Source organism: Paenibacillus sp. SSG-1, assembly GCF_002224835.1.
Classification (GTDB): domain Bacteria; phylum Bacillota; class Bacilli; order Paenibacillales; family Paenibacillaceae; genus Paenibacillus_AQ; species Paenibacillus_AQ favisporus.
The window spans coordinates 7,464,475-7,522,145 of record NZ_MBRK01000001.1 but is presented as its reverse complement, the minus strand read 5'-3'; the positions used below and the strand labels follow the sequence as shown (position 1 = coordinate 7,522,145).

The window sequence follows — 57,671 nt, the reverse complement described above, 5'->3', positions numbered from 1 at the left end:
TCATCTTCGACTGGTGCAAAAGCGTTGTCCAGCACACCATGGCTTAATCCGTATCTCCCCGTAGCCAAGCTCACTCGAGCAGGCGCACACATCGGACAATTCGTATATGCATTCGTAAAAACAGCCGCATCCTTCGCAAGGGCATCCAGGTGAGGCGTTCTCACGATCGGATGGCCTCTGAACCCAAACGTATCTGCTCGCAATTCATCTGTCATAATAAAAAATACAGGTGGTTTTCGGGGCATCATGGATTCATTCTCCTTTCATAGATTATGCATAGGCTCTGATCTCATACACACCGATCCGTTTCGCTCCATTCGTTCGGTGGAACACAAGCTTAAGTTCATTTGTCGTAATCACATCAAATGTCAACTTGTTGACTCTTTGGTGATTTCCTGTAACCTGGACAATTTCTTCAAAGCCATTTTTCCCTTTCGCATACACTGTATAGTCTCGAATCAGAGTCGGGAACACTGTAAAATCGTGATAAATCTCAAGATTGTCGTAATGAAAATTCAAATTGGAGTCAAATACGATTTGCAGCTTGCTCAGCTTTTTCTCGCCATCAAAACGTACATGCACGGTTTCCTCGCCAGTCGTAACAGCAGACAGCCACAAATTCGGCAACCCGTGGTTCCGGGCGTATCCATTGTTCAAATTTTCAGCGCCATAAATATCTTGCTCAGGTCCAAGCAGGAAGCACGGCAGTCCACTATCTCTACTCCACATTTCCTTCTTTACTTCCAACGTATTAATATCGCAAAATGTCGTTCGTCTATTCAATAATATTTTTTTCAAGAAAAACAAGCCATTGATATCATCATTACTTAGACCCAGTTGGAGCGCATCATTGACCTCGAACTCAATAAACAGCTTTCCAGACTCTGTTTTGCAAGGTACTGGTAATTGAACCCAGTTAAAATTGTTGCCTGCCGAAATCGCTACAGACCCCTCGAATAACTTTTGCTGTGGTCCATAGTTTTGTTGCTTGGCTGCAGTGTACACAGTGTAACGCAAGCTAGTATCCGTCTCACTATGAAGACGCAGAGCTATATACTCAAGCGAATCCTTGACCGGAACAATCAATGCGAGACTTTCTTGCAATGTCACAGCGCGATCCATGTTCTCTAAACTGCAGCGTTGCACTGAGCTTGCTGAAAAACGTGCTGTTCGGCATACATCCTCTGGGTCTTCATTTTTCTTGCCAATAATATACTGGTCATTTTTCAAAAGCAATTGTTGAAGCTCATGCATGTGGTGCTCATAAATATCTCTTGGTTGAACTTGATATTTTTTGCAAAGATAAGCCGCAGCCGCACACGATTGGCCAAGCACCGCCAAGGTTGCCATGACCCGCGTTGAGCCAAAAGCAACATGGGAAGTGGACATACAACGGCTGGCTACGAACAGATTGTTGACATTTTTCGAATAACAGCTCCGATATGGGATCGGATATACACCCTGCAGCACGAAATGTCTAGTTGTCATGTCCTTGGAGAAAAAGCCTTCGATTGCATGAAGATCAATCGACCATCCGCCATAGCCGATGGCATCCTCAAAATCATGCTGCTCCACGACATCTTGTTCTGTCAGGATGTAATCGCCAATCAATCTTCTTGATTCCCGCTTGCCCGGAATGCTGCTGACATATTCCAGATCGAACGTGTCAGAGTCATAGTTGCCGCTATTTTTGATATGATTCCAAATGCCGTAAACGAGTTCTCTATGGTTTTGCATCACTTCCTCACTTTGCTCGATTTGATCCTTGCCATGTCCAATTTCATAAAACCATTGCATGCGATATCCTTCATATCGCGTACTGTTTGGATTTCTTTCCGGTATTTCCCGATGCTGCAGCGCTTCTTCCACCTTCAGGCTCTTGGCAAACTCGGGCATCACAAACCGCGCTTTGCGACCAGTATCCTTGGTATACCAAGACAATGTACTAAGCAAAACATGATCGTCTGCTTCATCCGGCGCGATGCGCTCTCCGAACTCCGACTTTGCTTCCCGTCCAGTTCGATATTCCGCTCCCGCCAAATAGCCCACAGTCCCGTCCCCCGTATCATCGAGAAAATAAGGACTATAAAAATCAAATCGTTTTTCAGACCCGGATTGCGAGCCTGATACATACACGATTTTGCCTTCTCCATCGGTTTCGACCTTATCGATATTCGTGTTCAGATACAAATCAATATTTTTTTCCTTCATGACAAAATCGAGTAGTATCGTTTCCCATAAATAGGCGTTGCCTTGCGGATTTCGATATAAATTTTCCAAGCGAAGCTCTTCCATAATGCCTGATTCTCTGGCGTAGAAATTAAATTCCTGCGCGCCATCTGCTCCTGCAACGTTAATTCGATTCTCAGGACTTGCGTTGCCTCCGAGATAACCACGGTTATTAATGAGCGCAACTTTCAAACCTAGTCGGGCAGCCTGCACAGCAGCACAAACCCCGGGCATTCCTCCGCCTATAATTGTCAGATCATACTTGACCACCGTTTTCTTGAACTCCATAATATTTCTTCCTTTCAATTTTATCGAAAATACCTTCTTGTCTTATATCAATAAGATATCCTTTACAAAAGACTTATGAAATACATATAAATGCAAAATACATATCTTATTTCAACTATTTTGGTATACTGTTTATAAGATGGGAAAAATGGAGTGTTGTTCATGGAGCATCAAATTTTTATCAATCGAAATGAGCTTCCTACGCTGCTTACAATCGGGATTTTTGAAACAAAACAGCCTTGGTATCATGTGGATCGCATATTGAACATCAACACGATGATTTTTGTGTTACAAGGGAAGGTTGAAATATGTGAGGAGGATATCGACTATACTGTAACGAAAAACCAGATTTTTTTTCTCAAAAATGGATGTCATCAATGGGGGAAAAAAGTAACGCCACCTGGATCAAAATGGTTCTGGGTTTCCTTTGCTCCCTCTGAGTTCAAGCACTCAGAGAACCAGCTTTTTCTCCCTAAGCATGTAACAGTCGCTGCACCTGAACAATTGACACATACCTTAAATAAAATGCACCGGATCTATCAGTCCGCAGAACCTTTATATCAAGAACGAATCAATGGACACTTGTACGGACTTCTTTGTGATCTAATGTACCAGCACCTGAGTGCCAATATCGAACATCGTTCGAATATGATCGTCACCAGCATCGTCCGTTGTCTGCAGTCCCAGCTGGATCGTCCCTTCGACAGCCAAGCCATTGCAGATGAACTCAATATGAACTATACGTACTTGGGACGATTGTTTAAATCCACAACAGGCACAACAATCAACCAATATTACAAAAAATTGAAGGTACAAAAAGCCATCGAACTCATGCAATCAGATTCACTGAATATTTCACAGATCAGCGAAATGCTTCAATACCCGAATCCTTATTATTTCAGTCGGGTGTTCAAGCAAGTAACAGGACTCTCTCCCAAAGAATACAGACAGCAGCTTTATCGATAATGATCTGAGATCCAGCTTCGCCGCAACTTCGGAACAAAATGCCCGGTTGCCAAATAGAGTAGACCTATGCACGTTTCAGCACGACTTTTTCCATTAGGCAGCTGTGATCGATTCGGTCGAAGAACTTCTCCATGTCGATGTCTACCACGATTCGATAGTTTTCTTGCATGAAGATCCTTGCTTTCCACAAAAAACCGTCAGGATGTGAATTCCCGACGGTATTCTATCAGTTAACTTCTCATTCATAGCATACTTACAAAAACATAAGTAGCCTAGCAATTACTTGTGCACTTTCCGCTCTAGTAGTTTCGTCGAGCGGGGCAAACAGATTATTCGTTCGACCTCGCAACAATCCAAGCTCAATGGCAGCAGCGATGGATGGCTTTGTCCATTCGTTAATTTGGTCCATATCTGCAAAGCTGAACTCCAGATTTTCTGTTGAGACTCCTGTCGAATGTGCAACTTCATAAGCACGAATGATCATAACAGCCATCTCCTGTCTCGTGATGGCGGCATTTGGCATAAAAATTCCATCATTTTTACCATGAACAATGCCTGTTGCATAGGCTGCTGCAACTTCATCTGCAAACCAATCTGTTTCACTGACATCTTGGAATGGAGACGATGATGCTGTATACTGTACGGATAAACCTAACATACGGACAAGCATTGCTGCAAATTCCGCTCGTGTCACGCTACGATGTGGCTCATATTTGTCATCTTCAACTCCGATAATGATATGCTTAGCTGTCACACTCTGAATTGCATCTGCAGCCCAGTATGTTTCACTTACGTCTGTGTATACTTTTTTGTACTCCAAACCTACATATTTGCCTAAACGGTTGACTTTAGCCACCAATTTCCCATCGATGATCTCTCCTCCAACGTACTCCAAGGTACCATCTTCACCAACAAAGTACATCCCCAGTAAATTCGAGTCTGCTTTCGGGGAAACCACCAACTCAATGCGTATCGGTTCTTCGATAGTTGCTGATGAGATCAAATCTCCTTTCTGATCGTTTAGAGATAAAGAAAAATGATATATCCCTGTCACGGGGTTCAGGTTAACATGATTCTTTTTTGAAGCATTTGTTAAGAGCGTTCTCTTCTCTGCTTCATCCATCGGTTTGAATTCAAATGTGATGCCCGCATTAATAAGCATGTCTTCTGTTGCCTTCAATTTTAACGATTCAAGCACATTCGCTGGTATGATCACCTTAAAGCTTTCATTTGTCAATTGCAGCATGTTTGTTCCATTTATTTCTTTAGCGTTTGCTGGTAATATCAATTTATTCTTTCCTTTATCGACTGAAACTTCAATCTTTCCCTCATTCACTACAGGCTTATTGACAACCTCCACTTCAGAAGAATTTGAAGTATCTGCGCCAGGTTCATGCCCGTGGTTTGTCCGAGGAAGCGCTTTGATTTCTAGCAGCATTACACCTTCAGGGTCCAATGAAAACGAATTGCCCATCCGCTTTCCAGTCAACAAATCAGTAACTGTTATATTCATGCCATTAACCATCGACACATCAAGAGTTGCCTGATTTTTCCCAAGATTCAAAATAGTCATGACATAACGATTCTCTCCGTTCGGGACAACGCGCCACATCGCTCCCTTCTTCGTGTTCCCATTCGTTTCTGTGACAACAACAGGAGGCATATGCCCATTGGCAGACACGATCCCGAACGCGCTCGTTGCCATGCTTTGCACATCATGGTCTGCTTTCACAATCAATGTACCATTGCTTGCCTTCAGTGACGCTGCACGTGGTTGTTTATACTCATTGAACTTCAAGCTGGCGTTATCGATAATCACTGTCCCACCCTGATCAAGGTAATCCTGCAAAACGTCAAATTCTTCGTCAGTTACCTCCTGCGTCTCGTAAACAACGATGACATCCCAATCAGAATTTGGCTGTTTCTTTATTATATTCTTTGTTGCAAAACCAATCGGAACTCCGTCAAAGTACATTGACTCATACAAGTCGAATAAATCATCCATGTAATGTTCATCATTGATCGCCGACGTTTCAGAGTAGAATATCCGAATCGGCTTTTTCTGAGTTTGAAACTTCACAATTTCCTCAGAGAATGCATTCAAGTCCATCATCGTCTTGCTCAATTCATTAGCTACGCGAGGCTGCTGGGCAACGGAACCCGGATAAGATTCCAACAATCCTTGCACGCTGGTGGTCATCAAGCGATTCTCGATGGAACCATCGGGATTTCTCCCCCAAAACCAGGTAAAACCTGCATCCATCCCTAGAATCGTTGCCAACCAATACGTTGACCGAACATATTCGGGCTTCATATATAAATCTCGATATGCCGTAGTGGAAAGAAAATGTACTTCCGAATTCACATGTGCTTTATCCGGGCTGACCGAATGCATGAAGTCATACGACATGCCAAGCTCTTTCCAATAATAGGCATAGTGATCGGCCCAATCCTCTGAAGATCCTGTTGCTCTGACATTCAGTTTGCGCGTTTTCGCATCATCACCAATGATTTCAACCATCTCGGTAAGTTTCTCAAAATCAATTCCATGCGTCCTGTTCCCTTCGGCAAACAAGTCCGGCATGATCTTGATATGTGTTTTCGCTCCCGGATCATTCAATTTCACCTGATCATGTAGGAAAGTCAGCCACTCTGTTCCTCTCTCCATATTGAACAGGCTTACATCGTATCCAATCGGCGTCCCTTTATACGATTTTTCCAGCGGTATGACCGTGGCGGCTGCCTCATTGAAGCTGGAGAAAGTCGTTCCCCAGATTGCATTCATCTGGCTTACCGTTCCATGACGTTCACTTAGCCATTGAGCAAACGCTTGAAGAGCGAGATCAGAAATCCCCTCCTGACCGTTAACCTTCTTGGGAACAGCCCAATGCCCTTTTTCAAGGAACCAGTGCGGCTCGTTCGCAAGTAAATACCCAAGCTCTGTATATGGCTTACCAGAAGTGATTGGACCTGTATTTCCCAACACTTTCTCCCAAATATTTCGAATTTCAGGATTATTGATATCATACTTCGTAAACGTCGTAATTCCGTCCCTCAATGTCTCACCATATTGTGCCACCGCCCAGTCTGGAGCAGGTTCGTGCCACAAAATCGTATAGCCCATGCTATTCGTCGGACGATTCATCAGACTGTCGTACTTGCCTAAAGTCGGTGTGCCGTTACTGTCAGAGATAAGACTCGGATTAAGCGATTCCGGATGATCAATATTGCCTAGGTAATGGTTGTATAGCATCTGATCGTCTGTTGGCACATCCAATGGCTTAGAGAAATAATCATGCAAAAATACTGGCTTACCATTGCTATAAAAATTGCTGCCCTGCAAAGAAATTCCGTTCCAATCCACAAGACGAACCGGCCTACGAACCATTGTACCGTTGATCACCTCTGTCAACTCGGCAATCGCCGTGTCGAGCATCGCAATGATTTCCATCCGCTCAAATTCAGGGAGCTCTTTGGCGAGTTCTTCAGCAGTTTTTCCACCAGGTCTATACCATGAAATGTTATCAAACATTTTTTGGTTCACACTAATATTCTGTTCATCCCAATCCGCATATTTATCAAATTCTTTTGCAAACCACAGCGCTCCCTTCTCCCGTTCCGCATCCAATTTTTTTGATTCCGCTTGTGAAATTAATGTTTCCAGTTCGCTGATCTTATACTGGATCATCGCTTTCAGTTCACTAGTAGACAATGCTCCATATTTCTTTATTGTCTTTTCCTCAATGGCTCCATGATTAACACTGATTTGTATGCTGGCCGTCTTGTTATCTGCAGTCGAAACAGTAACAACCGCATTGCCTTCATCCTTCGTGTTTACAAGTAAATTAATCCGACCATTTTGAACGGAAGCGGTTACGATAGTTTCATCAGAAGAAGTTACTGTTGTGCCTTCGATGCCAAGCTTCTCTTCCGTATTTAAGATGCTTGCGTCGATATAAGTCCCTTCTGATCGAACAGCTATCTCTTTAGGAATTGATCCGATGACTGTTAATACTGCACTAGCTCCTACCGTAAGCTCATTTGTTAAAGAAGTAATTAAAGACTTTAGCACAATTGCTGAACCTTTTGTAATTTCCATGCGGTTTTTGGCAAACAAAGTAACAGTTGAACCATCCTCAATCTTCAAGATACCTGTATTGCCTATCGTTTCGCCTTTCCCTTTAATATACAATGCGCTCCCTGGTTCAAATACTACAGAGCCAACCCCCGCTGCACCCACAATTCCATTGCCGATAATAAAACCCTCATCGCGAAAATCCTGAAGCTGTCCCTTAACAGTAATCTTAGCATTCACTGTCATTTGTGCGGTGAATCTCAGCCTCACATTTTCTGGAACAGTAATATTTCTCTTTATGGTAACAGGTTTGAATACTTCGATAACATCCAACGTAACACCATTGACTACTTCATCGCTTAATTGTCGAGCTACATCCTCCTCCCCTTCCTTAAAACTGTTGATGACAGAAAGCAATTGTTCAGCTGTCGTAATCTCAGCAACCGGTATCAAGCCTTGCTTCTTTGCAGCTATAAAATGATCCATAGCAGCTCCAAGATCGTCCAATGCCAAACCAAGCTCTTCTTCTGTTGCATCGGGACCGTTTTTGGTAGCCTTCGCCTGTTGAATTGCTAGCGCAAAAGTATCATGATCCAACTGTGTAACCCAATACATATCAGCATCAATGTCGGCTCCATCATTGCTCACTAATGTTGCATTAAGATTGGCTTCAGCCAATTTGATTGTCTCGCCTAGTTTTGTTTGATTGACTCCAACAGGAATATAAATGACTCCTTCACCGATTTTACTGGAATCAGCATGGAAAATTGCTCCAACGGCAACTGTTATCTTCTCAATCACCCCACTATTGATCTGCTTGGCAAGCGTTACCGATCCGGATGTAATCTCAGCATGATTGTTCTTGAACAGCGTCAAACTGGCGTCCGATCCCAGCTTGAAAATACCGTTTGGTCCAATAACTTCTGTACCTTGCTGATAGTAACTTCCCCCGGTATGAAAAACGAATGATCCCGAGCCTGTTTCTATCAAACCATCTGTCCTGTTCTCTGGAGTTCGACTGTCCTGCACCGTACCATATACTGTAATCGTTGCGTCTGTTTTGATATTTGCAAATGTTTGTAATTTCACACCACTCGGGATGATAAAGTCCCTGTTTATTTCGATGTCTTCATAAAGCAGTGCAGCATTCCCACTGATCATTACCTTGGAATCGTCTACAGTAATCGTTTTCAAAAATTCTGCTAAATCCGCTACAGTCTCAATCTCAACCGCTGCTTCATCATTTGTGCCATCTTGCATGGCGGCAAGAAAAACATCCGTCGCAGCTTCAAGCACATCAATGGCGTTATCTACGTCAGATTGTGTCGCTGCAGAATCATTCCTTACTTCTAACGCCAAAGATATCGCATGACTATAACTGTCCATGACATCCTGTGTAACCCATTTTTTGGAATTCGAAACATCTGAACTATCTACACTGACTTTGACAGATGCTTTGAAGTTATTCGCATCAGCAATCGCTTCGATTAAAGCTGTTTTATCAACCCCCGTATCGCCCCAATCTATTGGTACTTCCACTGTCCCGTTGATGTTGAAATTTGCTCCAGGAGCTACAATAATGCCTTTCAATATATCTGATGTAATGCTCTTTCCTGCTGGTACCGTAACTGTACCTGTTGTGATTTCTAATCGGTTGTTCGACAGCAATGTGACACTGGAGTCCGAGTCCAAAACAAACAATCCATTGGATCCTACTACCTCAATGCCTTGCTGAAAGTAGCTTCCATAAGTGTCAATCACAACAGTTCCTGTACCAGTGCCGACCAACCCATCAGCTCGGTATTCTGCTCCCCGACTGTCTTGAATTTTCCCTTGGACAATAATCGTTTCGTTAATATTCATCTTCACAAATTGTTGCAGCTTCACGCCGCTCGGAATAGTAAACGGTACATCTAGCGTCACAGGCGTGCTTACTTGAACGGTATTGCCACCGTCAGCCGTCTTTATCTTCGCAGCATCTCCCCCCGGGGTTATCTTCGTTCTCAAATAATCCGCCAATTGCTGTGCATCGGTAATTGTTGGTTCCTCTATGGCATCTACCGGAAAAGCCATCGAAGCAAGCAATACCACACACAATAGAGTTGATATAATTTTTTTCATTATGGTCCTCCTCTACTTATAGTCATTTGCACTTCCCTAAATTGTTCAACAATAATTTTTGATTCAGTAAATGTGCAATCAACTCCCATGTAAGCGCATTCAATTAAAGCTATAATGCAACAATTAACTGTCAATTCATTTAACAGAAATAGTGAACCAGAGGGATTCCTCTAATTCACTATCCAATGTATTGTTGATTACTTCCCTACATAAGAATCATAATATTTTTGATACAGTGCTTTATATTCATCAACTCTCAGCTTCTTTAACTGCTCAAGATGGTTGTTCCAGTCTTCATCTGTAAAACCATTCATTACAAATTTAGCGTAGGTGCTGGCGTAGTAGCCATTTTTACCGTTCAAGTCAAGATTGATTTCAGCCAGCTTTTCTGCGTCCTCCGTGCTCCAAAGCATATCATATATGAGTTCATCCGTTGTGTAAGGAAGATACATATTGTAATACGCTCTCTTTTCATCCGCTTGTTCATCAATCAAACGTTCAACCATCTCTTTCAACACGATGACAGTCGCACCATTACCCGGAGCTTCCGAATGCTTGAAATCGCCTGAATTCATGCCTTCGGGAATCTCTTGCTTGTCAAATGTGCCATCCTCATTTTCTTTCACTGTCACCCCAATTGGTCCAATCTCAAATTGGAAGCTTAGCAATTCATCATACATGGTGTCCATCCATTGCATAGTGATCTCTGGATATTTATTAACTGACGTAATGGCAAATGCACCCTTATTGAGCGCAACCGGCATGCGCAGCCATCCTTGTTCTCCATTCGCGCCCTTAAGCGGCATAACAGGCACGTAATCTTCATTCACATTCCCAAATACACTACGCTGTGAGTATCCGAAAAAGGCACCAACCGGTACATCTGCATTTCGAACCTTGGTCACGTAAGTATTCTCATCATGTGTGAATACTTCCGGATCAATAAGCCCTTCCTTGAATAATTTGCTCATATATTGCAGATATGCTTTATATTCCGGTTGCTCTGGAGCATATCTTACTTCTCCGTTATCGACATACAGATTGTTACGCGGATCATCCAACTTGATTCCGAATGACCCTGCCAAAGAATTCGCTCCATTGGCAGCATTGTTAAACTGGAAGGATAATGGAATTTCATCTTGTTGTCCGTTTCCATTTGGATCGTCTTCCTTAAACGCTTTTAGCGTCGTGTAAAATTCATCAATGGTGGTTGGAACCGACAATCCAAGATTATCGAGCCATTTCTTGTTGATAAACAGAACTGGTGCGATTTCGTTAAAATCCCGTTCTACAATAGTGGGAAGTGAGTAGATATGACCATCCGGAGCTGTAAGCATCTTTTTGAATTCAGGACGCTGTTCAAAAACTTTTTGCAAATTCGGTGCATATTGCTCAATCAACCCTTCCAACGGGATAATCGCCCCTTGACTACCTAATTTCACGATTTCTGCATCACTTAATACAGCTCTCCCATAAAACACATCCGGTAAATCTCCACTGGCAAGCAGGATATTCTTCTTCTCACCAAGATGCTCCCAGCTAACCTGAGTCCACTCTACATCGACATTGGTAAGCTCCTTCAACTCTTTAAACATTTGCAGCTCGTTATAATCCTTCTTCACCTGCGGTGCGGTATTCGCAAAAATCTCTAATTTTACAGGTTCTTGTAATGGAAACTGAATTCGATCTGCCGTATCCTTCTGCTGATCGTTCATTTCATTATTACTGGAGCTCCCCGGCCCGGTAGATTGATTACCATTGCCTGGTTCGTTGTTCCCCCCTCTTGAACATCCACTAACCAATAACGCTACAATGACCACCACATACACACATGAAAGCAACCATTTTCTTCTCACTTCTGTGACCTCCTTAAGAAATTTTTGATTTATTCATGAAAGTCCGGTTAACCTTTCACCGAACCAATCATGACACCCTTGACAAAATATCGTTGCAGGAATGGATACAAGACAAGAACAGGAAGACTTGAAACAACCACCATTCCGTACTTCACAAGACCTGCAACCTTCTGTTCCTCTACTGCATCGTTTGAATCATTAATCATATTCAGCTGCGCCTCACTAACAATCAAAATCTTGCGCAATATCACTTGCAACGGCTGAAGATTTACATCATTCAAGTAAATAAGTGCCTGAAAGTAGGAATTCCACATTGCAACTACGTTAAACAGCACCATAACAGCTATGATCGGCAAAGAAAGTGGTAGAACCATTTTCGTAAAAAATTTAATATTACCACACCCATCCATCATCGCCGCCTCCAGCATCTCTTTGGGTATCGTACTCTGGAAAAAAGTTTTGACAATGATCAATTGATAGACACTCACTGCACCAGGAACAATCATCGCCCACACAGTATTAACCATCCCAAGGTTTTTGACCAACAAATAGGTCGGAATCAATCCACCGTTAAAAAACATCGTAAACAAAATCAAAATCATAAAAAGACCTGATAGCGGCAAATCCTTCCGTGAAAGAGCATAGCCCCCTGTGATAATAAGACTAACTCGAAATATTGTGCCAAACACTGCATAGAACACCGTATTATAGTACCCTCTCCATATCTCATCATCGCTCAAAATGCGCTCATAGCCTATCCATGTAATGTCCTGGGGCCAAAATCGGATTTGTCCTGCATTCACTAGGTCCGGATCGCTGATAGAAGCAATGATAATAAAGTACAAAGGGTACATAACAATAAACAAAACCCCACAGAAAAATATGACATTCATCACATCAAATAATTTATCCGATTTACTTTTACTCAAAGTATCCATGTGCTGTCCCCCTACCACAGACTTGTTTGCGAGAAACGCTTGGCAATAAAATTCACACTGACTAGCAAGATACAATTGATAACTGAATTAAACATGCCAATTGCTGCAGAATAGCTATACTGTGCATTTAACAGCCCACTCTTGTAGACATAAGTCTGAATAATTTCAGCTGTAGAAATATTCAATGGATTCTGCATCAAATACACCTTCTCAAAACCAACTGACATAAAATTGCCGATACTCAGAATAAGCAATACAATCACTGTCTGCATAATTCCTGGCAAATCTATATGCCAAATTCGCTTTATTTTACTTGCTCCATCTACAACAGCCGATTCATGCAACTCTGGATTAATTGATGTGAGTGCTGCCAAATATATAATCGTTCCCCAACCTGCATTTTGCCAGACACCGGACCAAACAAAGATGGAGGTAAACCATTCCGCTTTGGCCATGAAATATATACTATGAAATCCCAATCCCTCTAATAGTTGGTTTATAATACCATTTCTTGGATTCGTAAATAAGTAAAGCATACCCACAATGACGACTGTGGAAATAAAATGTGGTGCGTAGGTGACAGTTTGTACAATCCTTTTAAACTTCCGGCTTGTAAGCTGATTGATCAGCAATGCCAATATAATTGGTATTGGAAAAAGAACTAGCTCGTAAATACTAATCGTTATAGTATTAAGTAATATTTCCCAGAATTTGTAATTTTCTATAAAACGCTGAAAATTATCAAATCCAACCCAGGGACTATCCAATATTCCTTTGAACGGCAAAAAGTTTTTGAACGCAATTTGTAAACCATAAATCGGACCATATTCGAAAATTGCAAAATAAAGAAGCGTCGGCAGAAGCAATAAGTATAAATCATAATATCGTTTCCATCTTGCTAGCAATTTCTTCCCCTCCAGTCTTATCTTCTAAACTTGTTGTTGAACTGTACTCTCCACAAGCTCTCCAATTCTTAAGCGCTTTCAGAATGTCGCATGCATCGTAATCTTAGCAACTCATTTCCTTGCTTGCAATCGGTGAAATTCGGAATCATATGCGGAAAAAATAAAGCCTAAAATCCCTGCCGTATCAAGGGATTTCAGGCTTTATTGACTTTTATCATAAAGAAGTGAGAGGCTTCAGTCCAAGACATTTTCGTCAGCTTAACGAGTTTTCTATGCCATGTCGACCAGAGTCCCTTGTCCTTTGCAGACGCAGATTGAATCGGGATTTAATTCACTTCGCATAGACAGCTGAATCGAAATATTTCTCAATCTATTTATCTTGAATCGCCTTATCGCCGCGTTCTTTGATGTTTTGAATCGTGGATTCCAGATCTTGCTCTTTGACCAGATATTTTTCAACTTCTTCGGTAATAACCTTCTCATATTGGACATTGTTTGGTCCCATTACTTTTTCACCTACAAACTCAGCTTCTGGACTTGTGAAAATATATTTGAGATGGTCTACCGTAATATCATCATCTGCCAACAACTCACCAAATTGATTAAACAAGTTGTCTTGTGCAACCGTACGGTTGGCTGATTCTGAAGATACCGCATATTTAGCTGAAAGTCTGCTCAAATCAATGGCAATTTCCAAAGCAAGCTCCGGATCTGCAGAAGTAGGGGAAATACCAAAACCGTTCACGATTCCCCACGTTTTCATCTTCTCACCACTGTCCACTGGCATTGGAGCAACGCCGATTTTCCAGTCACGAGGGAAATTATCCTTGTCAGCCGCCCATGGCAACACCCAACCACCTTGAATATTCATACCGTATTGACCATTCATAAACGCTGGAGGATCAATTTTTGAAGTTGCAGTATTCGCATGGGTCGGCATACTTTTATCCACATGCATCATGTTGTAGACGCGTTCCAATCCTCTTGCGAAGGCCGGTTGTTCGATATTGGACAATCCTTCCTCGTTATAGAAGTGTTCGCCGCCACCAAGTTCCATGATCGCATCGCCATACCAGAATGTTCCCCATGGCAGATAAAATGCGCCATACACTTTATCAGAGCCTTCACCGCTTGTCAGCTGTTTAGCCACTTCACGGTACTCATCCCAAGTCATCGGTACTTTATCATCTGGATACGGCACACCAGCCTGATCAAAAATATCTTTGTTGTAATAAAGCGCCCATCTGGTAATGTTATGTGGAACAATGAAAATTTCACCATTATTAGAAGCATTCTCTACGTATGGTCCAAATTCCTTATCGAAATCGACACCGATTTCCTTCGCGAGATCATCCAGCGGGACGATCGTGCCTGCATCAGCCCATTGCTGCTGAATCATCGGATTGGGAACAATCATAATATCGACCTGACTGCCACCAGCTATGGCAATCGGAACAGACGTAAGGTAATCTGCTTCCCTGCCATGAAATTCAAACTCTACATGACTATATTTGTCCAACGTTTGAATTTCTTTCATCGCTTCCTGCATTTTAATATCTTCATCAATGCCACTTAGATGAATAACCATCTTGATCGGTTCCTTCTTCTCGGACTGGTCATCTGTTTTTTGCCCACCTTGATTGCTCGCAGCTTTGTTATCGTTCTGACCTGCGTTGCCATCATTGACTGAATTATTGTTGCCACAAGCCGCCATGATGAACAGGAGCATTGACAACACCAAGAACAACGTCATGCCTCTTTTCATTTTCATTCTCCCCTTTTATCATATTTATCATTAAGCAGCTTTGCCCGCTTAATAACCACATCACATAGCGAAAATTACCCTTTCACGCCAGAGAGGGCGATCCCTTCAACAAAATGTCTCTGGGCAAACAAATACACAATGATAATCGGAACTAACGCCATTGTTGCACCAGCCATCTGTACAGCGAAGTTCGTAGAATACTCTCCCTTGAAACTGGCAATCCCTACACTCAGCACTTGATTGTTCACATCACTGATATAAATCAACGGGCTTAAATATTCGTTCCATCCCCACGTAAATGCCAAAATAAATAATGCGGTAATCTGTGACTTGGCTAGTGGCAACACAATCCGAAAAAAAGTACTATACTCATTACAACCATCGATTCTTGCTGCCTGAAGCAGATCATTAGGAATGGATGTGAAAAATTGACGCATCAAGAAGATAGAAAAAGCATTAAACATCCATGGTAATGCGACACTTATCACATTATTGATCAGACCGAGTGACTTAAAGATCATAAACTGTGGAATGATCCGCACTTCGACTGGTATCATCATCGTAGCGATAAATATCATAAAAATTACATCTTTCCCTTTAAACTCCAGCTTTGCAAATGCATATCCGGCAATGGTGCTTACAGATAAAACGAGACAAACAATATACAAGGTAACCAAGGCCGTATTCATATACCAATTCAGAAATGGAAATTCTGTCATCGCCGTGATATAATTGCTTACATTAATCTTGGAGGGTATCCATTCAATTGGCATTTTGAACACTTCACTTTCGTACTTTAGCGAAGCTGACATCATCCAAGCCAATGGAAAAACCATCAAGACACCAAACACAGCTAACATTAACGTTAAAATGAGCATGGAAAGCCCTTCCCTGCGAATATTCATGACCTTCCCTCCCTACACATATTTCACCCAGTATTTTTGCCCAATCCACTGAAGCATCGTAATGATGACAACCATAATGAAGAACAACCAAGATACCGCTGAAGCATAGCCCATATTGTATTGTTTGAATGCGGTATCATAAATATGAAAGACCATAGTCACCGTTGAAGTACCCGGTCCGCCATTAGTCATCACCATTACTTCAGCGAAAATCTGGAATGAAGAAATCACAGAAGTAATCACCAGGAAAAATGTAGTAGGTGAAATCATGGGCACGGTGATCTTGAAAAACTGTTGCAGTTTATTGGCGCCGTCGATGGATGCCGCCTCATAATAAGTGCGGGAAATCCCTTGTAGCCCAGCCAAAAAGATCACGATACAGTAGCCAACATTTTTCCAGATCCAGAATAATGCAATCGTAGGCAAGGCCCATTTCACGCTAGTTGACCATCCAGGTACTGGATCGACACCAAGGGATTGCAATAATGCATTGACTGGTCCAAATTCGGGATGAAAGATAGCCGAAAAAACTAAAGCTGCTGCAGTAATTGTCGTGATATACGGCACAAAGTACATCGCTCTCAGCACACCTCTACCCATGATTTTCGTATTGAGCAAAGAAGCGATTACCAAAGCCAGAAACAATAAAATTGGGACTGCCATGATCACAATCAAGATGTTGTTGACAAAACCTATTCGAAAATATTCATTATCAAAAGCCTCTTTATAATTTTCAAGACCAATAAATGTAGATCCTTCAGCCCCTTTGAACATGTTCCAATCCATGAAGCTTATATATAAAGAGTTAAACAGTGGATAAGCCATAAATAACATGAATCCGATTAATGCAGGCAAAATAAAGGAATACCCGACCAAATTGTCTCTAAGCGTGATCTTTCTTTTTGTTTTCATATTCTCCTCCCTTTTTTCTTCAACAAGAGCTTAAATCTCCGGTGTACCGATGTTCCAATGAATATTTGATTTAGTAATCACACGATACATATGATTAACAATGTCGCGATAGCCTTCCAGCTTATACTTCTCGTAAGCTTAATGGTCCCAGACATTTTTCCTCCGGATCGTGATTCAAGCCATATTATTCACCATATTCATTATTTATATAATGAACCGTTTTGACTCCGCATCGAATCTCCCCGTTAATATACCTTGCTTTCATATTTTCGCTGGAATTGGATCCTGCGCCGCTTCCAGATAAGTTTCAACACTATCGATATCGTTGACTTCATCGGCACCTGAAACCCTTTACAGCATTTGATCGGCGGTTGCACAAACATCTGCATACACATGCCTTGTATGGAACGAACATTCGACAACATTTGCTGTTGCTGTCATCATCATTCCTAGTCGCGCCTTAAAAACCGTTAATATTATGTTTGCACCTCCTATTTAACTATATATATAACAATGTTTTGTATTTAAACAATAAACGACAGCGCTTACATTGTCAATTGTTTTTATACAATACTATATATATAATAATTGACTATATTTAAAATCGGATGTATGTTTAATGTAATACTATTTAAATAAGGAGTGATTCACTTGCAAACAAACAAACGACCACACGTTTTTTTTCTAATGTGCGATGAGCTCAGAGCAGACAGTCTTGGTTATATGGGAAACTCCATTGTGAAAACCCCTCATCTTGACAACCTGTCTAAAGATGCCGTCATATTTGAGAACGCCTATACCAATTGCCCGATGTGCGTACCTGCCAGAGCAAGCATGATGACAGGCAGAAATCCGATCAGCAATGGTGTTTTGGATAATGCGATGCTTATGATTGACGATGAAAAGCCTCTCCCTGATTTACTTCGCCAAAACGGTTATACAACAACGCTCTTTGGTAAGCTTCATGTTCATCGCTCCGCTGAAGAAATTGGGTTCGAGGAATTTCAAAGTGGATATGGCGATCCTTATACAAGTTTTCTCGGCATTAAAGATCCCGAAATGCGAAAAAAGTCCAGCTACAAAAAAAATGAAGGCGATATTCCTTTAGTCATCCACGGAGAAAGCCCGACCCATCCCGATCAAACACCATGCTCCCGCTTAACAGAAGATTATATTCGTCGCATATCAGAAATTCCGGGAAGTGATAAACCGATATTCCATCATCTATCCTTGCATGACCCACATACACCATACATGCCAACAAAACCATACTCTGAAATGTATGATCCAGCACAAATGCCGCTTCCGCCAAACGCAGGCAGATCACTCGATGATAAACCGATCACCCATCGGTATTTTCACAAAGTGCGTGGCTTTGACAAACTGACCGAAGAAGATTACCGTAAAAGCTTAGCCAGCTATTATGGATTGGTCACCCATGTTGATGATCGCATTGGAAAAGTGATCGCCAGATTGAAGGAACTGGAGCTTTATGATGACTCCTTGATTATCTTCACCTCAGATCATGGCTCGATGATGGGGGAGCATGGTTTCGTGGAGAAATGGGGACACATGTATGAGCCTGTCGTTCGAATTCCGTTATTAGTAAAGCTGCCACAAAATGTAAACGGCGGCATGCGACTCGATACGTTTGCAGAAATTATAGATATTCTGCCTACTATATTGGATGCTGCAGGAATTGCAGTACCGGAAGAAGTCCAGGGAAAAAGCTTGCTGCCCGTATGCCGCGGTGAATCGAAGGAGCATCGAACAGAAGCCCATAGCCAATACTTCTGTGGTTCTCTTCACAGAGAGCCAGCACTCATGATCCGCGATCACCAATGGAAGCTGACAATCTATCCGGAGCAAGAATCGATCCATGAGAAGCTTTATGGAGACCATTACTTGAAATACTCACCGTTCTTCGACCTGCCACTAGTAGAAGGAGAGCTTTACGATTTGCTCAGCGACCCTTACGAGCAGCATAATCTGTTCGATAATCCGAAGTATGCCGCTCAGAAGGAAGAAATGCTGTCCAAGCTTGAAAGTTGGAAGCAGAGTTTGGGAGCGCTTGCTGACTATCGCGGATTAAAGCAAGCGAATATGAATCAAGTCTATAAATTCATCCTCGATCAAGCTGACAATTGGAGTAAGGTTGCCGATACACTTCAAGCTGATGGGGGAATCACGCAATGTACGCGACAACAATAATAATATGGAAATAGGATGAAATGATGTAAAGGAGAAGGTCCAGCAAACGACTTTCTCCTTTTGTGCATCTCCTGACGTTGCTAAGCTTCTTGACATTTTATCCATTAATTTAATGTACCCCAAAAGCATACAAGTAACGCCTTGTTTTTTGATAATCCTCCATAAAAAATTAACTCCGAGTGTCCTACTTTCGTAGAACACTCGGAATTTTTGGTTTAGGTAGGTTTTGTCTCAGCCTCAATTTTAATTTTCCTAGCTTGTTCAATGCTCCTCATTAAACTTGCCAGATGCGCCTTGGCAATACTTCTTCGGTTTCGATCAAGCTATCCAACAGTTGCAGCTGCAGCTGAACACGCAATTCCGGAAACTTATCCCATAAGTTAATCAGCTCATCCGGATCTGTTTGATGATCGTACAACTCACCGTATTGGGCTGACGGAATGTAGCTCAACCTGTAGCGGTCGGTCACAATCGTTTTCATATGCCATTCTTCTGTTCCTTTATTGATGACCAACTCTTCTTTCTCAAGTTGAATGTTGAGATGATACGGTTCGTGCCGATGTTCAATCAGAGCATAATCCCTCACTTTGTCTTGTTCACCTGCCAAAACACTGCGCAACGACGTTCCTTGCACACCATATGGAATTTCTGCCCCTGCTGCATCAAGCAATGTCGGCATAACATCAATTAGACTGGCCACATTGGACACACGTCTGCCACTTACTGCCGTACCCGGCCACTTGATCATCAAAGGAATGCGCGTTAACCCTCTTGCATGGACCGCTCCCTTCAACCATAGTCCATGATCACCAAGCCACTCCCCATGATCAGAAGTAAATATGATAATCGTGTTGTCTGCCAGCCCCTCTTCCTCCAGTGTCTTCATCAAGCGACCAATACAATCATCGATCATACTAACGCAGCCATAATAATGCGCAATAATTTCCCGAACCTTCTCCTCACGAATATCCTTCCATTTTCCTCGATTCAAATAATATTGTACATGCTCTGGCGGTTCACTTCCCCACTCTCCATCACGACCCACAGGCAAGAGAATCTCCTGTGGGTCGTACATATCACAATATGGTCTTGGCGGATTAAACGGCTCATGCGGTTCCTGATATCCAATCCACGCATAGAACGGACGATCCTTGTTTTGTTTGATGAACTCGATCGCTTTGTTTGTCGTCCATGTGGACGAATGAATCTCCAGCGGCACAGCCGACTTCCAGCTACGATATACACCATCAGATGGCTCTCCATGAATGTCCTGATCAAAGAGAGGCACCTTGTCTGGATGCTGCTCATGAACCCATAAACCGTAATGGCCGCCCTTCATCCCGTAATCACCGTGTCCCATACTCATCTGTACATGATCAAATCCGTAATAAGGCCCCTCAAATTGCCGCCAGTACGCCCAGCATTCCTCTGGTGCAACACCATTATTGATTTGCACCGACTCCGGATTGACTTTGGGATCTCCTTTGTATGGCGTAAAGTGAGCTTTACCAATCAAACCTGTTGCGTACCCGGACTTACTTAATAAATGGGCAATGGTCTGCTCTTGCTGGCTTAGCGGGATCCCATTGCGATATAAACGGTGGGCGTGCATGTATCTGCCCGTAAGCAGTGTTGCACGTGAAGGCATACACAGCGGATGTGTACAGTGAGCATTTTCAAACAACGTACCCGATGCAGCCAGCTGATCCAGATTCGGCGTTCGTATCACTGTATTTCCATAACATCCTAACGAATCTGCCCGCTGTTGATCTGTATGAATAAATAAAATATTCGGTCTCTCTGTTTTGTTCATCTTATCATTTCCCCTCCTCCTATCTACCAATCTGCTACTGAGCCGTCATCGTCGTGGAACCATCGAGGGGAGCGCCAATTCCCTTCATACATCATGTCTTTCAACTGAATTTCATCCACTTCAATCCCTAGTCCTGGCTGATCTGACAGTTCAATATATCCTTCGTTGACCTCAAACGGCTTCTTCAAGTACCCCTCCCCTAATGTCACATGCTCCTGAGCCACGAAGTTGGCGGCATGAGCGGAAACCTGAAGACTGGCTGCCAGGTTGATCGGGCCTAACGGATTGTGCGGCGCAAAACCGGCATAATACACTTCCGCCATCGCTGCAATGCGTCTTCCCTCGGAAATGCCTCCGCAATGTGCAAGATCAGGCTGCACGATTGCCGCAGCTTGTTTTTCCAGTAATTCCCGAAATTCCCATTTCGTATATAAACGTTCGCCTGTTGCAATCGGAATGGATGTAGAACGAGCAACAGTTACCATCGCGTCCACATTTTCAGGCAAACAAGGCTCTTCAATAAACAATAGATCAAGCTTCTCAAACCGTTTGGCCAGTTGGATCGCAAATGTCGGACTAACCCTCCCATGGAAATCAATGGCAAAGTCGATATGCGGACCAATCGCCTCACGAATGGCTTCCATCCGTTCTACTTGAGCAGCAATAAATGCCGGACCTTCCACAAAACGCGGCTTGGCTTCTAAACCTGCTTTGACCATCGTGAATCCTTCTGCCACTGCCTGTTTGGCGCTTTGCACCGCTTCTTCCGTTGTATCCCCAATCACATGCTTATACATGCGTATGCGACTTCGCACGGAACCGCCAAGAAGTTGATAGACTGGCACGTTTAACGACTTGCCTAGTATGTCCCACAGTGCCTGATCCACACCGCTTATCGCGCTGCACAGAACAGGACCGCCCCGATAGAACAAACCTCGGTACATCGCTTGCCACAAAAATTCAATCCTTGTTGGATCCTCCCCGATTAAAAACTCCTTCAACTCTTGAAGCGCCGTCTCTACCGTACGAGACATTCCTTCCACAACGGCTTCTCCCCAACCGGTGATCCCTTCATCTGTTGCTATTTTTACAAAGGTGAATCTTGGCTTTACATGTAACACATTTACCGCTGTAATTTTCATCCTGCATTCATTCCTTTCCCATCATTAACCTTTCACTGCGTCGGAATGGTCCTCGTTAAAATATCTCTGGCAAAATAAGAAAACAATAATGATTGGCACTAATGTAATCATAGCACCCGCAGCCAGTGCAGTCCGATCAGAGGAATACTCTCCGAAAAAGGCATACATGCCAAGTTCAAACATTCTTAGTTCGGGAGCAGAAATGAGCAATACCAACAATACAACCGTTAAGATTACAATTGTAGTGTTCAGAAAAAACACATCAAACTTCGCCACGTTCTATGCAAGGATCACATTACCGAATGTAAACTCTTTGGGAATCAAATGTCGCCCATCAACAAATGCATTTCTGATTCAATACAGCATAGTCGGCTCGGTATTAAACTACAGTATTTTCCCTTGTAGTTGATGCGATTCTATCAATTACCGTTCGTTCCCTCTCAATTGCTCTCGACCCATGACAACGCTGAGCAGACGGACATATCGCACGCAAGTTGTCCTAGCGCATTTATGAGTTTTATCCATGGACTTTTTGAAGTTCTCCTCCAACACATTGGTTGTATCCGACATTTTCACATCACCTATTCCATTAAAAGTTATTTAATATTGCTTATAATGCGTGATATTTATGCTTCTGTATTTGAACTTTCAAGTCTAATAGTTGAATTATTCCGACCTGAATATGATACGGTGACTGTGTCAGACAACATCGTCTATTCCTTCTACTTGAACCTTCCAATAAAAAGACATACTATAGAACTATTAATCCACTTTAGTTTGGAGGATATTTCATAGTCATGAAAAACAAAAAGTACAGAGCTCCCGCAGCCGAGAAGGTGCTGGATATTTTAGAACTTATGGCCAGAGAGAATAAGCCGTTCTCGGTCACCGAGATCAGCAATACGTTATCTATTACGACAAATTCCGTCTTTCGGATATTGAAGGAGCTTGAAGAAAAAAGGTATATTCAGAAGAAGGAAACGGACAGCACTTATCAATTAACTGGCAAGCTGTACTATCTTGGCAGCTCTATCGCCAACAGGATTACACTAAAACAGGTTGCAGAGCCTTCAATGCGCGCCCTTCGAGACGAGACAAGGGAAACGACCCTGCTAACGAAACCTGGATCGTTTGGCACAACGCTTGTGCTCGACCAACTTGAAAGTCTGGAACCTATCAAGTTTCTTTCAACTGTCGGGTTGGAATACCCCTCCCATACCTCAGCCTTAGGCAAAGCGATGCTGGCTTTTAGTCCGGACCAACTGGAGCTTTATCTGGCTCATCACGATCTCCAGCCCGCAACGTCCGCTTCTATAACCGACCCATCGAAGCTTAGAGATGAAATTGCACAGATTCGAATACAGGGCTACGCTCTTGATATGGAAGAGTCTTGTGAAGGACTACGTTGCATCGGTGTGCCTATTATAAATGCGACCGGCCAGCTTGAAGGAGCTATCGGTGTGTCCGGTCCAATCTTCCGCATGTCAAAGAAGACGATCGACCGGTATATTCAGCTCGCCTTGCAGTATTCCCAAGTCATCTCCGAGCAGCTTGGCTACAGGAGGCCCTAATGGATAACGGGGAGGATCGTCCATCCTGCTATTACTTGAGCTTATGTTTATACTCCACAAAACCGTACACCACAACCAAACGCAAGGAAGCCCTGAGGAATAATTCGAGCTTCCTTGCGTTACATCCATCTGTGATTATTCGAAAATGACGCCAATCGCTTCTTGCGCACAGCCGGTATAAATACTGGATACTTCATTTCAGCAACCAACATTCCTTCATGCACACTTCTTCTTGCATAATCCAGCTTGCCGTATACATGGATAGAGCTCTGAATAGTTAGCGTGACGAAGCTCTGAAGCTTTATTCCGCTTGGAATTACAAAGGATTTATCAAAGGTAACGGAAGTACTCACTTGAACCATTGTATTAGCATCTGCCAACTTAATTTTTGTTGAATCTCCACTTCCATTTATTATTCGTCTTCTTTCATAATTGGAGCAATCTGCAGCTTGAAGGCAAACTGTTTGTCACTCAGCTGATAGGGTTCCAACAGATCTGTTCCACAGGAGCTAGAGCCAATGCCGTTCATGCGATGATCGAGATGAACAATCGTCTCTTTTCTCCGCTTCAGCTCATGTGTATGCATAGCTGAAGTCAAATCCTCCGGTGTATAATGCAAGGCTTGGAAGGAATATTCGCTCCCTGGGCTCGTAAACCTTAACCCCATGCCAAGCGCATTACTTACCGTAGCCCACTCTGTACCATAACGCGAACCGTTCTCTTGCGGCACAACATAGGAGTGATACATCTCATCCACGGTCAGGGCATACTTCCCTTTCCTTACACTTCGACGCTTATCGATGTAGCTCTCATGTGGACCGTAACCGAAGTACTCTACCTCCTCATTGCCTGACGGCATAATCCACTGCAAACCGATACGCGGCAGATAAGGCAGCTCCTCACGAACCTTCATTTCGGTTGCAACCGTGATGACACCTTCTCCATCAACCTCCCATATCGCAAGTCCTCTCAAGATCGGAAGCTTAATGTAACCGCCAAGAGAGAATTCTACTTCGAATCTAACCTTGTCAATTGAAGCTTGTGTCATCTCGGAGCGGTAAATCTTTGTTTCAATACGATCATAGCCTTCCTGTTTCCATAACATCTTGATCTTGCGATCGTTATCTACAGGAGCTCGCCAGATATGAAATTTCGGCATGCCTTGCAACAGAGGTACTCCATGTTTGGTCACTTGTGTGAACGCGCCCGCCTGCAGATCGAACACATGGAGGAAATCGAAACCTTCTATCCACACTTCCGCTCCATATGTTTTGACCGTCAGAGTTGATTTCCATGCAACAGTTGACTCTTGATTCGCACACAAGTGAGCGGCTGGCAGCTCGAACTGCTCGCTAGTTATCTCATAACCAGCAGCCGCCCAGCGTGTATCGTTTCGCTGCATAACCGTTACATGCAAGAACCAACGTCCGCTGGCAGCTGGAGATGAATAAGGCACCTCAATGATCTCAGACTGCTTGGGAGCGGTATGAAGGAGAGGCAACTGCCCCTGCTCGATCGTTTCGCCGTCACATTCAACTTTCCAAGCAATGACACATTCGGACAGGTCCACGAAATCATACCTATTGGTGACACGAAGCAGCCCCTTCGACACATCCTCCGCCTCCAGCAGCACAGGTGCAATCACCTTTTTCAGCTCCAGCAGATTGGTATGCGGAATACGGTCAGGGCTGACAAGTCCATCGATACAGAAGTTCCCGTCATTCGGCATATCGCCAAAATCCCCGCCATAGGCGAAGAAGATCTCTCCCTCTGAAGACACACTCTTAATCCCATGATCACACCATTCCCATACGCAGCCACCCATAAGCTTCGAATACTTGTAGATGACATCCCAGTAGTCTTGCAAGTCTCCACAGCTATTGCCCATGGCATGGCTGTATTCACACAGGAGCAGAGGTTTATTCAGACTCTTATCGGTAGCATAGTCCAGAAGCTCCTGAACCGTTGCATACATTCGGCTGTTGACATCAAGGCAATCCGTATCGGGATGCCCGTTATACTTTAGTGCTGCCCCTTCATAATGAATCAATCTGGACGAATCCCTTTCTTTGGTCCATCTAGCCATCGTAATGTGGTTGATGCCATAGCCTGATTCATTGCCCAAGGACCACATGATAACGCTCGCATGGTTTTTATCTCGTTCGACCATCCTTATCGCACGCTCCAAGAAAGCTTTCTCCCAAGTCGGATTTTTAGCCAGCATATGATAGTCTCCCGCATGCAGTACACCATGAGACTCCAGATCCGCCTCATCTATGACATAGAAGCCCAGTTCATCGCATAGATCAAGGAAGCGGGGATCATTCGGATAATGTGATGTTCTGATCGTGTTCACATTGTGACGCTTCATCAGATACAGATCCTGAATCATATGATTGAGAGGTATCGTCTGTCCAAGCTCAGGATGCGAATCATGACGGTTTACACCCTTCAGCTTCACCGCTTGCCCGTTTATAAGGAACACGCCGTCCTGAACCTCTATTTTCCGCATACCAACTCTGAAATGCAGTACCTCACCGCCGCCGCAGACAAACAAACTGTAAAGGTAAGGACGTTCAGCATTCCAAAGCTTTGGTTGCTCGACAGCTAGATTGAACGTGGCGGAACCATCAATTGTCCCCGAAGCTTCTCCCCGCTTCACCCCGTCAGCGTCTACCAACTGAATCGATACCTCTACGGAACCGACCGTGTCAATCGTACATTGCAGCACGGACTTATCGAAACTGTCCGACAGTTCTGTCTGATAGAATACATCACGAATTCTACACTCGCTGCGTGCCAGCAAATAAACATCCCGGAATATGCCCGAATACCGCCATGCGTCTTGATCCTCCAGATAGGAACCATCAGACCACTTCAGTACCATAACAGCCATTCTATTGCTTCCACTGCGGAGATAGGGCGATAGATCGAACTCTGCAGGCATACGGCTTCCTTGACTATACCCAACGAAGGAACCATTCACCCACAAATAAAAGCAAGAATTGACACCCTCGAAAACCACGTACTTCTTCTTATCCACCCACTCCTCGCGAACCTGGAAGTCCCGGATATACAAACCTGCCGGATTGCGATCGGGTACGAATGGAGGGTCACAAGGGAAAGGATAATTGACATTGGAATAATGCATCTGATCGTAGCCATTCGTCTGCCAGCAGGAAGGTACAATCAGATCATCCCAGTCGCTGACATCGACACCGTCTTCATAGAAAGCTTCCTTCACCTCATGTACGCTCTTGTAATAGCGAAATTTCCATTGTCCGTTTAACGTTTGATAGAAGGGCGAGTGTGCGCGCTTGGCCAACTTCGCCGAGCGATCATCGGCATATGGAATATAATGAGCACGCGGCTCCTCTCGATTCACATGCAGGACATCAAGATCGTCCCAATATTTCGTTATTTGCAACATGGCTTTTCCACCTCATTTGAATCTTGAAATACACCTGTTATAAATGTAACCTGGATACAAACTCTAGGTTACTATTCATCCACACTAACTTTTACTTTGTCTGGCAAAAATCATAATACTTTTGATAAATAGCTACATACTTACCAATGTTCATCTTCTTCAGTTGAGCGATATAGTTTTTCCAATGCTCATGTGATAAGCCATTTATCACAAAATGCGCAAAATTAATTACGTAGAAACCGTTCTTCTCACCCAAGTCAAGCTCAATAGGAGCCAGCGTCTCAATTCCCCCCCTCTTTTTAAAAATCCCAATACTATAAAACGCTTTCACCTAGGTGCTCATTAATCTTATAAAGCGAAATCCTTGAGTACAATCAGCGAGTTTTGTACCCATATGCTAAATATAAAAAACGTCCGAATTCGCTTTTACTCCAATGGTTTCGGGCATTTTTCGCTTATTGCGGCAGTCTTTCGTGCTGTTTCTGCATACGCTTTCGATACTCTCCTGGCGTTAATTGAAACTCCGACTTGAACTTTCGAATGAAGCTTGATGGATCGCTATAGCCTATACGTTGAACAATCTCCGTTACCGTGAGCTTCGTCTCAATTAATAGCCGCTTCGCTTCATCAATTCGAATACCATTCAAATATTCCAATACCGTTCGACCAGTGTGCTCCTTGAAATACCGAGAAAGATAGGATGACGATTGCGAGAAATGATTGGCCATGCTTTGAATGCTGAATTGTGAATCCGAATACTTGTCATGCAGCAGCTCTATAATTTGGTGAAGCAACACGTTGTCCTCCAGCTTCTTTTCTTTCTCAAGCATCGGGGTGATCTCATCTAGTATTGTCCATACAATCGCATCCATCTGCCGATATGAAGTGCATTGGGTAAGCTCAATAATATCGGGATATGAAATTGATACGCCCTGATGAATGTTTTCATTGGAGACGGCTTTGAGAATGGTATGAATAAGGTCGAAATAGATATATTTGGCGGACAGCAAGGACTTACTTCGCTCTCGGATCTGCTTCAGCATACCTCCCAGATAGCATCTTACCTGCTCGAGGTCTCCTTCGCGTATATGGAAGCTGAGCATCTCCAGCTCTCTCGCAGGGTATGCGGAGAATTTATCCTCTCTGGACGTCAGTTGATCTGGCAAAATGACGCGATCGCTCCCTACTATTAGATGAAATTGAAGCGCTGTCAGAGCGTTAATATAGGATTTTGGTAGATCGATAAGTTCATTGCATACCTCACCGACTCCAATGGTCCAGGCCATGCCTGTCGCATCATCCAGTTGCTTATGCCATACAGACCAAGCCTCATGTTCACTCACTGCTTGAATCCATATCCAGCGATGAAGATGTATGGTCTCAACCTGATACATGTCAATCTCATCAGAAACAATCATTCTCCATGGGCATGACAAGGCTGCCAAGGCATTCGTTGAATCAGTTCTATCACATGGATGCGCTTCCATACAGACGACTCTGTACTCTCCACGGAGACGAATCCCTAACTCCTCACAAGCTTGACGAAAATCCTCCTCATTTCCCGTCTGTCCTTGCAGCAGTTGGGTCAGCAATTGCTGTCTGCGCGCTGCTTTGCTTAGCTCTACCTCCTTCTCTAAGGTAAGACTCCGATTGCTCATATAATCGAATGCCGACCGAAGCTTGTCGAGTCCTTGATATGAATTCCACTCCGTCAAACGTAACTTCTCGTCCACAATGCCAATCAATCTGCGCAACGGATTATAATGAACATGCATGTTGATATAGATGATACTGGAGCCAATAATTAGAATAAGCAGCAATACAATCGTCGCTTTATATTTCAGTTCATTAACAGGTTTCATAAGCTGTGTTTCCGAAACGACGGTTATATACGTCCAACCGCTGGAAGGGGATGTGATCCTCGATACATAATAGGGTTCACCACCAAGTTGTCTGATCCCGTTTAACTCCAACTCTGAATGCAGCAGCTCCTCCGGCAAATCCAGCTTGTTGGACAACGAAGTGATAAGCTGGCCATACTGGTCCACAATATATACATTACTTTTCTCATAAGGGAGGAAAGGCTCCAGCATCCGTCTCATTTCCTTCTCTTTGATGAGATAGATCAGCATGCCCTTCGTTTCATTGAAAGAACCACCCTTCGGAACTGGCACGGTATAGGAAATATACAGGTCCTTGGATACATCAAGTTCCCCTTCCATGGAGCCAATAGCCTGAACATGAATCTCAGATTTCTTCAGCATCTCCTCAAAGTGTCCGTAATCCATTTGGTTCATCAAATATATCTGATGGAACACAGGTAAGAGATATGTGCTCTTCGACGAAATGAGCAATGGTACCCCATGTGCCTTATATGCGACCTCGGAGAAAAAAGTGTTCGCTTCAGCGTAAAGACTGATCTTCTCTTTCGCCTCATAGACAGCATAAGCTTGCCCAAGCTGATCCGGATCGAATTCCCGTTTGGTCGACAGTTGGATGGCAATATTCCTCATTTCCAACAGCTGATTATCCATCGTATCTCTGACCTGCTCCAGCATGCTATGATTGGATTGGAGCACTTGCGACTGAAGCATCCCCACAAAGTATTGATAAACAAAAAAACCGGTAACAAGAATGGGAAGTATAAGTAAGAGTGCGTAGGAAAACAAATATCTGTAGAACAAGGACAACTTACCCAGCTTCATTCTCATACTATTGCTGCTCCTTTACTTGAAAACTTGAATCACAAGTATCGATTCGAGAGCGGTTCTAGTAATTTTACATAATTATTTTGCATTCGCACAATATCCCCTGAATCCGTGATCTTACAGTAGACCACATTCCTGTATTGGTATAATTCAGGGTAGAATGAGCCTAACCTTGAGAAAGTGTGTCGTTCCAACAATCCAATTCGTATCAGTAAGCTATGCATTTTCGTTTTTATGCATGCCCAATAAGCCTGTCTTTCTGCAGGTGTTCAGCTGTGGAGAGGACGTTTCTTTCGTTTGTTCAAGCAAATGCTTGGTATAGGCGTCGTGCAGTGAGAAACCATGGACTATTGCTGCCGAAGTTGAAAGCGATTCTGCCTGCATGACGGACGTATCGTGCCGCCATGTAAACAATGTTCTGAATGACGGTGCGAATCCGTCTGCGCTTTACGTTGCTGCGGATTGACGCATCGTCTTCTCGCAGACTTTCTTGACCCATGATGCGCAAGAGGTTGTAAGCAAACACTCCAGCATGCAGCACCAGATCATTCGTTGCGAATGTTCCGGCCGGAAGGCGTTCCAGGTCCAGATCGGTTTTGATTTCGCTGTGAAATTGTTCGCTTGTGCCATGGTCGCGATAGAGTTCAATAACGCGCCAAGGCGCACATCGCAATGATGTCCAGTACAACATGCACTTCAATCTTCGGAACGAGAAGCAATTGACCATCCGGCTCCATCGTCCGTTCGATGACGTGAAAGACTTGTCGCAGTTTGGATTTGAAGCCTTTTTGCGCAAACTCGATCGCGCCAACATACTCGGTTTTGCCTTCCCGCAGTTCCACGTTGATGCCATGCCCCTCTTGGCCGAGGTAGGCGAAGAGGGGGGCATAGCCGTCCGTACCTCTATAGGTGCGAGATACGCCTTCCTTCTTGGTACCCGAATTGTCGAACGGAGAGACATCCAGATCGAGAGGGATATAGCTCTCTCCGCCTGCAAGCAGACCGGTTAACGGAGCCTGGATATGACGGAGGAGATCGGCAGATTCCTCGAGCAAGATCCGGTTCCAGTCCGCTTTTTCAGACGCAGCGGCAGCATCCATACGCTGGCGGAGTGTAGGGCTTGATGGTACTTTTTTTAGTTGCATACAGATGGAGAAGACATCATCCTTCCGGAAGGGTTCGATGTGGTCGAAGTCACTCTTGCCTTGGCAGAGAAGTCCCAGGTAGCTTTTCATCACATCCGCATGGGAGTGATACGGGTGTTCACAATCTTTAATCACCGTATGATTCAATCGTTTCGTTAATTTTGTATGAGCAAGCAGGGCACCGACGGTAGCCAGCCCTGCATGAGTGGTGAGAATGAGTTCTTGGGATCGTACAAATTGGATTTTCATGCATGTACCTCGATGGTTAAAAGTAGAATTTTACGATAATCCTACTTTTTCTCCATCGATCATTGATTTACTTCAATTATCTCGTTATTTCGATTTTAGGGATCACGGATTCAGGTATCCCTTAGAAACAATCATATCCAATGAGGGAAACCCTCTTACTGGATATGATGTCTTTCTTACCTATTGGTCCTACAAAATAAGCTAAATGTCTGGCGTCCCCACATTCCATGGAATATCAGATTTCGGTATGGCCCGGTACATATGATTAACAATGATGCGATAGCCTTCGAGCTTGTGCTCGGTATACTCCGGATCATTCCACAGGTTGTGGCTCTCTTGAGGATCCTTGTTCAAATCGTACAGCTCGCCGTAGCTGCGATCCAAATAATGAACCGTTTTGATTCCTTGATGGATACACCCTCTAATGGAACCAGCCTCCATGTAGATCGCATCCCGCACCTTCTTCTGTTTACTATCGTCCCAGTAGCAAGTATACGGATAATTGGAGAGGCTTGCGGGCACTTCTGCCCCCGCAACCTCAAGACAAGTTGCCGCTATGTCGATATTCAACACATCATCCTTCACTTCAAAACCAGAAAATCCTTGAATCGGTGGTTTTATGAAGAGTGGTACGCGCATCAAGCTATCAGAGAGACATTGCAATTTCTCCACCATGCCGAAGTCCCCCATGAAATCCCCATGATCAGAAGTATAGATGATTAACGTATTGTCATATAAATGGTTTTCCTTCATAATGCGGATAAGCTCTCCAACTTTTTGATCGATCAAGCTTATATTTGCATAATAGGAGCGTTTTGTCTTCTTGAATGTCTCTTCAGAGAAATGCTTGAGATAAATATCTGCATAAGAACCCATCTGCTTAAAGTGCGGCGGCTTCTCATCCAAATCAGCGTAGCTCGTTTTAGGAACCGAAAGCTTCTCGTAATCATAGAGCTCCGCAAATTCTGTTCCTTCGCAGTCGTAAGGATGATGTGGTCCGGAGAACGATAAGGTGAGGAACCACGGCTTGTCGCACTCATCCTTGGCAGCACCCTTCTTCTTCATCCATGCCTTGCCAAGTTCACCAATATAATCATCCAGATGATACTTGGTATCCACCTCCCACGTGCCTCCGCTAATTAACGTTTTGCTCATCACATGCTTTCTATCAATTCCATTCTCTGTCAAATAATCTAAATATGGCTGAATCGTATCATCCGGGTACAAGGCGCTATGTCCGTCAATAATCATCTCTTCATCATATCCCCGCTTAATGGGCGAGCCAGCAAAATGCTGTTTGCCAATAACTGCCGTATGATAGCCCGCTTCCTGCAAACGTGACATAAAGGTTGTCTCGTGAGCCGGAAGGTGAGTGATAAAGGTCGGACACTCGCACTCCGAAGGAAATTTTCCCGTCATGATAGCCGCTCTGGATGGCACACACGATGGATTTGCACAGCGAGCATTAGAGAAAAACACACTGTCTGCAATTAGTTGATCCATATGTGGCGTCACGACCTCCGGATTGATGCATGAAAAGGTATCATTCCGTTGCTGATCGGTCATTAGAAACAGAATATTCGGTTTGTTACTCTCAGACATTACACTTTCTCCTTCCGAATCGTAATTCGTTTCACCGAATAATATTCTTCCAAGCTGTAAACAGAGCAGTCCTTGCCAATTCCGCTTTCTTTCACGCCGCCATGAGGAAGCTCCACCGAGTAATGCGGTCCATTCACGCACACGGTGCCAACCTCGAGCGATTCGGCTATATAAAGAATATCATTAATATCTGTGCCGAATACATAGGATGCAAGACCAAATTCGGTATTATTCGCCTCTTGAATAACCTGATCACGATTATTAAACGGCATGATAGGCATAACTGGGCCAAAGATTTCCTCTTGACAGATTCGCATAGCCGGCGTCACATTGGTAATTATGGTCGGCTCCAAATAGAATCCTTTACTAAATCCCGCAGGAATCCCCCCACCTGCTACAATCGTTGCTCCTTCAGCAATTGCGCTTGCCAGCAGTTCCTGAACTCTGGATCGATGATCCTCCGTTATCATCGGTCCCATCATCGCCTTAGGATCACGTCCCCATCCAAGTGTAAACTTGTTAGCCTTCTCGACGGCCTTCGCCACGAATGCCTCATATATGGATTCATGTACAAATACTCTGTTTGGCGACACACAGATCTGACCGGCATTGCCGAATTTCAAATTAATCAATTGTTCGCTTGCCGCTTCCACATCCGCATCAGCAAGAACAATGGCAGGCGCATTGCCTCCGAGCTCCAGGGAGAATCGTTTAATTGATGTCGCAGATTGACCCACTACCGCTTTGCCAGCTGACGTCGATCCGATTAAAGTGAGCATGCGGGGGATAGTGCTCGTGTTCATCACTGACGACAGTTCAATAGTATCGCCCGTAATCAGATTAATAACACCTGCAGGAAATCCAATTTCTTCCGCGATTTGTCCGATCAGCAGAGTTGTAAGCGGTGTCAACGGAGATGGCTTAATGACACAGGTACAGCCTGATGCAAGCACAGGTCCAAGCTTATAGCCCAGATTAAGCAGCGGGAAATTCCAGGCCAAATAGCCGACGACAACGCCCACAGGCTGCCTGTTCATCAAGCTCATGAAGCCTCGATCCTCATCTTCGATAATACGGCCATGCAATCGTTTTGCTTCCTCATAGTAATACCTCAAGCATCTAGGTAGCATTTCCATATCCTCGATTGCTTGAGCAAGCGGCTTACCCGTCTCATTCATGAGCACATCCAGAATCTTCTCTCGATTATCCTCTATAGCCCTAGCCAGACGTTCCATCCATTCTCCACGCTGCTTAAGCGAATAACCGGACCATATAGGAAAGGCTTGCTGAGCTGCTTCGAGTGCCGCTTGCGCTTGCTCCCCCGTTGCTTTAAGCAGAGTACCCACTTTTTGCTCAGTTGCCGGATTCTGTACAGTTAATGTCAAACCAAGCCCTTCGACCAAGCTACCACCAATATAATGTTTGTACACGCTTCCTCCAGCTCCGTTTCATTTATAAAATGATAATATATATTTAAATGATATCTGTGTCACTTGAGGATGTCAACGTTTTTTATAGCACACTAGAGTTTGCGGTAAAGCACAATAGCTGGTCCGAGCATGGCAAATACTAATAGTCCCCACGTTTTCTCTTTAATAGAACTAGTGAATTCATGTGATGCGTGATAATTGGCCGAAGGTAACAACTGCCGAAATGAATCAACGCCATCCCCTTTCAAGTAGTAAAAGAAGTACTAGAATTGTATGGTATAATGTATGGCTGTTTGTAGCAAAATATCGATAAAATGAAGACAGAACGACAATTCAAATTTAACAGGAGGTTATATCGTGGAAAAGGATATGAGAAGAGTAAAACCATTAAATATGACCGATGTCAAATGGACCACAGGGTTCTGGGCGGATCGCTTCCATCTATGCCATGAAGAGATGATTGAATCCATGGAGAAGGCCCTTCATGTCAAGGGAAACGGCGCATATTTGCCTAACTTTGAGGTAGCTGCTGGACTCAAATCAGACCGGCATTACGGCGAGGATTGGTCCGATGGGGATTGCTATAAATTCCTTGAAGCTTGCGCACATGTTTATTCCATTACGAAGGATGCTGCGTTGGATCAAAAAATGGATAAATACATTGGCTTTATCGCCAAGGCACAAGATCCCGACGGCTATATCAGCACCAACATTCAATTGAGCCATAAGAAGCGCTGGGGACAGCGCATCTACCATGAAGATTATAACTTTGGTCATTTGCTAACTGCCGCATGCGTTCATCACACAGCAACCGGCAAGTCGAACTTTCTAGATGTTGCGGTGAAGGCCGCCAATTATTTGAATGAAATCTTCAATCCGTGTCCGAAGCATCTCATCCATTATGGCTGGAATCCTTCCAATATTATGGGACTTGTAGATCTTTATCGCATTACGGGCAATGAGACGTATCTTAAGCTCGCTGATATCTTTATGACCATGAGAGGCGCAGGTTACGGCGGCGAGGATCAAAATCAGGATCGCACTCCACTACGGGAAGAGACAGAAGCAACTGGGCATGCTGTAACAGCCGTCTATCTGTACGCTGGCGCTGCAGATGTATATTCTCACACGGGCGAAGAAGCAGTTATGCGCGCTCTGGAAAAGATATGGAACAACATGTACACCAAGAAGATGTATCTTACGGGCGGTATCGGTTCTATCTACAATGGTTTGTCTCCAAATGGGGACAAGATATGGGAAGCATTCGGCACCGACTATCATCTGCCCAACCGCTCTGCTTATACAGAGACGTGTGCGAATATCGGTAATGCTATGTGGGCGATGCGTATGTTCAATCTAACGCAGGAGCCGAAGTATATGGATGCGTTCGAGAAGGTTGTATACAATAGCCTGCTAGGCTCCATGACACTTGACGGCCATCATTTCTGTTATACAAATCCGTTGGAGACAAGAGGCGGCAAGCTATTCAACCATCATTCACCACAAACTCAACATTTCAGAACTGCAAGATGGTTCACACACACCTGTTATTGCTGCCCTCCACAGGTGCTTCGTACGATAGCCAGACTCCATCAATGGGCTTACGGACAATCGAACGATGGTTTATATATTCATCTGTATAGTGGTAATGAGTTGAATACAACACTGTCCTCCGGTGAAACACTAAGCCTGACGATGAAATCTGACTTCCCTGCAGAGGAGACGATTTCGATTACGATTAACAACTCACTGAACACTGAAACGTCCATCCATCTCCGCATTCCACAGTGGGCTGATGGTGCAACGGTGAAGGTCAATGGTGTTCAACAGGGAGATGTAGAAGCTGGCACCTATCACGAATTGAAACGCAAGTGGCAGGCCAATGATCAGATTGAGCTTCTACTGCCTATGCGAGTGAAACGAATTGCAGCCAATCCGATGGTAGAGGAAGATCGCGGACAGGTTGCCTTCATGTATGGACCATTTGTCTACTGCCTGGAAAGTATAGATCTGCCTGAAGATGTTGCCATCGATCAAATTCGCATACCGATCAGCACACAATTCGAGGCTTGCTATGATCGTGAACTGCTTGGAGGCATCACTCGATTGCAGGGTACTGCCTTGAAGATCGCACAAAAGGATTATTCTAATACACTCTACACTCCTTTTGAGTCACTTGATATGACGGAGATCGAAATAACGCTTGTTCCTTATTATGCATGGAATAATCGTGGACAAACCGACATGTCCGTCTGGCTTCCTCTCATTTAATGAGGTTCAATATGCTGTGGATGCTCAATTAATCCTTTAATTGCAACAGAAAACTGAGGATATCCAACAATCTGACATGCTCCCCATACGGTAGACAGGTAAAATAATAAAACCTGTTGCTGTTAGGGAGCATTTCTACGTCCAAAAAAGAGCATATAGCCTCAGAGAAAGTTGCCATTATTCATGAGATCGAAGCTGGTCATATCGGCTCTACGAATGACTACAAGCTAAACTAAACGGCCTCAGTCCGATGGAATTCAGGATCAAGGCCGTTTATCTGACTTTTAATTTTTGTATTGTCGATTTGACGGGTAGCAGTTCAAATCTCCATTGACTTTTTGGACAGACCCAAGTTTATTGAAAGATCCCTTTGTCGTAATACCCCTTCTTAAGATAATCCGTGGGGCTATATCCCGTCACCTGCTTGAATATCCGAGTAAAATAATACGGATTGTTGTAACCTAGCTTTTCGCTGATCTGAGAGATACTGAGGTTGCTTTCACTGAACAAGCGAATCGCTTCCTTCACTTTCGCTTCCATAATGAATTTTCGGATGGACATGCCTGCTTCTTTGGAGAACACTCTGCTCATATACGAATAGTTCATTTGCAAAGACTCTGCTAGTTGCTCGGAGCGAATATCTTCGTGGAGATGCCGATACACGAACGTTTTAACATCGTCAAGCAGTTTATGTCGCTTCTTATTGGAATCGGTTACATCCCGGTATAATTCTAGAAGCAAATCAAGGGTGCCAATATTCAACTTCAGCTTGTCATAGACTGTTCCCATCGTGTAGTGATGAAGAAGCTTGTTCAGCCGGACACAGGTGCCCTGAAAATCGCTTACCTTCAACCATTTCAGTTCTATGGCTTGAGGCAGATGGCCAATCATTAGGCTTTCCCCCCGTATATCTACATTCTCCAAGCCTGTCTCCTCCGTCTCAGGAGTGCCGAACGTGATCCAATACCACTCCGAACCTGGCAACGTTTTTCTTAAGCCATAATGACGGATTCCCCTTTTCATCAAAAAAACCTCTCCAGGAGATATAGAGTACTCAATATCATCTTCAATAATGTGAACAAGCCCTTCTCTGACAAAAATCATGACGTCGTGAGGCAGCACACGGTCCATATGAGCCCATAACGCATTCGTCCTGAACAAACCTACATTGTCTACGAAAGGCACTCGATCCGTTCGGAATATGACGCTATGCTGCATGAGCAGCAACACCTCCTCTTGTCCCATTCATGTCAAAAGAGGAATCGCGTGAACGATTCCTCCATACGTTGCATATATTTATCCTACCATTGTTCAATCCAGAGATTCAATATTGTGAACAAGTTGCTGTGCATTTGATGTGATGGCGGCATAGTTATGTGACATCACATCACCATGTGAAACCAAACCACTTCCGGCTCCGACCGCAACAGCTCCAGCTTTAATATATGAAGCTGCGAGATCGGCAGTTATGCCGCCGACCGGGATAAATTTGACGGTATTCAAGGGCGCCATAAGCTCCTTCATATAGCTTGGACCGAAGGAAGTGCATGGGTACAGCTTCACAAACGGCGCCCCAGCTCCAGTGGCGCGAACAATCTCAGTCGGTGTCATTGCTCCGGGAATAGGAATACTGGAGTAAGATAGTGCTGCTTCTATAACTCGCTCGTCTGTGTGGGGGGAAATCAGAAATTCAGCACCTGCGTCAATGGCTTGCTTAACGTTCTCCATCGATACAACGGTCCCAGCACCAATCGCCATCTTTCCCTCGTATGTTTTCCTCATCATACGAATGCCATCAAGGGCACCTTCCGAATTTAACGTAATTTCGGCTACACGAATACCACCCTCATAGAGTGCTTCCATAACTCTCGGCAATCTGTCTAGCGGTACATTTCGAAGAATGGCAACTACTTTACTCGTTTCGATTTGTTGCTGTACAGTTAACATATGCTCATCTCCTCTTTATACTGCCGATATAAACTCGCCGCACCGCGAACACTTAACCGGCTAGACTCTTCCTCTGGCACAACCCGAATGGCAATGCTCGGGTAAAATTCTTGTAAAATGGGTACAACGATGGAAGGAAACAAACGTCTTCCATATAAGACGATAACCTCGACACCACTCAGCATCTCCTCCGTCAGCATTGTCAGATCCTGGGCAACAATAACCCCGAGCAGAAAGCTAGTCGAAACCTGTTTGTCATGTTTATCCAGCACGTTCAGCGTTCGCACTTGAAAGAGAGCGCGACCAGTACCGTATTGCCTAGCCGTCTCCAGCCCTTTCCGTACCCATTCCGGATCTGGCACCACTTCGTCAAGCGGTAACGTATTGTCCTTCAGAAGCGTATGCTGCATGACAGCCATCATCAGTTCGCCCGATATAGACGTACTGCAGCTCACAATGGATCGTTCCCAAGTTTTGATCCACTTGTGGTGAGAACCATAATGCATGAACAGACGTCCCTTAATCCCCATCTCCTCCGGTGCTATATGCTCCATATAACCATACAGTTCGGTCTCCTCGCCGCGAATCATATCGCGATCCGTCTCTTCTTCCCCCTTAAATCTTACGCCAGGTATGAACAATACAGGCTGAGGGAACAATTCCGGGAATGCGAATCGCCTAATCGAACCTATAAAATCAGACAGCTTAATCGGTCCTGGAAGATGTTCGATCTCCATCAACCCCGCGCTTGAGGTTATCATCCCCGAAGCTACAATGTCGTGGACCTCCCTTATAGCCTCCGGCTCAGCAGCTGCAAGCTCTTCGTAGCTTTCCTTCAATGCCCGCTTCAATCCATTGTTGCTGCCAGATTGTGCTGTATCTCCTGCCCCTACTTGCTTCGTAATACTCGCTAGCAGTGTATCCCCATCCATCAGTCTCATGCGGCAATTGGTTGTGCCGCAATCAATAACAATCAGTTTCATTCTATGCCTCCCTTCAAACTTCTCGAATTCATTGCTCATTTCAAACCTTCACAGCATATTTCTCAACAATCTCACGATTAATTTCCACTCCGATGCCAGGTCCATCGGGTATTGATACCATTCCATCTTGCATGGTAATGGCATGTCCGATTAAATCCGCTCGGAATGGATGGGAGGATTGATCGTATTCCAGCATCGGTTCTTCCGGAAAAAGACCCAAAGGTGCAGGAGCTAAGGAAGCAATAAACTGAAGCGATGCCGCAAGACCAACTCCTGAGCCCCATACATGCGGAATCATCATCGTATTCCAAGCCTGAGCTAGTGTTGCGATCTTCTTGCATTCGGTGAATCCTCCAGAGGAACACAGATCAGGCTGCACGATATCAAGCGCGCCTTGCGCAATCCAGTTTCGGTACCCAATCTTTCCAAACAGATTTTCACCCGAAGCAATTAGTGTTCCTGTCAAATGTCGGATCGCTTTGTAGCCTTCTATGTCTTCAGGGGCAAGCAATTCTTCCATAAAATAAAGGTTTGATGACGCAGACTCCAACAGTAATCTTCTAGCTAATCCGGCGTTATAAGCACCGTTGGCATCTGCCATTAGCAGAATGTCCTCTCCAACTGCTTCCCTAATGGAGCGAATCAAAGTCAGATCCTCTTCAATGCCAAATCCAATCTTAAGCTTCATGGCACGAAGTCCATTCGCCTTATGCTGCAAGGCCTCTTTCACGCCATCAGCTGGATAATTCCCTTTCTCCGTCCGGTAGAAGCCCGTCGCATACGGCATGACCTGCGTACGGAACGTGCCTCCGAGCAGCTTGCTGACAGGAAGACCGCAGCTCTTGCCCTTAATATCCCAGAGAGCAATATCAATGCCGCTTATCGCATTAACGGCTGACCCGCCTTGACCGTAAGGACGAGATAAATTGTACATTTCCTCCCACAACACATCCGTATCATATGGATCTCTTCCGATTAGCAGGGGGACATAGGCATGCCGAATAAATGCTGCAGCGATCTCCGGCGGCTGCAAGCCGTGACATAAGCACTCCCCCCATCCTGTAATACCCTCATCCGTCTCCACTTCTACGAGTACTGATGAACGTTGCTTCACCCATCCTTGAGAGAAATAAAAAGGTTCTTCCAGCAGCGACTTCATGACATGCACCTGAACATTTGTTATACGCATCCTGCATTCCCCCTTGCGTTGAATTACTTCAATTATATTTCATCAGTTTTTTATGTCAAATATAATTTTATATATAAATTATGTTTCGTAAAATAATACACTCCAGCACACAGCACTGAAGTGTCTTGTATCGTAGTTTAGTAATCATTGTGCAACCGAACTGAAACTCCTCCGTCAATGACAATAGAAGAACCCGTCATATACGATGATTTCTCACTTGCAAGAAAGGCAACTAGCTCGCCAATTTCGGCGGGCTCTGCCATTCTTCCTATCGGAATGTTACGAGTCAGCTCAGCTTCCTTGCTCACTCGTTCCTCAGGAGCAATGGAACGCAGGTATCGCTCCATTCCAATATTCCGAGTCAATCCAGGCAGAACACAATTGACTCGAATGCCGAATGGCGCCAGCTCCAGTGCCAGACTCCTTGACATGGCCGCAACTCCGCCCTTGATTGCAGCATAAGAGCTGAAGCCTGGAAGTGTGACCTGGGCATGCACGGATGCAATATTGATAATGGCGCCGGACTGGTTTCGTTTCATGTAAGGAAGCACTTGTTGAATAAGCAGAAACTGCCCCTTCAGATCCGTTCGGAACACCCGATCCAAGTCCTCAAAAGGAATCTGATCCACCTGCCTGTAATAATGCGTGCCTACATTGTTGACCAGAATATCGATGTCTCCAAGCTGTGAGGCGGTCTGCTTGACCGCCTTCTCTATATCCGCCTTACTGGATACATCTGCGCGGACAAAGAAAGCTTCTCCGCCTGCAGCAGTCAGTTCCCGCATGGCAGCATGACCGGCAGCCTCATTCCAATCCAGCATAGCAACTCGACATCCCTCACGCAGTAGCACTTCAACGACGCCCCTGCCTATGCCACCAGCAGCACCTGTCACGATCGCAATCTTCCCTTTCATATCGCAAACCTGCCTCCTGGCTCTGAGATTCACTTTCCGCGGTGCATCGAACGATTAACAATTAACCTTTCACGCCTGAGAACGCAACGCCCTTCTCGATATACTTCTGTGCAAACAGGAAAATAAGCAACAGCGGGAACATGGATATGAACGCGCTGGCCATCAACATGTTCTGCAGCACGCTTGGCTGATTCTGCAGGTCGTTGAGCGCAACTGTAAAGGTCCAATATTTCGGCGAGCTGTTAACAACAAGCGGCCAAAGAAACTCATTCCATACTGGAATAAAGGTCATAACACCAACGGTTGTAAAGATAGGAATAGACAGCGGTGTAACAATCTGCAGAAACGTTCTAAACTCGGAAGCACCATCAACCCTGGCCGCCTGCAGAAGCTCCTTGGATACTTGGTCAAAAAAGCCTTTGAACAGAAAGATGACAATCCCCCAAGCGGTATGAGGCAAGATAACGGCAAGCAGGGAATTGACAAGATTTAAGTCTTTCATAAGCAGATATAACGGAAGTAGCAAAGAAATATCAGGAATCATAATTGTTGCCAAGAAGAACATGATCCAGAAAAACTTCCATCTCTTGCTCTCGATAAGATGAGCAAGCGCATAACCCGCAAGTCCCCCCAGTACCATCTGCACAAGGACACTCGCTACCGTAATAATCGCACTGTTCAAGAAGTATTGAGCGAAGCCCAGTGAGCCAGCCGTATCCTGCGCTATCTTATTCAACGCCGTATAGCTGCTAAAGATGCGAATCCAGTTGGATTCCTCGCTAATTGTAACAACTTGACCTTTGACCAAATCATTGGATTGATAGAATTCGAAAAAGCGTCCTGACAAATCAGAATCTTCAATAGCTGGAGATACCTGAATGCTCTCGCCCTTGTCACCCTCCCATTTGAACTTGGAATACTTGTTCTCCCGGATGATAGGCAACTTGTTATCCATCATCTTATCGTTGAAGATCGTTGTTGGCACTACCTTCTGCTGTCCTACGAAGAACATGGAGGAGATAGTCTCTGCCGTATAAATCCTGTGACCATCCTTCACGCCTGTGACAGTCACATCTCCGATGCTCTCACGGATATTTTTCATCCATGGATACCACATCGCTCTCATGGCGTCTTTCTCATAGAACTCCGGATCGGTCTCCTCTATTCCCGTGTAGTCAATCGTTACTTGAATAGATTGGGGAATCGTCGGAAGCCACTTGGGCGGATAGGAATTAATATCCTTTTCGGTCTTGAGTGAAGAAGCGAACATCCACAGAATAGGGATCAACGCAAAGATTACGAACGATATCGTCACAACATAAGCTGTAATCTTGAGTGATCTTTCCCCTTTTTCCCTTATGCGTGTACGTTCCATATGATCAATCCTTTTCTGCAGAAATTTTATTCTGAATGATGGTCAATACCGCAATCACAATAAACATGAACACAGATATAGCCCCGGATACGCCGAATCGGGATTGCTGGAATGCGGAATTAACAACAAGCATGGACACTACGGTCGTGCTTCCTGCCGGTCCGCCTTGTGTCATAATATAAATATTGTCATAAGCGAGCAGTACGCTTGACATAAAAGCAATAAATTGAATAATAATAATAAATTTGATATTTGGCAGAAGCATCGTCCACATCCTTCTCCAAGAACCTGCTCCATCCATCTTGGCCGCCTCCAATATTTCAGTTGGAATCGACTTCAAAGCAGAATAATACAACAGCAGGGAAATACCGTTACCGGCGAATACAGCAGGCAAGACAATCGCAAGCTTCGTCATTGTTGCATCATTCAACCATAAGTAAGGACCTAATCCTATGAAATCAAGCCAATAGTTCAGCAAACCAAAATCCGGGTTATACATCCATTTCCAGACGAGTACCCCGCCTACAAGCGGCATGATGGTCGGCATTTGATACATGAAGCGGAAGAACGCGTTGCCCTTCTTAATATCATATAGAAACAATGCCTGAACAATAGGAATCCAGAACGTCAAAGTTAAATATAAAACGAAAAAGATAAATGTATTTGAAATTGCTTGCCAGAACGTAGCTGATTTCAAAAATTCGATGTAGTTGTCAAAGCCGATAAATTTGCCAGGCGGATTAACGATGCTGTAGTCAAAAAAACTGATATATGCCATATTCAATAATGGATAATACTTAAAGAGTAAATAACAAATCACGGAAGGCAACAGAAACAGAACAGGCACCCAGCGAATGTTTAATTTACGCAACATATGTCTCCCTCACCCCAAGAATGGCTATCGGGACCCTCCCAATAAGGAGAATCCCAATGGCTATTATTTTTTAACTTCTTCGTTGTATTTGTCTACGACTTCACGTTGTGCCAAGTCTTGAGCTTCCTGCATAACCACCAGCGGATCAGCATTCTCATCCATCAAAACTTCTTGAATGGCCTTTACAACGTAAGGACTCAGACGACTCTTCAGGAAGTATTCCATACGACCTTCGCCTGCTGCCGCTCGCACGCTCTCAATCAAATCCTGAGGCATGCCTTCTACAAATTGCGACGGATCCACATCGGTTCTTACGCTTAGCAAATTCGGGAAGATACCGTTATCCATCTGATACTGCAGTAAGCCGTCCTGTACCTCCTTGGACATCAGGTACGTTGCATAAGTAAACGCCGCTTGCTGCTTCTCAGGAGTTGCCTTCGGATTGAAGATCCACACCGCGCCGCCTACTTGTGCTGGCGATGTGCCGCCAGGTCCCGGCGGTAATACAGAGAACCCGATGTTTTCAATATCCATTCCTGAGGATACCATTGCGCCGAACCAGTTGGATGCCGCAATCATAGATGCCGCGCGACCTTGATAGAAATCATTGGAGTTCTCATCCAGACTCTGTACAACATTCTTTTGCGTCGCATTATATTTGAACTTAAGATCCTGATAATATTGCAGTGCTTGCACAGCAGGCTCAGATGTGAATGTCAGCTCTACCGTACCATCTTCCTGCAGCTCTGTCAGATCTCCACCAGCTTGCCATACATAGTATTCAAAGAACCAGTCGGCCCAGTCCATGCCCAGCAAGGCATAGCCATATTGATTTTTAGATGAATCAGTCAACTTCTGAGCCGCTTCACCAAATGATTCCCAATTCTTCAGCGCTTCCGCTGGATCCAGTCCTGCATCGGCAAACATTTGTTTGTTATAAGCAAGTCCCGTTACATACATAAAATTCGGGATACCATAAATTTTTCCATCTCTTGTTGCTGCCTGTGTTGCTGAAGGCAAGAACATATCTTTCTCGGCATAGTTGTTCCACAACTCAGTAATATCAGCCGTAATACCTTGATCAATATAAGACTCCATATCCGGGAACGCATTCGCATATAGATCAGGCTGCTCACCGCCCACGACTGCTGTCATGAACTGCTCTCTTTCCTTTGTCAGCGTCTGCATTACATGCTCAACTTTAATGTTCGGATACTTCTCGGCGAAATCCTTGTGGACTTGCTCCCAATAAGGCTTTGCCGGGTCGCCATCCTGTGGCAAGTCCCATGCCACGATCTCGACAATATCATCACTCTCAGACGATGTTGAAGCCGAATCCCCTCCACTTATATTGTTACCGCTTCCATTATTGCCGGAACACGCTGACATGAACAGCGATACAACGAGAGTCAGAGCAAGAACAGCCATTAGTTTTGCCTTATTTTTCACTGATGAACCCCCCATTCGAATAATGTGTTTTTCTTTACAACTCTTATTATAAAGAGACAATGATATGGAACTGTAAGAAAATATTAAGCTGTTCATATGAATATCTTAACTTTCGCATACAAGTAGCCAATAAAAAAAACGAGCGGCTCCCTTACCTGGGAGCTCCGCTCGTCTGCATCCTTATCTCACTGTTATAGGGGTCCACAACCTCGCGCTGAGCAAGCTCCTGAGCCTCACTCAGCACCTCGAAGGGATCTGCTTCTTCGTCCAGCAGCACCTGCTGAACGGCTTTGGCAACATATGGGCTTAGCCTTGCCTTAAGGAAATACTCGAGGCGACTTTCACCTACCGCATCCTGAATAGTATGAATCAGATGTTCCGGCATCTCCTCCACATAAGAGAAGGGATCGACATCTGTACGAACTGATAATAAATTCGGCATACTGGAATTATCCTTCTGGAATAGCAATAGTTGTTCCACTGCATACTTGGACATAATAAAAGTTGCATAGATGAATGCAGCCTTCTGCTTCTCCTCGGAGGCATTCGGATTCAGAATCCATATTCCTCCTCCTATCTGGGCAAGGGAATCACCTGATGGACCTGCGGGTAGCATAGTTGCACCAATGTCATCCATATTTAAACCTGCTGCTATCATTTCACCGAACCAATTCGATGTCGTGATCATTGTGGCCGCTCTACCCGCGTAGAAATCCTTTTTGTTATCGTCTAAACTTTGAAGAACATTCGGCTGTGTAGCCATATAGCGAAACCGAAGATCCTTGTAGTATTGAAGAGCCTTCACTGCCGCCTCAGAAGTAAAGGTCAGCTCGACTGTACCGTCATCATTCTTGCTTGTAAGATCTCCGCCTGCCTGCCATACATAATATTCAAAAAACCAATCCGCCCACTCTGTTCCGAGAATGGCATATCCATAACGATCATCCTTTCTGTCTGTGACAGTCTGAGCAGCCAATGCAAAGGCTTCCCAATCGCGGAACGCTTCATCTGGATTCAATCCCTGCTCCTCGAATATTCTCTTGTTATAAAGTAGGCTTGTCACATACATAAAATTAGGAATGCCATAAACTCGATTATCCTTAGTCGCCACACTCATCGCAATAGACGAGAATTGATCCTTATCCTCATACGCTTCCCACATCTCCGTAATATCTGCCGGTATGCCTTGATCGATATAAGATTCCATATCCGGAAAAGCCGCATTGAACAGATCCGGCTGCTCGCCTCCTGCAACCGCTGTCATAAATTGCTCTCTTTCCTTCTCATACGCCGCTTCCAAATGAATAACCCGTATGTTCGGATACAACTTTTCGAATTCCTTGAACATTCGATCGAAATAAGGTTTATCTGCTTGACCTGAAAAAGGCTTATCCCACACTACAATTTCAACAACCTGCTGAGAGGAATCTCCTTTGAGGTGCAAAGTCTCTTGCTTGGAGCATGCTGTGAGTAAAGACAAGAAAAATAAGGAAAGTACGACAGCCGCTCTCCATTGCCTGTAGCTCCTCATCGTCACACCCACTTCCACATATAAAATTTATTTTTTCAACTGTCTCTCCCTGTACTGTTTTGGCGTTTCACCGTACCACTTGCGAAACACACTACTGAAGTAGGCCGCATCCTCGAATCCAACACGCTCGCTTATTTCACGAATTTTCAAATTCGTTTCACCCAACAGGGCTGCAGCCTCCTTCATTCGAATACTGTTCAAGTAATCGACAAAAGACTCCCCATACTTTTCTTTGAAGCGCTTCGAGAAGTAGTTCGGATGTATGAAGAAACGTTCCGCTATCATCTGCAACTGAATCGGCTCGGCATAATGCTGCTCCAGGTATAGTCGCACAGCTTCCATAATTTCCTTTCCCTCCAGACTACTATGCTTGGATAATAAAGCAATCATATTGGTAACAAGCCGCTTCATTCGATCGATAATGTCAGACCATGTGGTCGATTGCTGGAGTTCGCGCTGTAGATCCGCTAATTCTCCGATTGCCCATTTGGAATCGGTAGCATTGGCTAGCAAATATTTGTTGAGGTATAGGTACAAGTCCACACAGAACCATTCTACCATTAGATAAGTAGAGCTTGGATCTTGTACGATCGCTCCAAGTCGGCGTTCTATCCAACGATGTACTTTATCAGTATCCAATTTGTTAATCCATTCTCCCAGCAGCTTCGCATCCTCATTCCCGATAAACGATTTGCGCTGGGTATTATGAGAGGACTCCATCACTTGATTAAACTGATAAATGCGATTGCTGCCATGTAGAATGGCATTCCGAACAAGTTGCTTCGCCTCCCGATAGCTCTCCTGCACCTTGGCAATTTCTATCTGATAAGGGCCAACACCGATTGTAACGCTTAGTTTCAAATATTTGCGAATACCGAAAGATATAGATTCCAGTGTTGAGACTACAACCGCTGCATCTTGTCCATCTTTAAGACCCAACACGTATACAAGCTCATAACGTCTCAAGGAATGGTGGACAAATATTCCTTGTAATCGATTCGTTAAAAATCGTTCTGTTACAATATTTTTGATAGCGAACCACAAGAGTTCCTCCTCCTCAACTCCGAAGGATTCATGCGGCATCTTGAACGGCTCCAGTTGGATAACGATCGCTGTGAACCTATTCGCATAAGCAGCCAATTCGTCTAATTCTTCAACGGCAACAGAAAAGTCCTCTTCTTGAAGAAATTGAGTCAACGCCTGCTGCTTCGCAGCTTCTTGACTGACCTCGGCTACTATCTTCAGCTCCTTGATCATATGATTAGTCTGCATCTCGGATTCCTTCTGTTCAAGCAGAGTAGTGAGTGTCGTGTACAGCTCTTCGTCTTCAACCGGCTTGACAAGATAATTGCATACCCCAAGGCGAATCGCCTGACGAGCATATTCGAACTGGTCATATCCGGTAACGATAACAAACTTCACTTTTGGATCGAGCTCTATCGCCTGTCGAATAAAGCTCAAGCCATCCATTCCCGGCATATGAATATCTGTAATAATAACATCCGGTCGATATTCCTTTATAAGCTCAAGCCCCTTAACACCATCACCACCCTCAGCGATAACTGCAACGGGCAATTGAATTTGTCGAATCTTGTGAACAATACCCTGACGGATAATCGGCTCATCATCAAGAACGATAATGTTCATCCTGCTCTCCTTCCTGCTCTGGCAAGCTCATTTTGATCGTTATAGTAAAGGTTGTGCCGTATTCCTCATCACTGCTAAATGAAAGACCATATGGAGAACCATATAGCATTCGTATACGAGCTTTTACGTTTCTCAAGCCTATTGAAGAGTGACTACTCTTGCCTTCATCATCAATTGAACCGTCGTGCAGCAGATGATGAAGCCAACGCTGACGCTCCTCATTCATAATAGCTCCGTTATTCCATATCCTCACCTGCAAGCTGTCATCATCAATACGCTCCGCCTCGACTCGAACGGTTCCTCCTTCAATACTGGGACTAATGCCATGATTCACGCTATTTTCTACAACCGGCTGGAATAGCAACTTCGGAACAGGCACCTTCTCAAGTCCCGGCTCCAGATATATGGAGTAGTCCAAACGACTATCGAATCGTATCTTCTGTATCGACAGATACAGTCGTATTTGTTGAAATTCTGCTGCTAGATTGGATACATCATTGCCATTAATATTGTATCTGAACATCTTGGCCAACGACCTGCTGATCGTTGACACCCGATCGTCTCCATTCACAGAAGCAATACTGTCGATGATGCCAAGTGTATTATAGAGAAAATGCGGATTAATCTGAGATTGTAACGATTTGATTTCAGCATTTTTTTTCACAATTTCCGATTCATACACTTTGCTGATCAGACGATTTATTTCTCGTGTCATTCGATTGAAGGATGTACTCAAATAGCCGATCTCATCCTCTGTTCGTACCGGAAGAGTAACAGAATAATTCCCCTTCTCAATCGCTTTCATCCCTTTGCTCAGTTCCTTGAGCGGGGTTATGGTACGCGACGAAATCCAGCCAGCCAACAGCATGGAGACCATTAAAGTGAAACCGCCAATCCACATCGTGCGCTTTGTCAAGTCATTCACTGAATTCGTCAACAACCGATCAGGCACTTCAGATACAAGGAGCCAGCCTGTTTGACCAAGACTCTCGAAGACAATAAGCTGATCTTCAGAGAAGCTTGTCCGGTAATAATATCCTTTGTCTACTGTACGTATCATATCCAGCTCCTCTGCAGATAGAACCTGACTGCTTCTCTCATCCATCATGGTAGAGTAAACAATCGTTCCGTTCTGCTTATCGATGATATATGTGCGATTCGTACCATCTCTCTCGATTTCCATCAACCATTGCTTCAAGAATTCAGGGGAGAGCATATAGATCATTACACCAATAATAGGACCAGGAGAGGTCAGAGAAATATTACGAATAGCCTGCACATACGATAGTGTATAATCCAGCTGATTGGAACTGACGCTATACATATGTGTAGAGATCCACTCTCCCCTTCCATTTCCTTCTATAGCAATACTATTCAATCGACGCATCTCATCCTCAGAAATAGAGGTATTGATCATGCCGCCGACTCTCATTGAGACTCCATCCAGCTGCGATATGACTACATTAGACACAATGGGGTGATTATATAAAAAGTTGGAAATTTTGCTTCTATAGGAGCTTTGGCCTTCGGGATCTGTTTCCATTCCCCGTACAAATTGATGAAAGTCGGAATCGCCAAAATAATTCCAGGCAAAACTCTTTACATTCGATAGATACGCGTTAAGTGTCGAGGCCGATTGCTGCGTCATACTCACACGCATATCAACAGCCTGCAATCTTAAATCAGCAGCTGTTCGTGTATAGAAGTCATATACAAGAATGAAGATAATAAGTGCAATAATGAATGTAAAAGAAAAAAGCACCTTGCGATATAAGGACTTTCCGATATAACGGTAAAGCGAAATCTTTCTTAAGAACGACCGCAATCCAGTTTCACCATCCTTGCTATCTATTCATCCGGTTAATGCGATCTTACATGGTTTCACTAACCTATTGCAAGATGAATGCTTGGAATCAAAAATAGAAATGAGCGCTGTTACAAGCTCGCTGAACTCAATTATATAACACACCTAATGAAACAAATATTACTCAGCATGCGACGCAAGACTCCGTCTGCTAGCACGTTCATGATAAATAAGCTTGCTTTTGGCATAAATAATGCAGCTTGAAATCTTTGCCTACTCAAGTGCTTTGTTTAGTTGAGACATCAGCATTTCAGTCATTCCTTACTATATTTTTGCATGATTTTATTATTAATCTCCCTCACGCTGGCTGGAGGCTTGGCACTCCCCGCGACTGGACTTACATCACCTAGAAGAGGCGATTCGCTGAGCGTTCCGTTCAAAAAAAAGACCATCGAGCCAAACATTTAAAAAAACAATGTCTGACTCAATGGTCTGTCGATTATTGGGAACAACCCCTATCCACTTTGAAACCTCAGGTTCTGGTGTATCTGTTTCTAAGCGTGATATATTCTTGGCATCGCTAGCGGTTCCTTGCCAAGCTCGGCCCATACATACTTCAGCAGAAGCTCCGACTTCAAGTTTGCGTAGGACGGATCATTCCATCGATTATTCAACTCGCCAGGGTCCTCCTGAAGATCGAACAGTTCGCCGTATGGCTGATTGTAATAAACCGTCAGCTTGTAGCGCTGATCGACATACGTACGCTGATGAATCGTCGTCGGTTCATGTCGGAATTCGCAGATGATATGGTCGCGCGCACTGCTCTTGCTACCCGTCCATACTGCAGACTGATCAACGCCAGTCATCCAGACCGGAATTGGCAGCCCTGCAAATGACAAAAACGTCGGTGCGAGATCGACAAGCGACACGAGCGCATCCGATTGTACATTCGCTGGCACCTTGCCCGGATAACGGACGATGAACGGCAACTTGATCAAGTCCTCGTACATGAAGCCACCTTTCGCCTGCAGCCCATGCTGACCGAAGAAATGGCCGTGATCTGTTGTAAACACTACAATCGTATCCTCGGCAAGACCGAGTTCATCCAAACGATCCAGAATACGTCCGATGTACTTATCCATCATACTGATCATGCCGTAATACGTTGCAACAAGCTGTTTGCGCTCCGACTCAGGCATCAAGTGGGAGTGGTAGCCATGAATAGCCTGCCCAGTCTCCTTCCAAGCCGAGAAGTCCGGACTCTTCTGCTGCGTCATCCCGAAATGTGGCGGGTTGTTATCATGCTCACCAGGAGATACTTCAGGAATGGTCAGCGACTCGGGATCATACATCGTATCCCACGGCTCGGACACGAGATACGGCGGATGCGGATCGAAGAAGCTGGCCCACAAGAAGAAGCTCTCGTTATTGTTCTTATACTGCTCAAGCAACGCATTCGTACGCTCCGCAATCCATGTATTGTAATGGTACTCTTCAGGCAAGTCCCATCGATGCAGTTGCTTCGGACTCATCGTACCCGTCGGCGGCAAGAAATAATCGCGCCAGTTTGTACAGCCCTTCTCCTCCATCCAAATCGCATAATGTTGCCCAACATGAGCCTCGTTCGTATGATTGCGTGCAAGCTCGACATGGTCGAAGCCATAGAAGCTGTCACTGAACTGACGCCAGTAGTCAAGATCCTGCAGCAGCGGATATGACTCCAGCGATGGATATTCCTCATTCCCCATTAAAGGTTGAAAATGTGCCTTGCCGACCAGAGCCGTACGATAGCCTGCCTCCTTGAAATTAGTCCCGACAACGGGCCGATCCTCCAGTAGCTTCGTACCAAGCGTCCACGCCCCATGCTGACTCGGATATAGTCCAGTGATGATGGAAGCGCGGGTCGGCGTGCATGTCGGATTTGGGCAATACGCCCTCGTGAAGGTCGTCCCTTCTTGCACAAGACGGTCCAGATTCGGTGTCGACAGCTCCGGATTGAAGGCACCGATCGTATTCCAATGCTGCTGGTCGCTCGTAATTAGTAAAATGTTCGGTTTTTTCATCGTTCGCCAACTCCTTCTCTTCTATAAATATTTGATATTATTGATATGTTATCAAAATATGTACACAGGCTACATATCATAATGTTATACTGTTTAACAAAATGTTAGATCAGAGGTTGGTGACACATGAAGGAATACACCCACGAGTACGCGGACATCCGCATGCAGGTGCCGAGCGACCTACAGCGAAGTGCTGGTCTCTATGTGCTCCGCTCCGGTTTCAACCGCGCGAAGCCGGGCTATGATGTCGGGCCGAAGCGAATTGAATGTTACAGCTTCCACTTCATACTGAAAGGAAAGCTGTGCCTAGAGGATGAAGAAAACTCACACGAGCTGCAGGAGGGACAGCTGTTCGTCCTGTTCCCCCATGTCTCCTACAGGTACTACAAGGCAGAAAGCAGTCCAGAACTGTCCCTCAGCTGGATTGCAATGGGAGGGCCGCAGACTTCAGCTGCAGTGGAAGCACTGGGACTGACACAAAGTCGGCCGTCCATGTCCATACGGTTCAATGCAGAGCTGCGTATCTTGTTACGACGCATCCATACCTCCATGGGCGGACGACCGTATCAGCAACTCAGCAACGTATACGCACTATTGGATTTGTTGCTGCTCGGATGTGAGCAATCGTCCGGACACCAGCTAACAATGTCCGCAGTAAACCCCCAAAAAAACGGGCACATGCCGCATAAGGAGCCAATAACTGAAGTGGAGCAACACAAGGGAGAAACGTCCGTCCAAGCACTCTGGCTCGACTATTGCGCACGCTACATGCAGCTGCATTATGCAGAGCCGCTGCGGATTGACAACCTTGCTGCCGAGGTAAGTGTTCACCGTTCTCACTTCTCATTTGCCTTCCGTGAGCGCTTTGGGATGCCGCCTAAAGCCTACTTGACAAAGCTTCGAATGACAAAAGCACACGAGCTCGTCACAACAGACCGAGAAGCGCCCATTCACGAGATCGCACTCACTGTCGGATATCCAGATCTGTTCACCTTCACGCGGGCGTTCTCCCGATATTACGGTATATCGCCGAGCGATGCGAGAAGGCAACAAGAATGAGCATACAACACAAATTTCTCATTCCCGCAAAAAATAACGCGCAAGAGACCTCCATAGAGAAGTCTCTCACGCATCTTTTATACCAAACTAGATTAAATCAGAATTGACAAGCAATCTACGAACGATCTCAGCTACTTCCGCTCTTGTGATGGCTGCCTTGGGCGCAAGTACATCCGCGCTTCTGCCCATAACAAGACCTGCCTTAATGCTGGCTGCAATACCGCTTTTTGCATATGCTGCCGCTTCGGTTCTATCCTTGAATTTTGTCAGAATCTCATCCACTTCGCTCATGTCGGCAACAGCCTCATAACCAGTAATCTCCATTGCTCTTTCCATGATACTCATAACCTGTTCGCGTGTGATCAGTTCATTCGGTCCGAATTGACCATTCGCATAGCCATTGATCAAGCCGTACGTTGTTGCAGTATTCAAATAAGCTTCATACCAGCTGTCTCTAGCAATGTCGCTGTATGACGATTCGCCTTCCTCTGCATTTAAGCCAAAAGCTCTTATTACAATAGCAGTAAACTCGGCACGAGTAATCGAGCGATCAGGCTCGAAGCGAGTGCCGTCAACACCGGATATTATCAATCTGGATCCCAAGTCATTCACAGTGTTCTCTGCCCAATGTCCAGACATATCCTGAAAATTGACAGGGTTCCAAATGACGGCGTAAGTGCCATTCGTCAGACTGTTCATAATTGCATAATAGCTGCCATCCTGTTTGACAAATCTAGTTGGAATCGGTTTCACTGTTCCGTCCTCTTCCACCACTACCCCTGTTGTAATTTGAGTCTGGTTAACATCTTCTGGAATGACGATGGATCTCTCAACAAACGTATCGAATGTACGGACTTCTATTGTTTTCTCCTCATAAGTGTAAGTGATATGGAAATCCACAGGTGGGGACACAACCGTGAATCCGCCCTTCACTGCTGAGCTTTCCAGTGCCTTCTTGGCATCGGCATCCGCTGAACTAATTTTCATATCAATGGATATATCCTCAAGCTTTACATCCGAGCCCAGTTCTTGAACTAATTCGTTCATATTGATCTGCTGAACAGGAAGCTTATATGAGAAAGTATCGGTCCGTAGTTCAATAACAGCATTTTTCTGCTCCAAATCCTTCACACTCTGACCATTAAGCTTGCCGTACACAACATCGGAGCTATTGGCAACAACAATCGCAATGATGGCGTCATTATCCATATTGCCCAGACTGTTCTTCAAGAGCTGCTGATCGACAGTAATCGTTGTAACCGTACGATCTCCCTCTTTTGTTGTAACCGATTTGGCAATATTGTCATGCTTCTTGCCATCCACCAGAACATCTACGTTAGTCGTCTGTGGAATACTTGGCATAGGATTAATCGGACTGTTATTGCCTCCAGGTGAAGTAGGAGTAGCAGCCTTTTGAAGCACCGTTACTTCAATATCCTTGGTTGTGCTTGCCGCTCCAATCGTGATGGTTGCAGTCAGCGTTACAGTTTGATTCCCGCTCCCATACTCAGGTCGCGAAACCGTCCCGTCATTCGTCACTATCGACGGATGGCTGGATATCCATGTAATGCTTGCATTATGCAATCCGACGGATGGCAGCGAAATGTGATTCGTTACAGCTTGTGCCGTATCTCCCTCTGCAAAGATTAAGGAGTCTGCCGACAACGCATCCGCCGCTTCGGCTGCTAGCTGCTCCTCAGTGTGCTCGTTCGGAACATTGCCTATAATTATTCTGTCAAAGGCAAGTGCTGCGTTTGTAATAGGTTCTTCTGTTGGAGAAAATACATAAAATCGAATGGACTTTATATTCTCGGTATCAATTGCCGTATTTCTTGGGAAATTGCCATCTGCAAGCCAGGTTCCTCCCGCAACGCCGAAATCTTCAATGCTGATGCTCCGCGAAGCGTTTGCTCCTAATGCATAATAATAAGTACCTTTAATGTCCGATGTGTCCGAAATTTCTACGCGCAGCTGTATCTTGTAATTTCTCAGATTCGTAACGTCGAATGTGAATGGATCCTCTCCCAGACTCCAGCCTTCCTCTGGCGCTGTGAAATCAAGGCTGCCTGAGTATGTGCCTGTTGTATCCCATGCATAGGAGGTGAAGGATGTAAATTCTGTATGAAGCGCTTTGCTGCCGTCAGTCGCGCCTTGTGAGTCTGTCGTTGTCGTCACGGTATCGACATTGTACGTATAATCTACTGCTTCTCCGTCTTCAAAAGAGATTTTAGCTCCACGATTACCTGTAGGGGTTTCCTTCGTTTTCGTATATTGATCAAAGATCCCCATCGCCTTGGTCAGATCTTCTAGCGCTGTATTAATTTCACTGTCTGTGGCCAAAGCATCCTGTGCAACAACCTCCGCTTTCATCACTTCAATGTTAAGCGTATCGTGAATATGTTTTTCCACCCATTTATTTCCTTGTTCAACTTCATTTCCCGTAGATGATACAACAGTTGACGAAAGCTTCGACTTGGCATCCGCGATAGAAGCAGTAAGCGCATCAGTAGCCACGCCTGTTGGAGCTTCCTGTTCATCGTACTGAATCATTTGTACGCTTGTAATATAGCCGCCATCTTCCGGAATCATAATGTGAATGGTGTTGTCCGCCAGCAGCTTACTCGCATCCAGTTCGAATTCGGCAAAGGTTAGCAAATCACCCGGCTTGTTCGTGTACTCCAGATCCTTACTGAAGTTTTGCGTATTTGCCGGATTGTCCGGATTGACAACAACGGACATGTCCGTCGTAAATCCGCTGCCTGTTTTGCCAAAGCCTATGCGAAGCGTCGCTTTAGCTAGAGTTGTCGGCAAACTTTCAATCTTAAACACAGCAGGGGCATTTGGGCTTGTAGGCACAAGCTCCTCAGGAGCATACGCAAACTGTCTCTCCCACGTTTTCGTGAACGACGGATTGGAATCAAGCGTGATCTCGAAAACACTCATCTCCTGCACTCTCATGTACACGTTATCCAAATCTGCAACATTCTCTTCCTCATAGGTCAGCTTCCCCTTCTCAAGGAAGAAGTGCTTCCGTGTCACGCTTGCAATATTGGCATCTCCTGTGAAAACATTCAGATCAAGATTGACACGCTGCGTGTTGAGATTGTGAACGGCCACATATACCTTGTCATTGTAGCGAACCGCATTCGTGTAGACCCTCTCCTGATCTGCTTCTGAAGGCAGGAACGCTCCCCGATAATCCTTCCACATGTCCAAATAAGCTTCCAGTGGCGTCATCTCTTCCATTAACCCGTTCATCGTTTCATTATATTTATAGAATGTATCGTTGGAGTTAGGGCGCCAGTTAATAATAGGATACAAGTATGGAACCAGCATGCCGATCGTATCGGAATAGTTCATGAAGCGCAGCATGTAGCCATTATGAGCAACCAGCTTCTGGAAGTAGTCTGCGTCACTACCGGCTGTGTTATAAGTACCTTCCTCTGTAATATAGATGGGCTTCACATTATCCGTATTCACCATGTGGGCATTGAGCAAATCGAGCACCGCTTCCATTCGTCCGCTTAGGAAGCCATCCGAATTGTTCTCTCTGTCGTGAATAAACAAGTTCGAATTTTCATAGAAGTGGTGAGAGTACCAGTCCAGAGAATCTTTTGTTTCATCCATAAATTTCAACTGGGCACGCGCCTCGTCAAAATCATTTTTCTCCAAATACATGAATGCGCTTGACGGACCGCCGACTAATACATCTGGATTTTCCGCCTTAACTGCCTCAGCTACCTTGTTATGGAACTCGGACAAATAGCTCCATGCATGCTGTGGATCTGACTGGAAGAACCACCATTCCTGCGGGATGGTCGATTCATTTTTGACTTCCACGTACTTGGGACCAAGTCCATCGAATCTGGTATCGATGCTCTTGATTAACTGGGCAGCTGCATCCGCTGCAGCATCAAAGTTCGAGTAAGACGGTGTGCCGAAATGCTCGGATTGACCGGAATTCGGGTTCTCCCACATCCACTTCGGCCATCCATCAAGTGTAAGCACATAATCTTTGCCAATTGATGGATATAAGCTTTCGAATTTATCAATAGCTGGCTGACTCTTCGCATAAATCTCTTTCGTCGTTGTAAAGTCCGCATAGCCAGGACGCTCCGAATCTTCCTTAAGACCAGCCCAGCTTGTCATCAGTGTGTAATGAAACGCGCCGCGGCCAGGAATAAACCCATAATCATTGGTTGTCTTGTGATAGGCCTCGTCCAGCACTGTGATTTCACCGTCTGCTTGCTCCACGCCGATCGGACCGCTATTCACATGATAGCGCTTGAACACCTCTTCAGGAA

The 57,671-nt window shown here is 44.6% G+C and carries 35 protein-coding genes and 1 pseudogene (2 of these 36 only partly in view); 5 read left to right on the top strand and 31 right to left on the bottom strand.

The genetic code is table 11. The annotated features are described in order from the left end of the window. Together BCV73_RS34445 and BCV73_RS34440 are read right to left on the bottom strand one after the other, a co-directional pair. On the bottom strand, positions 1 to 248 hold the 5' end (the start) of the coding sequence (locus tag BCV73_RS34445) for a sulfatase-like hydrolase/transferase (protein WP_009226393.1). The gene continues 1,303 nt to the left of window position 1, outside the view; the window shows 248 of its 1,551 coding nt (coding positions 1-248); it begins with the start codon at positions 246 to 248; the stop codon falls past the left edge of the window. Positions 249 to 270: 22 nt separating this feature from the next. Beyond that, positions 271 to 2,517, bottom strand: coding sequence for an FAD-dependent oxidoreductase (locus BCV73_RS34440; protein ID WP_009226392.1), 2,247 nt, complete (start codon positions 2,515 to 2,517; stop codon positions 271 to 273). Between the two features lie 162 nt (positions 2,518 to 2,679). On the opposite strand from BCV73_RS34440, the gene BCV73_RS34435 reads away from it, so the two are divergent. Further along, positions 2,680 to 3,483, top strand: a complete 804-nt coding sequence (locus tag BCV73_RS34435; RefSeq protein WP_009226391.1) for an AraC family transcriptional regulator — start codon at positions 2,680 to 2,682, stop codon at positions 3,481 to 3,483. A gap of 253 nt (positions 3,484 to 3,736) precedes the next feature. Here BCV73_RS34435 and BCV73_RS34430 read toward each other — a convergent pair whose 3' ends face one another. From BCV73_RS34430 to BCV73_RS34400, 7 genes are all read right to left on the bottom strand, one after another. After that, complete coding sequence (locus BCV73_RS34430; protein ID WP_089550030.1) at positions 3,737 to 9,679, bottom strand: S-layer homology domain-containing protein; 5,943 nt, start codon at positions 9,677 to 9,679, stop codon at positions 3,737 to 3,739. Between the two features lie 197 nt (positions 9,680 to 9,876). Continuing rightward, a complete protein-coding gene (locus BCV73_RS34425) occupies positions 9,877 to 11,535 on the bottom strand; it encodes an extracellular solute-binding protein (protein ID WP_089550029.1) in 1,659 nt (552 codons plus the stop codon). A gap of 47 nt (positions 11,536 to 11,582) precedes the next feature. After that, positions 11,583 to 12,473 (bottom strand): carbohydrate ABC transporter permease, encoded by an 891-nt coding sequence (locus BCV73_RS34420; RefSeq protein WP_009226388.1) that lies wholly within the window; start codon positions 12,471 to 12,473, stop codon positions 11,583 to 11,585. Between the two features lie 11 nt (positions 12,474 to 12,484). Next, complete coding sequence (locus BCV73_RS34415) at positions 12,485 to 13,378, bottom strand: ABC transporter permease (protein WP_256993104.1); 894 nt, start codon at positions 13,376 to 13,378, stop codon at positions 12,485 to 12,487. Between the two features lie 370 nt (positions 13,379 to 13,748). After that, positions 13,749 to 15,149: an ABC transporter substrate-binding protein gene (locus BCV73_RS34410; protein WP_083791528.1), complete on the bottom strand. Its 1,401-nt coding sequence runs from the start codon at positions 15,147 to 15,149 to the stop codon at positions 13,749 to 13,751. A 68-nt stretch (positions 15,150 to 15,217) separates the two neighbouring features. Beyond that, complete coding sequence (locus BCV73_RS34405; RefSeq protein ID WP_009226385.1) at positions 15,218 to 16,048, bottom strand: carbohydrate ABC transporter permease; 831 nt, start codon at positions 16,046 to 16,048, stop codon at positions 15,218 to 15,220. Between the two features lie 12 nt (positions 16,049 to 16,060). Beyond that, on the bottom strand, positions 16,061 to 16,960 hold the full coding sequence (locus tag BCV73_RS34400; RefSeq protein ID WP_089550027.1) for a carbohydrate ABC transporter permease: 900 nt from the start codon (positions 16,958 to 16,960) through the stop codon (positions 16,061 to 16,063). Between the two features lie 642 nt (positions 16,961 to 17,602). Here BCV73_RS34400 and BCV73_RS34395 point away from each other — a divergent pair. Next, a complete protein-coding gene (locus BCV73_RS34395) occupies positions 17,603 to 19,171 on the top strand; it encodes a sulfatase family protein (RefSeq protein ID WP_009226383.1) in 1,569 nt (522 codons plus the stop codon). 274 nt (positions 19,172 to 19,445) lie between these two features. Here the strand turns inward: BCV73_RS34395 and BCV73_RS34390 are convergent, their stop codons facing one another. The 3 genes from BCV73_RS34390 to BCV73_RS35550 are packed head-to-tail and all read right to left on the bottom strand — an operon-like array spanning position 19,446 to position 22,402. Further along, positions 19,446 to 20,984, bottom strand: a complete 1,539-nt coding sequence (locus BCV73_RS34390; protein WP_089550026.1) for a sulfatase family protein — start codon at positions 20,982 to 20,984, stop codon at positions 19,446 to 19,448. A 23-nt stretch (positions 20,985 to 21,007) separates the two neighbouring features. Then, the gene (gene dgoD / locus BCV73_RS34385) at positions 21,008 to 22,126 is read right to left on the bottom strand and encodes a galactonate dehydratase (protein WP_089550025.1); all 1,119 of its coding nucleotides are present in this window, start codon (positions 22,124 to 22,126) and stop codon (positions 21,008 to 21,010) included. Positions 22,127 to 22,150: 24 nt separating this feature from the next. Then, the gene (locus BCV73_RS35550; RefSeq protein WP_089550024.1) at positions 22,151 to 22,402 is read right to left on the bottom strand and encodes a hypothetical protein; all 252 of its coding nucleotides are present in this window, start codon (positions 22,400 to 22,402) and stop codon (positions 22,151 to 22,153) included. A 521-nt stretch (positions 22,403 to 22,923) separates the two neighbouring features. Here BCV73_RS35550 and BCV73_RS34375 point away from each other — a divergent pair. Continuing rightward, a complete protein-coding gene (locus BCV73_RS34375) occupies positions 22,924 to 23,697 on the top strand; it encodes an IclR family transcriptional regulator (protein WP_089550023.1) in 774 nt (257 codons plus the stop codon). A gap of 412 nt (positions 23,698 to 24,109) precedes the next feature. Here the strand turns inward: BCV73_RS34375 and BCV73_RS34370 are convergent, their stop codons facing one another. From BCV73_RS34370 to BCV73_RS34345, 6 genes and pseudogenes are all read right to left on the bottom strand, one after another. Continuing rightward, positions 24,110 to 27,127, bottom strand: a complete 3,018-nt coding sequence (locus tag BCV73_RS34370) for a glycoside hydrolase family 2 TIM barrel-domain containing protein (RefSeq protein ID WP_009225438.1) — start codon at positions 27,125 to 27,127, stop codon at positions 24,110 to 24,112. Between the two features lie 91 nt (positions 27,128 to 27,218). Then, complete coding sequence (locus BCV73_RS34365; RefSeq protein ID WP_089550022.1) at positions 27,219 to 27,458, bottom strand: hypothetical protein; 240 nt, start codon at positions 27,456 to 27,458, stop codon at positions 27,219 to 27,221. Positions 27,459 to 27,582: 124 nt separating this feature from the next. Continuing rightward, positions 27,583 to 29,838 (bottom strand): helix-turn-helix domain-containing protein, encoded by a 2,256-nt coding sequence (locus BCV73_RS34360; protein WP_089550021.1) that lies wholly within the window; start codon positions 29,836 to 29,838, stop codon positions 27,583 to 27,585. Positions 29,839 to 30,136: 298 nt separating this feature from the next. Further along, positions 30,137 to 31,229 (bottom strand): annotated as a pseudogene (locus BCV73_RS34355) (transposase). Between the two features lie 201 nt (positions 31,230 to 31,430). Further along, positions 31,431 to 32,831 carry a sulfatase family protein gene (locus tag BCV73_RS34350; RefSeq protein WP_009225443.1) on the bottom strand — a complete coding sequence of 467 codons (1,401 nt, stop codon included), beginning with the start codon at positions 32,829 to 32,831 and terminating at the stop codon, positions 31,431 to 31,433. Further along, positions 32,831 to 34,261, bottom strand: a complete 1,431-nt coding sequence (locus BCV73_RS34345) for an NAD-dependent succinate-semialdehyde dehydrogenase (protein WP_089550020.1) — start codon at positions 34,259 to 34,261, stop codon at positions 32,831 to 32,833. The genes BCV73_RS34350 and BCV73_RS34345 overlap by 1 nt, the downstream gene beginning before the upstream one ends. Before the next feature lie 357 nt (positions 34,262 to 34,618). Here BCV73_RS34345 and BCV73_RS34340 point away from each other — a divergent pair, with 357 nt between their 5' ends. Then, positions 34,619 to 36,532, top strand: coding sequence for a glycoside hydrolase family 127 protein (locus BCV73_RS34340; protein ID WP_009225445.1), 1,914 nt, complete (start codon positions 34,619 to 34,621; stop codon positions 36,530 to 36,532). Between the two features lie 354 nt (positions 36,533 to 36,886). On the opposite strand, the gene BCV73_RS34335 is transcribed toward BCV73_RS34340, so the two are convergent. From BCV73_RS34335 to BCV73_RS34280, 12 genes are all read right to left on the bottom strand, one after another. After that, positions 36,887 to 37,663, bottom strand: a complete 777-nt coding sequence (locus BCV73_RS34335; protein WP_218828224.1) for a helix-turn-helix domain-containing protein — start codon at positions 37,661 to 37,663, stop codon at positions 36,887 to 36,889. A 180-nt stretch (positions 37,664 to 37,843) separates the two neighbouring features. Continuing rightward, complete coding sequence (locus BCV73_RS34330) at positions 37,844 to 38,479, bottom strand: bifunctional 4-hydroxy-2-oxoglutarate aldolase/2-dehydro-3-deoxy-phosphogluconate aldolase (RefSeq protein ID WP_009225447.1); 636 nt, start codon at positions 38,477 to 38,479, stop codon at positions 37,844 to 37,846. Beyond that, positions 38,473 to 39,462: a 2-dehydro-3-deoxygalactonokinase gene (locus BCV73_RS34325; RefSeq protein ID WP_009225448.1), complete on the bottom strand. Its 990-nt coding sequence runs from the start codon at positions 39,460 to 39,462 to the stop codon at positions 38,473 to 38,475. The genes BCV73_RS34330 and BCV73_RS34325 overlap by 7 nt, the downstream gene beginning before the upstream one ends. A gap of 40 nt (positions 39,463 to 39,502) precedes the next feature. After that, positions 39,503 to 40,651, bottom strand: coding sequence for a mandelate racemase/muconate lactonizing enzyme family protein (locus BCV73_RS34320; protein ID WP_009225449.1), 1,149 nt, complete (start codon positions 40,649 to 40,651; stop codon positions 39,503 to 39,505). Positions 40,652 to 40,788: 137 nt separating this feature from the next. Further along, positions 40,789 to 41,565 carry an SDR family NAD(P)-dependent oxidoreductase gene (locus BCV73_RS34315; RefSeq protein ID WP_036645459.1) on the bottom strand — a complete coding sequence of 259 codons (777 nt, stop codon included), beginning with the start codon at positions 41,563 to 41,565 and terminating at the stop codon, positions 40,789 to 40,791. 61 nt (positions 41,566 to 41,626) lie between these two features. Beyond that, positions 41,627 to 42,940, bottom strand: coding sequence for a carbohydrate ABC transporter permease (locus tag BCV73_RS34310; RefSeq protein WP_009225451.1), 1,314 nt, complete (start codon positions 42,938 to 42,940; stop codon positions 41,627 to 41,629). A 4-nt stretch (positions 42,941 to 42,944) separates the two neighbouring features. Beyond that, complete coding sequence (locus BCV73_RS34305) at positions 42,945 to 43,814, bottom strand: carbohydrate ABC transporter permease (RefSeq protein WP_009225452.1); 870 nt, start codon at positions 43,812 to 43,814, stop codon at positions 42,945 to 42,947. A 63-nt stretch (positions 43,815 to 43,877) separates the two neighbouring features. After that, positions 43,878 to 45,263, bottom strand: a complete 1,386-nt coding sequence (locus BCV73_RS34300; protein ID WP_232282303.1) for an extracellular solute-binding protein — start codon at positions 45,261 to 45,263, stop codon at positions 43,878 to 43,880. A gap of 151 nt (positions 45,264 to 45,414) precedes the next feature. Continuing rightward, positions 45,415 to 46,812 carry an extracellular solute-binding protein gene (locus BCV73_RS34295; RefSeq protein WP_009225454.1) on the bottom strand — a complete coding sequence of 466 codons (1,398 nt, stop codon included), beginning with the start codon at positions 46,810 to 46,812 and terminating at the stop codon, positions 45,415 to 45,417. Between the two features lie 9 nt (positions 46,813 to 46,821). Continuing rightward, positions 46,822 to 48,441 (bottom strand): response regulator, encoded by a 1,620-nt coding sequence (locus BCV73_RS34290; RefSeq protein WP_089550019.1) that lies wholly within the window; start codon positions 48,439 to 48,441, stop codon positions 46,822 to 46,824. Further along, positions 48,422 to 50,089 (bottom strand): sensor histidine kinase, encoded by a 1,668-nt coding sequence (locus tag BCV73_RS34285; RefSeq protein ID WP_256993196.1) that lies wholly within the window; start codon positions 50,087 to 50,089, stop codon positions 48,422 to 48,424. The genes BCV73_RS34290 and BCV73_RS34285 overlap by 20 nt, the downstream gene beginning before the upstream one ends. Positions 50,090 to 50,799: 710 nt before the next feature. Next, complete coding sequence (locus BCV73_RS34280) at positions 50,800 to 52,308, bottom strand: sulfatase family protein (RefSeq protein ID WP_009225458.1); 1,509 nt, start codon at positions 52,306 to 52,308, stop codon at positions 50,800 to 50,802. A 126-nt stretch (positions 52,309 to 52,434) separates the two neighbouring features. On the opposite strand from BCV73_RS34280, the gene BCV73_RS34275 reads away from it, so the two are divergent. Continuing rightward, a complete protein-coding gene (locus BCV73_RS34275; RefSeq protein ID WP_009225459.1) occupies positions 52,435 to 53,367 on the top strand; it encodes an AraC family transcriptional regulator in 933 nt (310 codons plus the stop codon). 87 nt (positions 53,368 to 53,454) lie between these two features. Here BCV73_RS34275 and BCV73_RS34270 read toward each other — a convergent pair whose 3' ends face one another. Beyond that, positions 53,455 to 57,671: the 3' portion of an S-layer homology domain-containing protein gene (locus BCV73_RS34270; RefSeq protein ID WP_089550018.1), read on the bottom strand. 829 nt of this gene lie beyond the right edge of the window; the window shows 4,217 of its 5,046 coding nt (coding positions 830-5,046); the start codon falls outside the window, past its right edge; its stop codon occupies positions 53,455 to 53,457.

What these genes read in the sequence shown, in the direction of transcription:
- BCV73_RS34330 (WP_009225447.1), bottom strand. Translation starts at nt 38,479, where the DNA reads ATGTTAACTGTACAGCAACAAATCGAAACGAGTAAAGTAGTTGCCATT.
- BCV73_RS34435 (WP_009226391.1), top strand. Translation starts at nt 2,680, where the DNA reads ATGGAGCATCAAATTTTTATCAATCGAAATGAGCTTCCTACGCTGCTT.
- BCV73_RS34420 (WP_009226388.1), bottom strand. Translation starts at nt 12,473, where the DNA reads ATGGATACTTTGAGTAAAAGTAAATCGGATAAATTATTTGATGTGATG.
- BCV73_RS34315 (WP_036645459.1), bottom strand. Translation starts at nt 41,565, where the DNA reads ATGAAAGGGAAGATTGCGATCGTGACAGGTGCTGCTGGTGGCATAGGC.
- BCV73_RS34430 (WP_089550030.1), bottom strand. Translation starts at nt 9,679, where the DNA reads ATGAAAAAAATTATATCAACTCTATTGTGTGTGGTATTGCTTGCTTCG.
- BCV73_RS34360 (WP_089550021.1), bottom strand. Translation starts at nt 29,838, where the DNA reads ATGAGAATGAAGCTGGGTAAGTTGTCCTTGTTCTACAGATATTTGTTT.
- BCV73_RS34285 (WP_256993196.1), bottom strand. Translation starts at nt 50,089, where the DNA reads ATGACGCAGCAATCGGCCTCGACACTTAACGCGTATCTATCGAATGTA.
- BCV73_RS34370 (WP_009225438.1), bottom strand. Translation starts at nt 27,127, where the DNA reads ATGTTGCAAATAACGAAATATTGGGACGATCTTGATGTCCTGCATGTG.
- BCV73_RS34400 (WP_089550027.1), bottom strand. Translation starts at nt 16,960, where the DNA reads ATGAAAACAAAAAGAAAGATCACGCTTAGAGACAATTTGGTCGGGTAT.
- BCV73_RS34390 (WP_089550026.1), bottom strand. Translation starts at nt 20,984, where the DNA reads ATGAACAAAACAGAGAGACCGAATATTTTATTTATTCATACAGATCAA.
- BCV73_RS34335 (WP_218828224.1), bottom strand. Translation starts at nt 37,663, where the DNA reads ATGGACCGTGTGCTGCCTCACGACGTCATGATTTTTGTCAGAGAAGGG.
- BCV73_RS34350 (WP_009225443.1), bottom strand. Translation starts at nt 32,831, where the DNA reads ATGTCTGAGAGTAACAAACCGAATATTCTGTTTCTAATGACCGATCAG.
- BCV73_RS34290 (WP_089550019.1), bottom strand. Translation starts at nt 48,441, where the DNA reads ATGAACATTATCGTTCTTGATGATGAGCCGATTATCCGTCAGGGTATT.
- BCV73_RS34410 (WP_083791528.1), bottom strand. Translation starts at nt 15,149, where the DNA reads ATGAAAATGAAAAGAGGCATGACGTTGTTCTTGGTGTTGTCAATGCTC.
- BCV73_RS34375 (WP_089550023.1), top strand. Translation starts at nt 22,924, where the DNA reads ATGAAAAACAAAAAGTACAGAGCTCCCGCAGCCGAGAAGGTGCTGGAT.
- BCV73_RS34440 (WP_009226392.1), bottom strand. Translation starts at nt 2,517, where the DNA reads ATGGAGTTCAAGAAAACGGTGGTCAAGTATGATCTGACAATTATAGGC.
- BCV73_RS34320 (WP_009225449.1), bottom strand. Translation starts at nt 40,651, where the DNA reads ATGCGTATAACAAATGTTCAGGTGCATGTCATGAAGTCGCTGCTGGAA.
- BCV73_RS34305 (WP_009225452.1), bottom strand. Translation starts at nt 43,814, where the DNA reads ATGTTGCGTAAATTAAACATTCGCTGGGTGCCTGTTCTGTTTCTGTTG.
- BCV73_RS34325 (WP_009225448.1), bottom strand. Translation starts at nt 39,462, where the DNA reads ATGAAACTGATTGTTATTGATTGCGGCACAACCAATTGCCGCATGAGA.
- BCV73_RS34280 (WP_009225458.1), bottom strand. Translation starts at nt 52,308, where the DNA reads ATGAAAAAACCGAACATTTTACTAATTACGAGCGACCAGCAGCATTGG.
- BCV73_RS34310 (WP_009225451.1), bottom strand. Translation starts at nt 42,940, where the DNA reads ATGGAACGTACACGCATAAGGGAAAAAGGGGAAAGATCACTCAAGATT.
- BCV73_RS34405 (WP_009226385.1), bottom strand. Translation starts at nt 16,048, where the DNA reads ATGAATATTCGCAGGGAAGGGCTTTCCATGCTCATTTTAACGTTAATG.
- BCV73_RS34275 (WP_009225459.1), top strand. Translation starts at nt 52,435, where the DNA reads ATGAAGGAATACACCCACGAGTACGCGGACATCCGCATGCAGGTGCCG.
- dgoD (WP_089550025.1), bottom strand. Translation starts at nt 22,126, where the DNA reads ATGAAAATTACAGCGGTAAATGTGTTACATGTAAAGCCAAGATTCACC.